Annotated in this window: 61 protein-coding genes, 1 tRNA gene and 2 rRNA genes; 15 read left to right on the forward strand and 49 right to left on the reverse strand. The window is 48.3% G+C overall.

Going from position 1 to position 49,043, the window contains the following annotated elements; genetic code table 11:
* Nucleotides 1-111 (reverse strand): 16S ribosomal RNA (locus CWI83_RS10220); the annotation flags it as partial.
* Nucleotides 112-582: 471 nt separating this feature from the next.
* On the opposite strand from CWI83_RS10220, the gene CWI83_RS10225 reads away from it, so the two are divergent.
* Nucleotides 583-1,392, forward strand: coding sequence for a hypothetical protein (locus CWI83_RS10225; protein WP_126828691.1), 810 nt, complete (start codon nucleotides 583-585; stop codon nucleotides 1,390-1,392).
* Nucleotides 1,393-1,462: 70 nt separating this feature from the next.
* Here the strand turns inward: CWI83_RS10225 and rplQ are convergent, their stop codons facing one another.
* The 17 genes from rplQ to rplN form a co-directional block, all read right to left on the reverse strand.
* Nucleotides 1,463-1,864, reverse strand: a complete 402-nt coding sequence (gene rplQ / locus CWI83_RS10230) for a 50S ribosomal protein L17 (protein ID WP_126828692.1) — start codon at nucleotides 1,862-1,864, stop codon at nucleotides 1,463-1,465.
* 38 nt (nucleotides 1,865-1,902) lie between these two features.
* Complete coding sequence (locus CWI83_RS10235; protein WP_126828694.1) at nucleotides 1,903-2,892, reverse strand: DNA-directed RNA polymerase subunit alpha; 990 nt, start codon at nucleotides 2,890-2,892, stop codon at nucleotides 1,903-1,905.
* Nucleotides 2,893-2,916: 24 nt separating this feature from the next.
* On the reverse strand, nucleotides 2,917-3,537 hold the full coding sequence (rpsD, locus tag CWI83_RS10240; RefSeq protein WP_126828695.1) for a 30S ribosomal protein S4: 621 nt from the start codon (nucleotides 3,535-3,537) through the stop codon (nucleotides 2,917-2,919).
* A gap of 30 nt (nucleotides 3,538-3,567) precedes the next feature.
* A complete protein-coding gene (gene rpsK / locus CWI83_RS10245) occupies nucleotides 3,568-3,957 on the reverse strand; it encodes a 30S ribosomal protein S11 (RefSeq protein ID WP_034734070.1) in 390 nt (129 codons plus the stop codon).
* Nucleotides 3,958-3,968: 11 nt separating this feature from the next.
* A complete protein-coding gene (gene rpsM / locus CWI83_RS10250) occupies nucleotides 3,969-4,325 on the reverse strand; it encodes a 30S ribosomal protein S13 (protein WP_126828697.1) in 357 nt (118 codons plus the stop codon).
* Between the two features lie 133 nt (nucleotides 4,326-4,458).
* Entirely contained in the window at nucleotides 4,459-4,572 is a 114-nt protein-coding gene (gene rpmJ, locus CWI83_RS10255) for a 50S ribosomal protein L36 (protein ID WP_055439830.1), read from the reverse strand.
* A 25-nt stretch (nucleotides 4,573-4,597) separates the two neighbouring features.
* A complete protein-coding gene (secY, locus tag CWI83_RS10260; protein WP_126828699.1) occupies nucleotides 4,598-5,926 on the reverse strand; it encodes a preprotein translocase subunit SecY in 1,329 nt (442 codons plus the stop codon).
* Between the two features lie 5 nt (nucleotides 5,927-5,931).
* Nucleotides 5,932-6,366: a 50S ribosomal protein L15 gene (gene rplO / locus CWI83_RS10265; RefSeq protein ID WP_126828701.1), complete on the reverse strand. Its 435-nt coding sequence runs from the start codon at nucleotides 6,364-6,366 to the stop codon at nucleotides 5,932-5,934.
* 3 nt (nucleotides 6,367-6,369) lie between these two features.
* A complete protein-coding gene (gene rpmD / locus CWI83_RS10270; RefSeq protein WP_110076602.1) occupies nucleotides 6,370-6,552 on the reverse strand; it encodes a 50S ribosomal protein L30 in 183 nt (60 codons plus the stop codon).
* 6 nt (nucleotides 6,553-6,558) lie between these two features.
* Nucleotides 6,559-7,065, reverse strand: a complete 507-nt coding sequence (gene rpsE, locus CWI83_RS10275; protein ID WP_126828703.1) for a 30S ribosomal protein S5 — start codon at nucleotides 7,063-7,065, stop codon at nucleotides 6,559-6,561.
* Nucleotides 7,066-7,074: 9 nt separating this feature from the next.
* Nucleotides 7,075-7,428, reverse strand: a complete 354-nt coding sequence (gene rplR / locus CWI83_RS10280) for a 50S ribosomal protein L18 (RefSeq protein ID WP_126828704.1) — start codon at nucleotides 7,426-7,428, stop codon at nucleotides 7,075-7,077.
* 9 nt (nucleotides 7,429-7,437) lie between these two features.
* A complete protein-coding gene (gene rplF, locus CWI83_RS10285; RefSeq protein ID WP_126828706.1) occupies nucleotides 7,438-7,971 on the reverse strand; it encodes a 50S ribosomal protein L6 in 534 nt (177 codons plus the stop codon).
* 14 nt (nucleotides 7,972-7,985) lie between these two features.
* Nucleotides 7,986-8,378, reverse strand: coding sequence for a 30S ribosomal protein S8 (rpsH, locus tag CWI83_RS10290; protein WP_126828708.1), 393 nt, complete (start codon nucleotides 8,376-8,378; stop codon nucleotides 7,986-7,988).
* 26 nt (nucleotides 8,379-8,404) lie between these two features.
* Nucleotides 8,405-8,710, reverse strand: a complete 306-nt coding sequence (rpsN, locus tag CWI83_RS10295; protein ID WP_092858678.1) for a 30S ribosomal protein S14 — start codon at nucleotides 8,708-8,710, stop codon at nucleotides 8,405-8,407.
* 11 nt (nucleotides 8,711-8,721) lie between these two features.
* Nucleotides 8,722-9,261, reverse strand: a complete 540-nt coding sequence (rplE, locus tag CWI83_RS10300; protein ID WP_126828710.1) for a 50S ribosomal protein L5 — start codon at nucleotides 9,259-9,261, stop codon at nucleotides 8,722-8,724.
* Between the two features lie 23 nt (nucleotides 9,262-9,284).
* Nucleotides 9,285-9,599, reverse strand: a complete 315-nt coding sequence (rplX, locus tag CWI83_RS10305) for a 50S ribosomal protein L24 (protein ID WP_126828711.1) — start codon at nucleotides 9,597-9,599, stop codon at nucleotides 9,285-9,287.
* Nucleotides 9,600-9,611: 12 nt separating this feature from the next.
* A complete protein-coding gene (gene rplN / locus CWI83_RS10310; RefSeq protein ID WP_126828713.1) occupies nucleotides 9,612-9,980 on the reverse strand; it encodes a 50S ribosomal protein L14 in 369 nt (122 codons plus the stop codon).
* A 335-nt stretch (nucleotides 9,981-10,315) separates the two neighbouring features.
* On the opposite strand from rplN, the gene CWI83_RS10315 reads away from it, so the two are divergent.
* Genes CWI83_RS10315 through CWI83_RS10340 form a run of 6 tightly spaced genes read left to right on the forward strand, consistent with a single transcriptional unit; the run spans nucleotide 10,316 to nucleotide 16,097 of the window.
* Complete coding sequence (locus CWI83_RS10315) at nucleotides 10,316-13,105, forward strand: monovalent cation/H+ antiporter subunit A (protein WP_126828715.1); 2,790 nt, start codon at nucleotides 10,316-10,318, stop codon at nucleotides 13,103-13,105.
* Entirely contained in the window at nucleotides 13,105-13,452 is a 348-nt protein-coding gene (locus tag CWI83_RS10320) for a Na+/H+ antiporter subunit C (RefSeq protein ID WP_126828717.1), read from the forward strand. Before CWI83_RS10315 ends, CWI83_RS10320 begins: the two co-directional genes overlap by 1 nt.
* Nucleotides 13,449-14,972 (forward strand): monovalent cation/H+ antiporter subunit D, encoded by a 1,524-nt coding sequence (locus CWI83_RS10325; protein ID WP_126828719.1) that lies wholly within the window; start codon nucleotides 13,449-13,451, stop codon nucleotides 14,970-14,972. The genes CWI83_RS10320 and CWI83_RS10325 overlap by 4 nt, the downstream gene beginning before the upstream one ends.
* Complete coding sequence (locus tag CWI83_RS10330) at nucleotides 14,965-15,453, forward strand: Na+/H+ antiporter subunit E (protein WP_126828721.1); 489 nt, start codon at nucleotides 14,965-14,967, stop codon at nucleotides 15,451-15,453. Before CWI83_RS10325 ends, CWI83_RS10330 begins: the two co-directional genes overlap by 8 nt.
* Nucleotides 15,447-15,716 (forward strand): K+/H+ antiporter subunit F, encoded by a 270-nt coding sequence (locus tag CWI83_RS10335; protein WP_126828723.1) that lies wholly within the window; start codon nucleotides 15,447-15,449, stop codon nucleotides 15,714-15,716. Before CWI83_RS10330 ends, CWI83_RS10335 begins: the two co-directional genes overlap by 7 nt.
* Before the next feature lie 15 nt (nucleotides 15,717-15,731).
* On the forward strand, nucleotides 15,732-16,097 hold the full coding sequence (locus CWI83_RS10340; RefSeq protein WP_126828725.1) for a Na+/H+ antiporter subunit G: 366 nt from the start codon (nucleotides 15,732-15,734) through the stop codon (nucleotides 16,095-16,097).
* A 2-nt stretch (nucleotides 16,098-16,099) separates the two neighbouring features.
* On the opposite strand, the gene CWI83_RS10345 is transcribed toward CWI83_RS10340, so the two are convergent.
* The 14 genes from CWI83_RS10345 to queE form a co-directional block, all read right to left on the reverse strand.
* Complete coding sequence (locus CWI83_RS10345; protein ID WP_157980390.1) at nucleotides 16,100-16,789, reverse strand: hypothetical protein; 690 nt, start codon at nucleotides 16,787-16,789, stop codon at nucleotides 16,100-16,102.
* Nucleotides 16,790-16,827: 38 nt separating this feature from the next.
* Nucleotides 16,828-17,286 (reverse strand): tetratricopeptide repeat protein, encoded by a 459-nt coding sequence (locus CWI83_RS10350; RefSeq protein WP_126828728.1) that lies wholly within the window; start codon nucleotides 17,284-17,286, stop codon nucleotides 16,828-16,830.
* Nucleotides 17,280-17,648 (reverse strand): DUF192 domain-containing protein, encoded by a 369-nt coding sequence (locus CWI83_RS10355; protein ID WP_126828730.1) that lies wholly within the window; start codon nucleotides 17,646-17,648, stop codon nucleotides 17,280-17,282. Before CWI83_RS10355 ends, CWI83_RS10350 begins: the two co-directional genes overlap by 7 nt.
* Entirely contained in the window at nucleotides 17,645-18,430 is a 786-nt protein-coding gene (locus CWI83_RS10360; protein ID WP_126828732.1) for a type II secretion system F family protein, read from the reverse strand. The genes CWI83_RS10355 and CWI83_RS10360 overlap by 4 nt, the downstream gene beginning before the upstream one ends.
* Nucleotides 18,420-19,274 (reverse strand): type II secretion system F family protein, encoded by an 855-nt coding sequence (locus CWI83_RS10365; RefSeq protein ID WP_126828733.1) that lies wholly within the window; start codon nucleotides 19,272-19,274, stop codon nucleotides 18,420-18,422. The genes CWI83_RS10360 and CWI83_RS10365 overlap by 11 nt, the downstream gene beginning before the upstream one ends.
* The gene (locus CWI83_RS10370; RefSeq protein WP_126828735.1) at nucleotides 19,271-20,461 is read right to left on the reverse strand and encodes a TadA family conjugal transfer-associated ATPase; all 1,191 of its coding nucleotides are present in this window, start codon (nucleotides 20,459-20,461) and stop codon (nucleotides 19,271-19,273) included. Before CWI83_RS10370 ends, CWI83_RS10365 begins: the two co-directional genes overlap by 4 nt.
* A gap of 12 nt (nucleotides 20,462-20,473) precedes the next feature.
* Entirely contained in the window at nucleotides 20,474-21,655 is a 1,182-nt protein-coding gene (locus tag CWI83_RS10375) for a type II and III secretion system protein family protein (RefSeq protein ID WP_126828737.1), read from the reverse strand.
* On the reverse strand, nucleotides 21,652-22,371 hold the full coding sequence (gene cpaB, locus CWI83_RS10380) for a Flp pilus assembly protein CpaB (protein WP_126828739.1): 720 nt from the start codon (nucleotides 22,369-22,371) through the stop codon (nucleotides 21,652-21,654). Before cpaB ends, CWI83_RS10375 begins: the two co-directional genes overlap by 4 nt.
* Entirely contained in the window at nucleotides 22,371-22,571 is a 201-nt protein-coding gene (locus tag CWI83_RS10385; RefSeq protein WP_126828740.1) for a hypothetical protein, read from the reverse strand. Before CWI83_RS10385 ends, cpaB begins: the two co-directional genes overlap by 1 nt.
* A complete protein-coding gene (locus tag CWI83_RS10390; protein WP_126828742.1) occupies nucleotides 22,564-23,073 on the reverse strand; it encodes a hypothetical protein in 510 nt (169 codons plus the stop codon). The genes CWI83_RS10385 and CWI83_RS10390 overlap by 8 nt, the downstream gene beginning before the upstream one ends.
* A complete protein-coding gene (locus CWI83_RS10395) occupies nucleotides 23,063-23,596 on the reverse strand; it encodes a hypothetical protein (protein WP_126828743.1) in 534 nt (177 codons plus the stop codon). Before CWI83_RS10395 ends, CWI83_RS10390 begins: the two co-directional genes overlap by 11 nt.
* Nucleotides 23,593-24,795: a hypothetical protein gene (locus CWI83_RS10400; protein WP_126828745.1), complete on the reverse strand. Its 1,203-nt coding sequence runs from the start codon at nucleotides 24,793-24,795 to the stop codon at nucleotides 23,593-23,595. Before CWI83_RS10400 ends, CWI83_RS10395 begins: the two co-directional genes overlap by 4 nt.
* A complete protein-coding gene (locus CWI83_RS10405; RefSeq protein ID WP_126828786.1) occupies nucleotides 24,782-25,018 on the reverse strand; it encodes a Flp family type IVb pilin in 237 nt (78 codons plus the stop codon). Before CWI83_RS10405 ends, CWI83_RS10400 begins: the two co-directional genes overlap by 14 nt.
* A 116-nt stretch (nucleotides 25,019-25,134) precedes the next feature.
* Nucleotides 25,135-25,806, reverse strand: coding sequence for a 7-carboxy-7-deazaguanine synthase QueE (gene queE, locus CWI83_RS10410; protein WP_126828747.1), 672 nt, complete (start codon nucleotides 25,804-25,806; stop codon nucleotides 25,135-25,137).
* A 96-nt stretch (nucleotides 25,807-25,902) separates the two neighbouring features.
* Between queE and queC the strand changes: the two genes are divergently transcribed.
* The gene (gene queC / locus CWI83_RS10415; protein WP_420849398.1) at nucleotides 25,903-26,556 is read left to right on the forward strand and encodes a 7-cyano-7-deazaguanine synthase QueC; all 654 of its coding nucleotides are present in this window, start codon (nucleotides 25,903-25,905) and stop codon (nucleotides 26,554-26,556) included.
* Nucleotides 26,557-26,563: 7 nt separating this feature from the next.
* Here the strand turns inward: queC and nagZ are convergent, their stop codons facing one another.
* Complete coding sequence (gene nagZ, locus CWI83_RS10420) at nucleotides 26,564-27,574, reverse strand: beta-N-acetylhexosaminidase (protein ID WP_198677299.1); 1,011 nt, start codon at nucleotides 27,572-27,574, stop codon at nucleotides 26,564-26,566.
* Nucleotides 27,575-27,718: 144 nt separating this feature from the next.
* Between nagZ and CWI83_RS10425 the strand changes: the two genes are divergently transcribed.
* Complete coding sequence (locus CWI83_RS10425) at nucleotides 27,719-29,041, forward strand: S41 family peptidase (RefSeq protein ID WP_126828751.1); 1,323 nt, start codon at nucleotides 27,719-27,721, stop codon at nucleotides 29,039-29,041.
* On the opposite strand, the gene CWI83_RS10430 is transcribed toward CWI83_RS10425, so the two are convergent.
* Genes CWI83_RS10430 through serB form a run of 5 tightly spaced genes read right to left on the reverse strand, consistent with a single transcriptional unit; the run spans nucleotide 29,038 to nucleotide 33,516 of the window.
* On the reverse strand, nucleotides 29,038-29,790 hold the full coding sequence (locus CWI83_RS10430) for an ABC transporter ATP-binding protein (protein ID WP_126828753.1): 753 nt from the start codon (nucleotides 29,788-29,790) through the stop codon (nucleotides 29,038-29,040). The genes CWI83_RS10425 and CWI83_RS10430 overlap by 4 nt on opposite strands.
* Nucleotides 29,780-30,745 (reverse strand): FecCD family ABC transporter permease, encoded by a 966-nt coding sequence (locus CWI83_RS10435; RefSeq protein ID WP_157980391.1) that lies wholly within the window; start codon nucleotides 30,743-30,745, stop codon nucleotides 29,780-29,782. The genes CWI83_RS10430 and CWI83_RS10435 overlap by 11 nt, the downstream gene beginning before the upstream one ends.
* Nucleotides 30,742-31,485 carry an ABC transporter substrate-binding protein gene (locus CWI83_RS10440; RefSeq protein WP_126828757.1) on the reverse strand — a complete coding sequence of 248 codons (744 nt, stop codon included), beginning with the start codon at nucleotides 31,483-31,485 and terminating at the stop codon, nucleotides 30,742-30,744. The genes CWI83_RS10435 and CWI83_RS10440 overlap by 4 nt, the downstream gene beginning before the upstream one ends.
* A complete protein-coding gene (radA, locus tag CWI83_RS10445) occupies nucleotides 31,482-32,846 on the reverse strand; it encodes a DNA repair protein RadA (protein WP_126828759.1) in 1,365 nt (454 codons plus the stop codon). The genes CWI83_RS10440 and radA overlap by 4 nt, the downstream gene beginning before the upstream one ends.
* A complete protein-coding gene (serB, locus tag CWI83_RS10450; RefSeq protein ID WP_126828760.1) occupies nucleotides 32,839-33,516 on the reverse strand; it encodes a phosphoserine phosphatase SerB in 678 nt (225 codons plus the stop codon). Before serB ends, radA begins: the two co-directional genes overlap by 8 nt.
* Nucleotides 33,517-33,681: 165 nt before the next feature.
* On the opposite strand from serB, the gene CWI83_RS10455 reads away from it, so the two are divergent.
* Complete coding sequence (locus CWI83_RS10455) at nucleotides 33,682-34,131, forward strand: hypothetical protein (RefSeq protein ID WP_126828762.1); 450 nt, start codon at nucleotides 33,682-33,684, stop codon at nucleotides 34,129-34,131.
* Here the strand turns inward: CWI83_RS10455 and CWI83_RS10460 are convergent.
* Together CWI83_RS10460 and prfC are read right to left on the reverse strand one after the other, a co-directional pair.
* Nucleotides 34,113-34,874: a TatD family hydrolase gene (locus CWI83_RS10460; protein ID WP_126828764.1), complete on the reverse strand. Its 762-nt coding sequence runs from the start codon at nucleotides 34,872-34,874 to the stop codon at nucleotides 34,113-34,115. The two genes, CWI83_RS10455 and CWI83_RS10460, sit on opposite strands and share 19 nt — an antisense overlap.
* A gap of 3 nt (nucleotides 34,875-34,877) precedes the next feature.
* Complete coding sequence (prfC, locus tag CWI83_RS10465; RefSeq protein WP_126828766.1) at nucleotides 34,878-36,467, reverse strand: peptide chain release factor 3; 1,590 nt, start codon at nucleotides 36,465-36,467, stop codon at nucleotides 34,878-34,880.
* A 97-nt stretch (nucleotides 36,468-36,564) separates the two neighbouring features.
* On the opposite strand from prfC, the gene CWI83_RS10470 reads away from it, so the two are divergent.
* Entirely contained in the window at nucleotides 36,565-37,458 is an 894-nt protein-coding gene (locus CWI83_RS10470; RefSeq protein ID WP_126828768.1) for a DUF368 domain-containing protein, read from the forward strand.
* On the opposite strand, the gene deoD is transcribed toward CWI83_RS10470, so the two are convergent.
* Genes deoD through CWI83_RS10495 form a run of 5 tightly spaced genes read right to left on the reverse strand, consistent with a single transcriptional unit; the run spans nucleotide 37,455 to nucleotide 41,907 of the window.
* Nucleotides 37,455-38,165, reverse strand: coding sequence for a purine-nucleoside phosphorylase (deoD, locus tag CWI83_RS10475; protein ID WP_126828769.1), 711 nt, complete (start codon nucleotides 38,163-38,165; stop codon nucleotides 37,455-37,457). The genes CWI83_RS10470 and deoD overlap by 4 nt on opposite strands.
* A 2-nt stretch (nucleotides 38,166-38,167) precedes the next feature.
* Entirely contained in the window at nucleotides 38,168-39,373 is a 1,206-nt protein-coding gene (locus tag CWI83_RS10480; protein WP_126828771.1) for a phosphopentomutase, read from the reverse strand.
* Nucleotides 39,370-40,698 carry a thymidine phosphorylase gene (deoA, locus tag CWI83_RS10485; RefSeq protein WP_126828773.1) on the reverse strand — a complete coding sequence of 443 codons (1,329 nt, stop codon included), beginning with the start codon at nucleotides 40,696-40,698 and terminating at the stop codon, nucleotides 39,370-39,372. Before deoA ends, CWI83_RS10480 begins: the two co-directional genes overlap by 4 nt.
* Complete coding sequence (deoC, locus tag CWI83_RS10490) at nucleotides 40,698-41,474, reverse strand: deoxyribose-phosphate aldolase (RefSeq protein ID WP_126828775.1); 777 nt, start codon at nucleotides 41,472-41,474, stop codon at nucleotides 40,698-40,700. The genes deoA and deoC overlap by 1 nt, the downstream gene beginning before the upstream one ends.
* Before the next feature lie 10 nt (nucleotides 41,475-41,484).
* Nucleotides 41,485-41,907: a cytidine deaminase gene (locus CWI83_RS10495; protein ID WP_126828776.1), complete on the reverse strand. Its 423-nt coding sequence runs from the start codon at nucleotides 41,905-41,907 to the stop codon at nucleotides 41,485-41,487.
* 175 nt (nucleotides 41,908-42,082) lie between these two features.
* Between CWI83_RS10495 and CWI83_RS10500 the strand changes: the two genes are divergently transcribed.
* Both CWI83_RS10500 and CWI83_RS10505 read left to right on the forward strand, forming a co-directional pair.
* Nucleotides 42,083-42,295, forward strand: coding sequence for a YgaP family membrane protein (locus CWI83_RS10500; RefSeq protein ID WP_126828778.1), 213 nt, complete (start codon nucleotides 42,083-42,085; stop codon nucleotides 42,293-42,295).
* Between the two features lie 31 nt (nucleotides 42,296-42,326).
* The gene (locus tag CWI83_RS10505) at nucleotides 42,327-42,641 is read left to right on the forward strand and encodes an ArsR/SmtB family transcription factor (protein WP_126828780.1); all 315 of its coding nucleotides are present in this window, start codon (nucleotides 42,327-42,329) and stop codon (nucleotides 42,639-42,641) included.
* Nucleotides 42,642-42,643: 2 nt separating this feature from the next.
* Here the strand turns inward: CWI83_RS10505 and rimI are convergent, their stop codons facing one another.
* The 3 genes from rimI to CWI83_RS10515 form a co-directional block, all read right to left on the reverse strand.
* Nucleotides 42,644-43,090 carry a ribosomal protein S18-alanine N-acetyltransferase gene (gene rimI / locus CWI83_RS10510; RefSeq protein WP_157980392.1) on the reverse strand — a complete coding sequence of 149 codons (447 nt, stop codon included), beginning with the start codon at nucleotides 43,088-43,090 and terminating at the stop codon, nucleotides 42,644-42,646.
* On the reverse strand, nucleotides 43,066-43,428 hold the full coding sequence (locus CWI83_RS10575; RefSeq protein WP_157980393.1) for a hypothetical protein: 363 nt from the start codon (nucleotides 43,426-43,428) through the stop codon (nucleotides 43,066-43,068). The genes rimI and CWI83_RS10575 overlap by 25 nt, the downstream gene beginning before the upstream one ends.
* Before the next feature lie 46 nt (nucleotides 43,429-43,474).
* Nucleotides 43,475-43,551 (reverse strand) — tRNA-Trp (locus CWI83_RS10515).
* A gap of 145 nt (nucleotides 43,552-43,696) precedes the next feature.
* On the opposite strand from CWI83_RS10515, the gene CWI83_RS10520 reads away from it, so the two are divergent.
* Together CWI83_RS10520 and CWI83_RS10525 are read left to right on the forward strand one after the other, a co-directional pair.
* Nucleotides 43,697-45,487, forward strand: coding sequence for an autotransporter assembly complex protein TamA (locus CWI83_RS10520; RefSeq protein WP_198677300.1), 1,791 nt, complete (start codon nucleotides 43,697-43,699; stop codon nucleotides 45,485-45,487).
* Nucleotides 45,484-48,885, forward strand: coding sequence for a translocation/assembly module TamB domain-containing protein (locus CWI83_RS10525; protein ID WP_126828784.1), 3,402 nt, complete (start codon nucleotides 45,484-45,486; stop codon nucleotides 48,883-48,885). The genes CWI83_RS10520 and CWI83_RS10525 overlap by 4 nt, the downstream gene beginning before the upstream one ends.
* Nucleotides 48,886-48,924: 39 nt before the next feature.
* Here the strand turns inward: CWI83_RS10525 and rrf are convergent.
* Nucleotides 48,925-49,040 (reverse strand): 5S ribosomal RNA (gene rrf / locus CWI83_RS10530).
* Nucleotides 49,041-49,043: the final 3 nt, after the last annotated feature.

A 49,043-nucleotide genomic window follows, 5' to 3' on the forward strand; every position in this document is an offset into this window, starting at 1 on the left:
CGTCCGCCGCTCGTCAGCAAAGAAGCAAGCTTCTTCCTGTTACCGCTCGACTTGCATGTGTTAGGCCTGCCGCCAGCGTTCAATCTGAGCCATGATCAAACTCTTCAATTTAAAGTGTTTAATCGACTCATTGAATCAATGACTTAATAAATCTAAATTTGTTAAGCACTTTTCCAATCAGTCAGGTGTATCCCCTTCATTAAAAGAAGGATACTTGTTGCATCCGAAGATGCTTTCTCTGCCTGAATCCGGTAAGTGCCCACACAGTTTGCTTGGCTTGATAAATTGTTAAAGAACGTTCGCTTCTTCTGAAGCGGGATGCGTATTTTACGTCATCCCCACTCTGCGTCAAGATCCTATTTGATCTTTTTTTGCAGTCGTTGCCGGCTTGCTACCTGACAACGGCCGCGAATTATAAACATCTGCTTTGCGCCTGCAAGATCTTTTTTCACTTCGCTGTACTGATCGGTTTATTTTTGCTCAATATGGAACAAATTGGTTAAACAATGGTCTGTTTATCTGGTAACGTAAATATTGCGTCATATCTATAAGAATAATAAAGACATATTAAAAGGTGCTTGGATGAAGAAATTACCATTGGCAATGCTGCTCGGCGTTAGCTTTGGACTGGTGCTACCAAACTCGACGGTTCATGCAACGTCCTTTTTCGATTCGAGCGAAGCCAATTACAGCGTCGAAACTTATCAACCAAGTTCTGACACCGTACGTTTAATGCAAACCTATAAACGTATGCTGCGTTATTACGAACAACGAAATTTCTCTCCGACTCGAAGTGTCCGCGTGTTGTTAAGTAACTACCCGGAACATGTTGAAGCCATCCTACTCGCTGCGCTTGACCGTTATCCAAAACAATATCGGCAAACTTTAAAAGCAGCGATCGATGCTGAGCCGGGTTTTACCAGAGATATTATTATTGTTGCCCTGAGCCAGAATATTGGCGATCCTGCTGAAATCGTTCGAATTGCAGTCGAGGCCGAGCCAAGCTACGCCGATGCAATTGTACAAACCGCTGGCGAGCGCTATCCAGACTCCATTGAAACCATCGTAAAAGTTGCGGTAACTGTTGAACCACAGATGGCAGATAGCATTATGCGTTCAGCCAGTGAGCAACAGCCCGGTAAACTCGAAGCGATCGTTACCGCGAGTCTTGAGGCCGTACCGGCGTTTGGTTCCTATCTTGCAAGTACATTGATCGATTTGATTGGCTTATCTGAAGAGGCGGATCTGGAAGCTCAGTATACGCCACGCGAACGCGCGATGCAGGTATTGCGGGGAGCTCATCGTGCGGGTGTCGATACCCAACAATTACAAGTTGTCGCTGATAACTATGGTATCAGTCACGACGAATTGGTTGATATCATCGAAAATTAGATAGCTCGCACATCCCATAAAAAAAGCCGGCATAAAAGCCGGCTTTTTATTGTTTCAGTTAACCAGAAACTTATTCTTCAACTGCCACTTCTTCAGCTGCAGCGACTTCAACTTCTGGACGGTCAACTAATTCGATGTAAGCCATAGGAGCATTATCGCCCGCACGGAAGCCACACTTCATGATACGAGTGTAACCACCAGCGCGCTCTTGATAACGCGGACCTAAAGTTTCGAATAATTTACCTACAACTTCTTTGTCACGAGTGCGAGCAAATGCCAAACGACGATTTGCAACGCTATCTTGCTTCGCTAATGTGATTAGCGGCTCGATAACACGACGCAGCTCTTTAGCTTTTGGTACAGTGGTTTTGATCACTTCGTGACGAACCAATGAACTAGCCATGTTGCTGAACATCGCTTTACGATGACTGCTGTTGCGGTTGAGTTGACGACCACTCTTACGATGGCGCATACCTATACCCTTCTCAGTAATTCTCTAAACAAGACAACTTAGTCGCGATCAACTAGGCTTGCTGGTGGCCAGTTCTCAAGGCGCATGCCAAGAGACAATCCACGTGATGCAAGCACGTCTTTGATCTCAGTCAACGATTTCTTACCAAGGTTTGGAGTCTTCAACAGCTCAACCTCGGTGCGTTGTACTAAGTCACCGATGTACTGAATAGCTTCTGCTTTCAAACAGTTCGCAGAACGCACAGTTAATTCTAAATCGTCTACCGGACGCAGAAGAATAGGATCGAATTCAGGCTTCTCTTCTTTTTCTTCTGGCTCACTGATATCACGAAGCTCAACGAACGCTTCAAGCTGTTCAGCAAGAATTGTTGCTGCACGACGGATCGCTTCTTCAGGATCCAAAGTGCCGTTGGTTTCCATATCGATAATCAGCTTGTCCAAGTCGGTACGTTGCTCAACACGTGCTGAATCAACAGTGTAAGCAATACGCTCAACCGGACTAAATGATGCGTCGACTAATAGACGACCGATCGGACGCTCTTCATCGTCAGCAGACTGACGTGCTGAAGCTGGAACATAACCACGACCACGCTCTACCCGAATCGACATTTCGATTTCGGTGTCCCCAGTAAGGGTACAAATGAGATGCTCTGGGTTGACGATTTGGATATCACCGTCATGGGTGATGTCGCCAGCCAAAACAGGGCCCGCTCCAGATTTCTTCAAGGTCAGAACCGCTTCATCTTTACCTTCCATGAGAACTGCTAAACCTTTCAAGTTCAACAGGATTTCGATGATATCTTCCTGAACACCCTCTTTACTGCTGTACTCGTGCTGCACTCCATTGATTTCAACTTCAGTCACTGCACAACCAGGCATAGACGAAAGTAAAATACGGCGTAGTGCATTACCCAGCGTGTGACCAAAGCCACGCTCAAGAGGCTCCAACGTCACCTTTGCGTGAGTCGGGCTAATTTGTTCAATGTCGACTAGCCTTGGTTTAAGGAATTCGGTAACAGAACCCTGCATTGTGTCCTCTCTTATACTTAAGCTTTACTTAGAGTAAAGCTCTACGATCAACTGTTCGTTAATTTCAGCAGACAAATCAGAACGCTCTGGAAGACGCTTGAACTGACCTTCCATTTTCGTATTGTCTACTTCCAACCATACTGGCTTCTCACGCTGATCTGCGAGTTCCAGTGCAGCTGCGATACGTGCTTGTTTTTTCGCCTTTTCGCGAACAGACACGACATCTTCTGGACGAACTTTGAACGACGGAATGTTTACCACTTGACCGTTAACAACAACAGCTTTGTGGCTAACCAACTGACGCGCTTCTGCACGAGTAGACGCAAAACCCATACGGTATACGACATTGTCTAAACGTTGCTCAAGCAATTGCAGCAGGTTCTCACCAGTATTGCCTTTAAGACGGGCAGCTTCTTTATAGTAGTTACGGAATTGACGCTCTAGTACGCCGTACATACGACGAACTTTTTGCTTTTCACGTAACTGCAAGCCGTAATCAGACAAGCGACCACGACGGGCGCCGTGCTGACCCGGTGCGCTCTCGAGTTTACATTTCGTATCGATTGCGCGTACGCCGCTTTTCAGGAACAAGTCTGTTCCTTCGCGACGACTTAGTTTGAGTTTTGGACCCAAATATCTAGCCATGTTCTTTCTCCAACTATCGTTTAGCGCCTATTAAACGCGACGTTTCTTAGGCGGACGACAACCGTTGTGAGGAATAGGAGTCACATCGGTAATATTAGTGATGCGATAACCTACAGCGTTCAATGCGCGAATCGAAGATTCACGACCTGGACCTGGGCCCTTAACGAACACTTCTAGGTTTTTCAAGCCGTATTCCTTTGCCATTTCACCAGCGCGCTCTGCTGCAACCTGAGCTGCGAACGGGGTTGATTTACGTGAACCACGGAAACCAGAACCACCAGCAGTCGCCCATGCCAAAGCATTACCTTGGCGATCGGTGATTGTCACAATGGTGTTATTGAAAGACGCATGGATGTGTGCCATGCCGTCAGCGACTTGCTTTTTAACGCGCTTACGAGTACGAGTTGGTTGTTTAGCCATGTCTCAACTCCTTACTTCTTAATAGGTTTACGCGGACCTTTACGAGTACGCGCATTAGTTTTAGTGCGCTGTCCACGTAGAGGCAAGCCACGACGATGACGAAGACCACGGAAACAACCGAGATCCATCAAGCGTTTGATATTCATAGAAACTTCGCGACGAAGGTCACCTTCAACAGCAAACTTAGCTACTGCTTCACGAAGAATATCCAGTTTTTCTTCTGACAAAGAGCCGATTTTTGTATCTTCTGCAATACCAGTCGCAGCAAGGATCTGCTTCGAACGGGTACGGCCGATACCGTAAATCGCAGTCAGGGCAATGACTGCATGCTTATTGTCAGGAACGTTAATGCCAGCGATACGGGCCACTAACACGTCTCCTATAGTTTATTAATGTGTGACCAATTGAAAAGCCCGTTAGGATACTCAACCGGTCGCCTTTTTGCAAACATATCAAAGCCGCAGCCAAAAGAAATTTTTGGCTGCGGACTTCTTCTTCGAATTAACCTTGCCGTTGCTTATGCTTTGGGTCACTGCAGATTACCCGCACAACACCGTTGCGCTTGATAACTTTGCAGTTACGGCAGATTTTCTTCACGGAAGCACGAACTTTCATTGCTACACTCCGTAATTATCCAACCTTAACGGCCGAAGCCTTTAAGGTTAGCCTTTTTCAGGACCGAATCATATTGATGAGACATCAAATGAGTTTGGACCTGTGCCATAAAGTCCATGATTACCACAACGATAATCAGAAGCGAGGTACCACCGAAGTAGAACTGCACATTCCAGACGATCATCATGAATTCAGGGACAAGACAAACTAAGGTAATGTAAAGCGCGCCTGCAAGTGTCAGACGAGTCATTACTTTATCAATGTATCGAGAGGTTTGCTCACCTGGACGAATACCAGGGATAAACGCACCCGACTTCTTCAAGTTATCTGCTGTCTCACGTGGGTTGAAAACCAACGCAGTATAGAAGAAACAGAAGAAGATAATCGCAGCTGCATACAGCATTACGTACAATGGCTGACCCGGTGACAATGTCAACGACAGTTCTTGTAAGAAGTTTGCTACCATGCCCTCGCCTTGGCCGAACCAAGTCGCGATAGTGCCTGGGAACAAAATAATGCTCGATGCAAAGATTGGTGGAATTACCCCAGCCATATTAACTTTCAATGGCAAGTGCGTGCTTTGTGCAGCAAAGACTTTACGACCTTGCTGACGCTTCGCGTAATTCACAACGATGCGGCGTTGACCGCGCTCAACGTAAACTACAAAAGCGGTTACCAAAGCAACGATAACACCAATTGCGAGTAACACTAATAAATGTAAATCACCCTGACGAGCCTGCTCTGCCGTCTGCCCAATGGCTGACGGTAAGCCCGCTACAATACCGGTGAAAATAAGAATAGAGATACCGTTTCCAATGCCGCGTTCAGTAATCTGTTCACCTAACCACATCAAAAACATGGTGCCGGTAACCAATGAAACAACCGCGGTGAAATAAAACGCAAAGCCTGGGTCAATGACCAAGCCTGGCATCATATTTGGCAAGCCAGTTGCAATACCGATCGACTGGAAAGTTGCGAGTATCAATGTACCCCAACGAGTGTACTGACTAATTTTGCGGCGACCAGCCTCACCTTCCTTCTTCAATTCAGCTAAGCGCGGATGAACAACCGACGCTAATTGCATGATAATTGAAGCTGAAATGTATGGCATGATCCCTAACGCAAAGATCGATGCACGCTCAAGAGCACCACCGCTGAACATGTTAAACATGGCAACGATGGTATCTTTTTGCTGCTCGAACAATTGAGCCAGTACAGCGGCATCTATACCAGGAATCGGCACAAAGGAGCCTGCACGGAACACGATCAACGCGCCGAGAACGAACAATAGTCGACGTCTCAGTTCCGAGGTGCCGCCTTGAGCTCTGTTAGATTCCAATCCTGGTTTAGCCATATGCTCTATCCTTCGATTTTTCCGCCTGCAGCTTCAATAGCTTCACGGGCGCCTTTGGTGACCTTGATGCCTTGAACAGTTACAGCACGCTCAATTTTACCTGACTTGATAACTTTAACAGTCAACACGTCATTGCGGATTAAGCCAGCTTCTTTTAATGAAGCCAACGTAACTGTATCACCAGCAACTTTAGCGATCTCTGCCAAGTTCACTTCAGCAGTCGTAAACGACTTGCGAGAAGTAAAACCGAACTTCGGCAAACGGCGCTGAATTGGCATTTGACCACCCTCGAAACCTGGCTTAATTGAACCACCAGAACGAGAAGTTTGACCTTTATGACCACGGCCACCGGTTTTACCGAGACCAGAGCCAATGCCGCGACCTACGCGCTTCTTGCTAGTTTTTGCACCAGGTGCAGGGGAGATAGTATTCAAATACATGTTTTAGTCCTCCACCTTTACCATGTAATAGACTTGGTTCACCATGCCGCGGACGGCTGGCGTATCTTCCAGCTCGACCGTGTGACCAATACGGCGCAGACCAAGACCACGAAGGGTAGCTTTATGCTTCGGTAAACGACCGATAGAGCTACGCGTCTGTGTTACTTTGATTGTCTTATTCGCCATTGTTCACTACCCCAAAATGTCTTCAACGCGCAATCCACGCTTCGCCGCTACTTGCTCCGGCGATTTCATGTTGGCCAGTGCCTTGATAGTGGCACGAACAACGTTGATTGGGTTGGTTGAACCATATGCTTTTGACAGCACGTTGTGTACACCGGCGACTTCAAGTACCGCACGCATCGCACCACCGGCGATGATACCTGTACCTTCAGAAGCTGGTTGCATAAATACCTGTGAGCCTGAATGACGGCCTTTAACAGGGTGCTGTAGGGTGTCGCCTTTAAGGTCGACAGTTACCATGTTGCGACGCGCTTTTTCCATTGCCTTTTGAATAGCAGCTGGAACTTCGCGAGCTTTACCGTAACCGAAACCCACTTTACCCTGACCATCGCCAACCACAGTGAGAGCGGTGAAGCTAAAGATACGACCACCTTTAACAACTTTCGCTACACGATTTACTGTGATCAACTTTTCTTGCAGGTCACTTTGTTGAGCTTCTACATTTGCATTTGCCATGTTCGTCTCCTAGAACTGAAGTCCAGCTTCACGAGCGGCGTCAGCTAATGCTGCAACACGACCGTGATAGCGGAAACCGCTGCGATCGAAAGCAACGTTTTTCACGCCTTTCTCGATTGCGCGTTCTGCGATGAGCTTACCTACAACTTTCGCAGCATCGATATTGCCAGTTGATTTAACTTGCTCACGAATAGCTTTCTCTGCTGTAGATGCAGCTGCTAGTACTTCAGAACTGTTCGGTGCAATAAGCTGTGCGTAAATATGCCGTGGTGTACGGTGAACGACCAGGCGGTTAGCACCCAACTCTTGCATTTTCTTACGAGCGCGGGTAGCGCGACGTAAGCGAGCTGATTTCTTGTCCATCGTCTTACCTTACTTTTTCTTGGCTTCTTTACGGCGCACTTGCTCATCTGCATAGCGAACACCCTTACCTTTATAAGGCTCAGGCTTACGATATGCGCGAATATTAGCGGCAACTTGGCCAACTAATTGCTTGTCCACACCTTTTACGACAACTTCAGTTTGCGTTGGAACTTCGATAGTGATTCCTTGCGGGATCTCGAATTCAACAGGGTGTGAAAAACCAAGCGTCAAATTGAGCTTGTTACCCGCTGTAGCAGCACGGTAACCAACACCAATTAATTGCAGCTTGCGCTCATACCCTTGAGCAACGCCAACCACCATATTTTGTAGTAATGCGCGCGCAGTACCTGCTTGAGCAGTTGCATTTGCAACGCCTTCGCGAGCTACGGTGCGAAGTTCGTTATCTTCTTTAACGATTTCGACTGCGTCATTTACTACATGGCTCAATGAGCCTTTGGCACCTTTGATTGTTACTTCCTGGCCATTAAGCGTAACTTCAACGCCAGCAGGAATGGCAATAGGTGCTTTAGCAACACGTGACATTTCCTAACTCCTCGTTACGCTACGTAGCCAATAACTTCACCGCCAAGACCCGCTTTGCGAGCGGCACGGTCTGTCATTAGGCCTTTCGAAGTAGAGACAACTGCGACCCCAAGACCACCCATTACTTTAGGCAGTTCGTTGCGTTTCTTATAGATACGCAGACCAGGGCGACTTACGCGCTCAATTGATTCAATAACAGGCTTACCTTCAAAGTATTTCAATGTAACTTCTAGTTCAGCTTTCACTTCACCAGAAACATTGAAATCTGCGATATAACCTTCTTCTTTTAGCACTTGGGCAATTGCCACTTTTTGCTTAGAAGACGGCATGCGCACGGCAACTTTGTTAGCAGCCTGAGCGTTGCGGATGCGAGTAAACATATCCGCAATTGGATCTTGCATGCTCATATTAGCTTTCTCCCGTGACTCGTGGCTTACCAGCTAGCTTTTTTCAAGCCAGGAATTTCACCGCGCATCGCTTTCTCACGCACTTTGATTCGGCTCATGCCGAACTTACGTAAGAAACCGTGTGGGCGGCCCGTTACGCGGCAGCGGTTACGCTGACGGCTTGGGCTCGAATCACGAGGAAGGCTTTGCAATTTCAGCACGGCTTCCCAACGCTCTTCGTCCGAAGTATTCGGATCGCTGATCACATTTTTAAGTGCGATGCGTTTTTCTGCGTATTTTGCTGCAAGCTTTTGACGCTTCAGCTCACGCATTTTCATTGACTCTTTTGCCATAACTCTACACCTTACTTCTTGAACGGGAAGTTGAAGGCAGCGAGCAAAGCGCGAGCTTCGTCATCAGTGCCTGCAGTAGTAGTGATAGTGATATCCAGACCACGTACCTTGTCGACTTTGTCATAGTCGATTTCAGGGAAGATAATCTGCTCACGTACACCCATACTGTAATTTCCACGTCCGTCGAAAGATTTCGGATTCAAACCACGGAAGTCGCGAACACGTGGAATTGCAATCGAGATTAAACGTTGCAAAAAGTCCCACATGCGCTCGCCACGCAGAGTCACCTTACAGCCAATCGGGTAGCCTTCACGGATCTTGAAGCCAGCGACAGATTTACGAGCAACAGTGCGAACAGGACGCTGACCAGAGATCGCTTCCAAGTCTGCAACTGCGTTGTCGAGAACCTTTTTGTCTGCCAGAGCTTCACCAACACCCATGTTAAGGGTGATTTTTTCAATCCGAGGGACTTGCATGACGCTCTTGTAGCCGAACTGTTTCGTCAGCTCAGGAACTACTGATTCTTTGTAAAAATCATGCAGTTTCGCCATCGTAAAACTCCAAAGTTAAAAAATTAGATGATTGCGTTGTTCGATTTGAAGACACGAACTTTCTTGCCATCTTCAAAACGGAAACCAACACGATCTGCTTTACCAGTCTCTGGGTTATAAACCGCAACGTTAGAAACGTCGATTGAAGCTTCTTGCTCAATCACACCGCCAGCAACGCCAAGAGCCGGATTTGGCTTCTGGTGCTTCTTAACGATGTTCACGCCTTCAACGAATACGCGATTCTTAGCGGTGTCGACTTTCAGCACTTTACCGCGCTTACCTTTGTCTTTACCTGCCAGGACTACTACTTCGTCATCACGTTTAATTTTTGCCGCCATCACTGACTCTCCTTATAGTACTTCTGGTGCCAGTGAGATGATTTTCATGAACTGCTCAGAGCGAAGTTCACGAGTCACTGGGCCAAAGATACGAGTGCCAATTGGCTGTTGGTTGTTATTCAACAATACAGCCGCGTTGCGATCAAAACGGATGACTGACCCGTCTTGACGACGGACGCCTTTTCTGGTGCGAACGACCACCGCATTCACAACATCACCTTTCTTCACCTTTCCGCGAGGAATCGCTTCTTTAACAGAAACTTTGATGATATCGCCAATGTTTGCGTAACGGCGGTGCGAGCCACCCAGAACCTTAATACATTGTACGCTACGAGCGCCCGAGTTATCGGCGACCTCGAGTGTAGTTTGCATTTGGATCATTGCAGTGCTCCGCTTAATAATTAAAACAGACCCTCTCGGGTCGATGTTGTCTTTAACAAAACACAATTAAAGACTTCCCCTTATAAAAAGGGCGGCGAATTGTAACAGATAAAATTTAGAGATGGTAGAGCGATGTGGGATTTTCTAAAGATAAGTGCGCAATTAATTTCAACGCCCCAAAATTATAGCAAAGCCATAGCCCTAACGCGATAGCTAGCGCTACTTATTTATGAGTTTAAAGCCCTTGTAATTTCGATAGTTTACGCCGCGATCTGTTGGCAAGCATGGAGGGCAGTGGTAAATTCAAGAGCAACTAAGTTGAAGTAAGGGATCACATGATACTTGCCGCTCTGGTTTTTGTGCCGTTTATCGGTGCCATGTTACCGATGCTATTAAGAAACCAGTCTCGCGTTGTCATCACAGCCGGAACTGCCGCAGTCACGCTGATAAGCCTTGGTTCGCTACTATGGCTCGCGCCACTCACACTTGCTGGTGAGGTGCCGAGTAGCCTGCAAACCTGGCTACCCGATCTCGGCCTAAATCTCGCGCTTCGACTCGATGGCCTATCCCTGTTATTTGCATCCTTGATCCTCGGTATCGGCCTGTTAATTGTTATTTACGCGCACTTTTATCTATCCGAACGTGATGATGTTGGTCGTTTCTTTACCTTTTTGCTGCTGTTCATGGGCTCGATGCTCGGCATCGTCACCGCTGATAATTTGATTTTACTGTGGCTCTTTTGGGAGCTGACCAGTGTTTCGTCATTCTTATTGATTGGTTATTGGTTTCATCGCAGTGAAGCCCGGCGCGGCGCTCGGATGGCGCTGGCCATAACGGGGGCTGGTGGCTTAGCGCTCCTCGCGGGGATATTACTTATTGGGCATATCGCCGGCAGTTATCAATTGGATGCGATTTTCGCAGCTGCGGACATTATTCGAACGCATGACCTTTATATCCCAGCGATAATTTTGATTTTGCTTGGTGCTTTCTCTAAGTCTGCTCAATTCCCCTTCCAGTTCTGGCTCCCACACGCGATGGCGGCACCGACCCCAGTGAGTGCGTATTTGCACTCTGCGACAATGGTAAAAGCTGGAATCTTCCTAGTAGCGCGACTGACCCCTGCCCTTGGCGGAACGCCTGAGTGGCTAACGATCATCACCCTTACTGGGTTAACCACACTTTTATTTGGCGCTTACTTTGCCCTGCTAAAAACAGATCTAAAAGGCTTGTTAGCCTTTTCAACGATTAGTCATCTTGGCTTAATCATGATGTTACTGGGGCTTGGCACATACGGGGCCATGCTTGCGGCACTCTTCCATATCGTGAACCATGCCACTTTTAAAGCAGGACTGTTTATGGTCGCGGGCATCGTTGACCATGAAACCGGTACGCGTGACATCCGTAAGCTCGGTGGTCTGCGCCGTGCAATGCCAATGACCGCTACCCTTGCAATCATTGCTGCGGCAGCTATGGCCGGTGTCCCCCTATTAAACGGCTTCCTGTCCAAAGAAATGTTTCTCGCAGAAGCCTATCAACAGCAACTATTTGGTGGTCTCAGTTGGTTTGTCCCCGTATTGGCAACCCTCGGGGCGATGCTCTCTGTCGCTTACTCGGTACGCTTTGTAGCAGACGTATTCTATGGCGAAGCAGCCAGTGATTTACCCAAAAGCCCCCATGAAGCACCATTTTTTATGCGGCTACCGGTACTGATTTTAGCCACTCTTTGTATTCTAGTTGGGCTTGCGCCGATGCTGCTGGTGGCTGATTTACTCGAGCCTGCGATGGCGGCCGCGACCTCAGCCGCAGGTACAGTTAAAATTTCGATCTGGCATGGTTTTAATATGCCATTGCTGATGAGTGTGCTGGCTCTGTTAGGTGGGATTATCATTTACCTAAAACGTGCAGACTTGTTCACCTTTAATCGAAAATTTGAACCCAAGGATGCAAAAGAGACCTTTGCGCGCGTGTTGAAATCACTTACTAGCCGCGCAGATGCCGCACTACAGAACATCGAGACGGGTTCGCTGCAACGTTATATCGCCGCAGTCTTGGTCCTGGTGTTAGTCTTTGTTACCCCGGAATTAGTTGAATTACAGAGCTTGCGCGGCGATAAGAGTCAGCTGCCAATCGATGCCATCAGCCTGATCGGTGCCATCATCTTGATGCTTGCTGCTTTTGGGACAGCGATGTTACATCGGCAACGGTTGACCTCGTTACTGATGCTATCTGTCGTGGGCCTGATGGTATCACTCGCGTTTATCCACTTTTCCGCGCCTGATCTTGCCATGACGCAACTCGTGGTTGAGGTCGTCTCCATCTTGCTGATGATTTTGGCGTTATTCTTTATGCCGCAAAAAATTCCGCGGGCATCAAGTGGACGTCGCGTTGCCCGCGATGTGCTGCTTGCAGGTTTTGTTGGCGGCATTGTTGCTACGCTTAATTACGCACTGCTTACCCGAGATTTTGCGAGCATCTCAGCATTTTTCCTAGAGAACTCGGTTCCAGGCGGGGGTGGTACCAATGTTGTTAACGTTATCCTCGTCGATTTCCGTGGCTTTGATACCTTGGGTGAAATTACTGTTCTGGCAATTGCTGCAGCGGGTATTCATAAGCTACTCAACAACTTACGTCCGTTCATGCCATCGAGTGATGTTGACGGACGGCCATGGCATCGGGTTAAACACCCACTCATGGTACAAACCGTCTCACAAGCATTATTGCCGTTGGCACTTATGGTCTCGGTTTATATTTTCTTGCGTGGTCACAATCTGCCTGGAGGTGGTTTTATCGCGGGGCTCATTACCGCAGCCGCAATGATTCTTCAATACATGGCGAACGGTGTCGACTGGGTCAAACACAGATTTAACTACAACTATCAAACTCTGACCTCCATCGGTGTCATGATCGCATTGTTCACAGGTCTCGGTAGTTGGGTGTTTGAACACAATTTCTTGACTAGCTGGTTTACTTATCTGAATTGGCCACTTGTCGGAAAATTTGAGGTAGCGACTGCGATTCTGTTCGATTTAGGTGTTTATCTCACCGTAATCGGCGCGACGCTCATGATTCTTGCGAACTTTGGTCAGATGACCACACGGCACCGGCCACGGCAGGAGGGACACTAATGGAACTGCTCTATTCAATTACGGTTGGCACGCTTACTGCGTGTAGCGTCTTCCTCATTTTACGAGGTCGTTCATTCCCAATTGTGATCGGCATTACTATGCTTTCGTACGCAGTGAATTTATTCCTATTTTCGACTGGGCGTTTGGTGATCAACGAACTGCCGTTAATTGGTCAAAGTCAGACACCAACCGATCCGCTCCCGCAGGCCTTGGTGCTTACCGCTATCGTTATCGGCTTTGCCATGACCGCATACAGTATTATTTTAGCGGTGCGGGTGCGCGGAGAAATTGGCTCAGATGAGGTAAATGACCCGAATTATAGCGCCAGCGAGGGACAGCGCTCATGATCAGTCAGCACCTAACGATATTCCCGATACTTATCCCGATGTTGGCAGCGCTTATTCAGCTGTTACCGCTGGGCGATCACCCGCAACGAATCCGCCGAGCGATAGGTCTGACTTCGTGCACACTGCTCATTCTGGTATCTGTGTATTTGCTTGTAGAGACCAGCAGCGGCGCTGTGACAAGCTACGCTCTGGGCAGTTGGCAAGCGCCATTTGGTATCGTGCTCGTGCTTGATCGCCTGAGTGCGCTGATGATTTTGCTGACCTCGGTGCTGGCATTACCGGTATTGATCTTTGCTTGTTTCGGTGAGGATAACCTTGGCTCTCACTTCCAGGCCCTGTATCAATTCCAGTTGATGGGAATTATTGGCGCTTTTTTGACCGGCGACTTGTTCAACCTATTCGTATTCTTCGAAGTACTGCTGATTTCGAGTTACGCACTTTTAATGCATGGCGGCGGTAAACTCAAATTGCGAGCGACCCTCCATTATGTCCTGCTTAACCTTACTGGTTCAGCCATTTTCTTGATCAGCCTTGGGGTACTCTATGGTATTACCGGAACCCTCAACATGGCTGATATGGCGAACAAAGTCGCGGCTCTCACTGGCGATGAAGCATTGATTGCTCGGGCCGGCGGTCTATTACTTCTTATCGTATTTGGTCTCAAAGCGGCACTGCTCCCGCTCTACTTCTGGTTGCCACAAGCCTACGCAATGACCACAGGTACGGTTGCGGCGCTGTTTGCAATTATGACCAAAGTTGGTGTGTATGCCATTATCCGAGTCTTTACCTTAATCTTTGGCGACCATGCCGGCGAAGCCGCAATGCTAGGCTATGATTGGCTCTGGTGGCTTGGGCTAGGTACGCTCGCGATTGGTGGCATTGGCGTGCTGGGTAGTCGTGACTTGCGCCTCATTATCTCTTACCTAGTGGTGATTTCAGTGGGCACCCTGCTCACCACGTTTAGCATGGCAAATGCCCAAGCAATTGCTGCGGTTATTTATTACACGCTGCACTCGACTCTTATTACTGGGGCGCTATTCTTGCTCGCTGATGTTATTGCCGAGCAGCGGGGTAAAACTGCTTCACGGGTTGTTAAAGGGCGCAAAATGGCACAGCACGCGACTCTTGGAGTACTCTTCTTTGTCGCCGCTATCGCCATTATTGGCTTACCTCCTTTATCTGGTTTTGTCGGTAAGTTATTTATTCTGGAAGCGGCTCGAACCGGAGCTCAGGTCGCATTACTGTGGCCACTCGTATTATTTAGCACCTTTTTAATTATGATCGCTTTAACTCGCGCGGGTAGCCGCATGTTCTGGCACACTTTCGATGGGAAGCCAAACGATGTATCTCACCCAGGTCTCCAGCTAGCGAGTATCGGAGTGCTTATTGGCGCGAGTTTAGCCCTCACCATATTCGCCGAGCCCGTTGCGCAGTTTAGTAAAGATATTGCAGCACAACTGCTGCAACCAACGGACTATATTTCGACGGTGCTAGAGCACGAAAGGGGGAATCATGAGTAAAATCCTACCTGCGCCGTGGCTGTCATTATTTTTGCTGGTATTCTGGTTGCTGTTACAGAATTCGGTGAGTTTCGGCTTAATTATTCTTGGGGCGGTTTTTGCGGTTTTGATTCCGCTTTACACGCACCGTGCGCGAGATTTTAGCATCCGGGTTCGTAAACCTCTGATTCTAGTTCAGTATGCCGTTTTATTGTTGATCGATATTATTATTTCGAACTTCAATATCGCTGCTGTCATCTTAACCCCGCGCCGCAAGATTAAGCCCGCGCTATTTGAGTATCCACTGGATATAACCGGAGAGGTTCCGATCACTATGCTTGCTAGCACGATCAGCCTCACGCCGGGCACAATTTCTGCGGAACTTGGTCGGGATGGCCGTTCGCTTCTGATCCACGCGCTTAATGTGCATGATGTCGAAGCCGTTAAACGCCAAATTAAAGAGCGTTATGAACGACGTTTGCAGGAGATCTTCCAATGTTAGAGTTCGCCGTTCAATTTGCGTTTGGGGCATTTGGGTTAGCCCTACTTTTCAATGTCTGGCGCCTGATTATTGGCCCCGAGACAGCTGATCGGATTCTTGCCCTCGATACCATCTATATTAACTCGTTGGCGTTGTTGCTATTACTTGGACTATGGCACGACACAACCAGTTATTTTGAGGCCGCATTGCTAATCGCCATGCTCGGTTTTATCGGCACCGTGGCCGCTGCAAAATTTTTGTTGCGCGGCGATATCATCGAGTAACGGAGGTATTCTTAAATGCTACAATCACTTCCCACATGGGCTGACTACCTAGCTTCTGCACTGGTTATTATGGGAGCGCTTTTTGCCCTTATTGGATCCTTTGGTTTGCTTCGCTTACCCGATTTCATGACTCGGTTGCATGCCCCAACCAAGAATACAACCTTGGGCGTTGGCGGGATTATCTTAGGCTCAACACTTTACTTCTCAGTTTCAAGTGGATTAAGTCTGCATGAATTACTGATCGCCATTTTTCTTTTTTTAACCGCGCCTATCAGTGCTCATCTGCTTGCTAAAGCGGGTCTTCATCTTGAGTATAAGATGATTAAGGAAACTCAGGACTTACGCAAAAAGCCTGAACAATATAGTGACAAAGACGACTAAAACTAACTCGCGGCAGCCCCACATTTACTCGCCATACAGTTTGATAGCAGCAAGTAGAGGTGTTGCGCTTGGTCAATTAAATTACGCAAGGTCGTCTGCTCTATGGTAATCGTCTCAAGCTCAAGCTCTGCGATGAGCGCACTGGTACTCTCTAATCTAGCTGAGCTATTCAACCCACTTTTTAAGTGCTCGATCTGCACGAGCTCGGCGGTAAGCGCTCCTACCTGCACTAATTTATGCTCAGTTAAACTCAAAGCTGTTTGGCTGGGGGTCGGCAGTAAGCCACTTCTCGCAATATAATGATCGGTAAACTCGGTAGTGAGTTGTGGAGAAATAACAATTTCGACATGTCCATCGTGAAAGTGCTTCACGAATTTACCCCACAGCTGCTTAAACCAAGGGCTTAGTTCCTTTGCAACTTGCTCAATTTGAAGCTGAAAAAATGGTCCCGAAATACTGCCAGTAAGATTCGCATCCGGCTGGGTTTGAATTCCCAGATGATTTCTCAGTTCAAGTAAGTCAGTCGGCCACACTCCATACTTTTTTCGGTAAATATGGAGCGCGTGCTGCCAAAATCCAATTGTCGCAGCATATTGATTCATCTGCAGTAGGCGTTGCTGTTGCACTTGCTCAGTTGCAGCGAACTGGATTGCGGTGATAGTAAAAAGTAAAAATACTACCGCGATTGGCAACACAAAGCCCCTAGTCCGGCTTATTCTAAATGGCTTCATCATTGCTCCTGTAACAGCTCAGTGCGCTGCAATTGGAGCAATAATTTCAAAAGTTCACCTGATTGCTCGTTGTCTCCTGTACTATCATGGCTTTCACTTTGTAAGAGAAACTCTGTTGCCTGACGAATCTGCAAGGCCGCCAAGTTGTGCCACACCTCGGGCTGTTTTGGATTCGCACTCAAGCACCGCAAATAATGGGATTCAGCTTCGGCGTAACGATGCAAGCGAAAGCTTATCTGCCCCAACTCACAATACCCTTGTTGCACCGTCGGTCGGAGCTCTAGCGCTTGTCGCCAGAGACTCTCAGCTAGACTTAAGTCACCTAATTGATACGCATGCCGGGCATTTTGAACTAATTGCCCGTAGCTCTCTGGTAATTCCGAGCGTTTAGGTGAGGTTGCGGCACAACCACTGATTCCGATGATCACAATGCAGATCACTACGATTGATTTCACCATGAACCACGCTCCGTGCGAACAAATTGCAAGCGTCTATGCAGCCACTTTTCTAGTGGATAGTGACACCCTGCCTCACATTCAAGCACCGAGTCAACACCGGCTAAATGAACCCAACCGCCTGGCTGAATATTACGTCTGACACGACAAATATGCCCTGCTTTATCAAGCCCAATTAAATCGATCGCAAACTGCATCCGCCAAGTTTGAATTGCACTACAGGCAGGCAGCCATAAAGCCTCTTGTCGGGGCAGACCTGCCCTGGTCGTTAGCCCTGTCAACCGATCAATAAAGCTGGTTGCAACTGCAACATGACTCCACAAGCACTGCTTCGACTCGTAGAGATAGAAACGTCCATGTTTCATGTATATCCTCCTTGACTAAAACGGATAAATATTGGTCCCAGTAACAGTAAAAAGGTAACCGGGAAAAAGCACGTCACCAGCGGTAACATGAGTTTTACTGACATCTGTTGGGCGCGCTTCTCAGCCGCAAGTACATGGTCTTGCCGCTGCTGCTGCGCTTGCTCAGATAAAACGTGAGTAAGTGAACTACCGGTGCGGGTGGACTGCAGAACCGCAATGCAGAATTGTTCTATCGGCTTTTGCGGCACGCGCTTTTGTAACTGTACAAGCGCCTCGCCCAACTCGACTCCAGTGTTCAACGCACGCTGCATCCGGGCCAGTTCAACTAAGGCTGGAGTATATGAGGGTTGTTGCGCCAATAAATGCAGTGCAGCTCGAATTGAGGCCCCTGAGGCTAGCAGCATGACCAATAGATCGAGCGCTTCTGGCCAATTCCTAACCACCCGCTCTCGATAGAGTCGCGTCTGCTTGCGTTGCTGGATCAGGAATACTAAGCCCATGCCACACACTGCACTCGTCACTTCAGCAATGGGTTGGAGAAACGAAATCGCAACGGTCACAAGCAACCAAATACGTTGCGAGAGAAATTCATCCACAGTTTTATCTGGATATTGGTAGCGCACCCAATTCTTCAATCTTTGCTGAGCTCTTACTGGGAACTTGATCAGCACCCATCGAGATAGATGAACCATGGGGCGGTAACGATTCAGGACGAGCAAGCCGAGATATAACAAGCCTGTGCTGATAATTGCCCAGGTCACTAGCACAAGTTCAAGCATCATGATTTAGCTCCTGGCCAAGCATGCGCTTGACGATAAGAGCACCGCAAAGTAACAAGCAGGCAGCCAGAATGAGAATGATTTGCCCCATTTCTGTATAAAGAAGTTGGCCCGTATTTTCTGGTTCGAGCCAATGCAAAACGGCAAAAAGTAGCAAAGGCAAGAAGCCCATAACGTAACCTTGCAGTCGTGCTTGTGCTGATAGGCTCAGCATCCGCTCGCGGGCATAAAGCTGCTGCTGTAAGCTGTGTGCAAGTTGGGCCATAACCCGAGCTTGTCCTGCACCATGCATATCTGAAAGCTCGATGACCAAGGCGAATTGACGGACTGATAATAAAGGTACTCGCTCGGCGAAATCCTTGGCAGCTGCCAATAGATTCGAGCCAACATGTTGACGCCTTACCATCAGCCTTAATTCCGCCCCAAGCGGCGCAGGTTGTTGTTTAGCCAGTTGGGTCAGCGCTGCTGATAAACTCAAACCACTTTGCAATGCGACACTCAGCTGTAATAAAAAGCTAGGGAGCTGATGTTTGATTTTATACGTCCGCTTCGCTCGAATTTGACGATAGATAAGCGGCGTTACGAGCAGTAAAAGCACCCCCGTCAAACTTGCAGTCAACACCGACATCCAAAGCGACAGTAGCGCAGTTAATAGTAAAATTCCGACTAACACGCCTGTCACCAACTGCTGCGCTGGCATAAAAATCAATAACTCAGCCAAATTCTGCTCAGCCTGGACCACTAGCTTCGGTGAAACCTGCTGACGCCAATAGGTTACCCCCCAACGCACACTTAGCAGGAGCAGCACAAGACTCAGAGCCCAGCTTAAGGCGATAAACCAGGTCACTGTATCGACTCAGGTTGAAACCAATGACTCGCCACACCGGTCGGTTGTAGGACGTGCTGATTTCGATGAAACAGTTCAGATAATTGCAAAGTTGAGCCATCAATTCCGACTAATTCGGCAATATTTGCTACCACCCTCTGCCCACTCGCAGTGCGCTTAATTTGAATGATCACATCAACTGCGGCTGCAATTTGTTGACGAATGGCAAGCAGTGGCAGTTCCATACCTGTCATCAGAACCATGATTTCAAGACGATGAAGTGCTTCTCGAGGGCTATTCGCATGAAGGGTTGTCAGCGAGCCTTCATGCCCTGTATTCATCGCCTGAAGCATGTCTAGGGCTTCTGCTCCGCGACACTCGCCGACGATGATGCGATCCGGGCGCATCCGCAACGCATTAATCAAAAGCTCACGAATGCCAATAGCACCGATACCATCGCTATTCGCCATGCGAGCTTCGAGCGTGACTAAGTTTGGGTGTGGAATTTTTAGTTCAGCTGAGTCCTCGATGGTAATGAGGCGTTGCGACGCTGGAATAAGGCTCGCTAAAATATTTAATAAGGTGGTTTTTCCGGTTCCTGTGCCGCCGACAACTAGGATATTTTTGCGCTCTGCAATCGCCGCGGCAAGATAAGCTTTAGCCTCCTGACTGATGCTGCCGCTGGCTTCGAGATCATGCAGTGATAATTGTCGCACTTGAAATTTACGAATGGTCAGACAGGTTCCCGCGACAGCTATGGGAGTGAGAACTGCATTGATTCGAGAACCATCATGTAAGCGTGCATCGACCATAGGTTGAGCTTGGTCAATGTGCTTGCCAAGCGGCGCAACGATGCGCTCGATCACCTGATGCAGTTGCTCGGGCGAGGCAAACCGAATCTCCGTCGGTTCAATCACCCCGTGTCGCTCAACAAAAATTTGCTGATAATGATTCACCATTATTTCGCTTATTTCAGGGTTTACTAGTAGCTCGGTAAGCGGTCCAAGCCCGATGCAATCAGCGAGGACTTGATGGGGTTGAATCTGCGCCTGAACTTGAGCAAATGGCGGAGCTTGCATTAACTCTTCCAATGTTTCGGATGCCAAGCTTTCCAGCTCGGCCAGCGGCATTCGCTCAATTGCTCGGTGACTGCGCTCCAAGCGTTGGCGTAATTGTTCGATTAGCTCATGATAAACCGCTGCATCCATGCCGTTATTCCTTTAATTTGGGTTAATAGACTCTGCTAAAGGAAGCATTCCGACACACTGGTTGCGCTGTCGAAATAGCTCAATTTGATTCAAGGGTTGCTCGAGTTGTTGGCTGCGAATACGCGGAGTGACCACTACAATAAGTTCGGTTTGAGCCTGACGAAACTGCTCTGAAGCAAATAGTTTACCGAGGATCGGCAGTTGGTGTAGCCAAGGGAAACGTTCTGCATGCTGCGCTTGCTCTTGACTCAATAAGCCAGAAAGAACGAGCGATTCATTACTTTCAGCATGTACAATTGAGCGAACTTTACGAGTTAATATTCCGGGAATACCGGCAACTGAAGTTGCAGGGTCAATGGAGCTTATTTCAGCATAGACCTGTGCTTGGATAATATTATCGGCAAGCAAGCTCGGTGAAATTTCAAGGGCGATACCATAATCACGATAGCTTACGTCTTGCATCCCTTGCGCCGAAACCTGCGGTAATGGGATTTCACCACCGACTAAAAACTCAGCTTTACCGCCATCTTGGGTTAGCAGTGTAGGTTTTGCTAGTAATCGAGCATGGCCTTCTTGTTCTAAGATATCGAGCTGGGTCTGAATATCGGTCACAAATTGAATCGCCTGACTTGCCTCCGTACTTATCAATAAACCATCGACTTGATTTGGCCAACGCAACCCTAGCTGCTCGGTAAAGCTAGATTTCACCTCAGCGATTTGAACCGACAATTCAAGCTGTTGTGGTATCGCCTCCGGTTTGCGCTGCAGTTGCAACAAGACCTCGGGATAATCCCCCAACCGTTCTTGAAGTTGCGCAATTTCCTGCTCAACGAGTTCACCTCGAAGGACAACTAAGCCCTGATGTGCTTGCCAAGTTACCGCAGGATAGCTTCGGCTGATATCTTCTAACTCGGTGATAAGACGCTGGTTAAGCTCAGTAACCACCCGATAGAACCGACTGGTTTTGTTCCCTCCTGCGATAATCACCAATTCCCCCAGGCCCTCTTGCAGCCCGCTCACTACCAGATGGCCTGCTATTATTTCAGCATCAATGATGGCCGGCGTGGTCACGATCACATCATCAATCTGCTCAACTTTCTCGGTATGAGCCATGCCGGCCAGAATTTCTGCACTGTGATCATTGGGCGTTATCGTCAATAGCCATAATCCGACAACGGCTGAGACTACGTTCATGGTTGGGTTGCTCCTAGTCGGTGAATTTGAGTTTGCTGCGCAAAGTGCTCAGGTAAAGGCTCAGCGGAGTGACTTTTCAGCCACAACCTAAACCCGTAATCTCGCATCAATTCAAACTCGCTGGCTTGGCTCGCTGTCATCGCAAAAGTAACCGTACTTGCAAAAATTTCATGCTCTGAGCCCGACGCAGTCGCGCCAGTATTTGCATCAAGCGCAATAATTTCTATATCGTCCAGTGTTAGCGCACTCTGCCCGAGCCGCTGCGCGCGCAGCACAACATGGTCACCAACCCTTAACAGCCCACCAATAAGTTGTTCCATCGTAATGGTTGCCGTCACCGCGACCTGATTTGCTTGAAGTGGCAACAAATCCTGTTGTTGCGGCGCAGCCAACAGGCTCAACTGCAACGGTTGCCCTGCATCGATGTACTCTTGCGCAGTCAGTCCAACGACCACATGCGCATCACTGGGTAACAACCAGGTATCAGCAATATAATTGGGTGGGTAATTACGCTGTTGTAACAACTCTAATTCCAGTGCGGTTCCCACCTCGATTGGCGTTGCCGCAACTAATACGGGTATCATTTGTTGCTGCTGGGCATTGATAAAATCAGTTTGTCGTTGTTGCGTTAATTTCTGCAGTAACAAATATCCAGTCGCAGAAGTTATAATGAAGGCAACGATAAATAGGAGTGGTTTGACAAATTGCTTCTGCATCAGCCAACACTCCAAGGCTGTAACGTTCGATTTGACCAATACCAGAGCATGGCCTGCTGCCATTCGTGTAATACCCTAGGTATCACTATAATTAGGCTCTCCTGTGCGGCATTGACTGGAATGAATAAGATCAAACTCAGTGCTGCAGCGATGATGAGTACCTCTAACATAGCTTGGCCTTGTAGCTGCGATTTACTCATTGACCTGACTCCAAACGAGATAACTGATGGCACCTTGCTGACGAATAAATAGATTCGCCGTAGGGTGACCAAGCGCAAGATGAATGTCGCTGTCGGTAAAGTATTCAATTGAACGTATTCGTTGCTTGAAGCGGAGCATTAAAAAACGTAAGAACTGGCGTGCTGAGGTCTTGCGCTGATAAATCTTTAATTGCTGTCCGGGCTGCTCCATACTCATCACCTGTTGCCCCAGCAAAGTATCTGATGCATTTCGCGCTTGGGCACTTTGGCGGGGATAAAAATTCAGCCAATGCTGCCGCTCTAATCTTTGATAAACCCACCAACCGGCCTGAACTTCGCAAAAAATTAATTGCTGCGATATGAATTCAGGTCGACAAGCAAAATGCTCACTAAGGCGCTCGAGTAGTGCGGCAGGCGTTGTGTTCAGCCGCCAAGTTGATTGTTGCGTGCTCGTTACTACTGGCTCGGGTGACCACTGCAGTGGCGGGGCGTCAGCGTTCACAATCTTGCTCCTGTTTTTGGCACATCACTTCATACGGTGTGGCATCGGGATTAATCGGTCCGAACTCAAATTCACCTTGCGCCAGTTCTCGACTCATTGGCAGTCGCCCGAGGACTCGAAACAATGAATCAATTCCTAGTTTTTCCAAAACCGGGACCACTGTAAGTTTCCTTGGCTCAGTCACAAGTGCACTGACAGTTGTCGCAGACCAGCTATTTTCTAGCTTTGTCAGCGGCCATAGGTTCTGCTCAGATACGACGCTATGCTGATTCGCAAGCGGCAACTGCAAATCAGGTAATTGATTGAAAATTCCGAGCAAGGGTTTAACCGTTCGAGCGTAAGAGTAATTTTCGCTACCACTGGCAATAGCCTTGACTTGCCACAAGCTTAACCGCTGCTGATCTAACAGCTCCTGGCGCTGATTCAAGTTAGCGCTTATCAGCGTCAATCCAGTGCCCATCAACCAAGCGATGACAGTCAAAAAGAGCATCAGCTCAAGTATGGCTTGGCCGCTTTGTTTCATAGCTGCGGCCACTCAAACTTGAATCGTGACAACACACTGCGATCACTCAGATTCAGTGGTTGCAGTTGCGCCAGCCACAGTGGGTTGAACAGGTTACTGCGCTCTATTCTTTGATCAGCCCGGGGCCAGAGATCTTCTGCCCGGACAAAATCGGGAGATGCTTTAGCGACAGCCGTTCCCACCCGCACGATGATCGCCATATGAGTTGTGTTTTGTGGTTCACTCAGAGCGAAGTAACTTGGCCGCGAAGCACTTCCGAGTCGACGTTGCTGCGCTCTAGCCCACTGCGTCGTGCGTGGATTTAATCGCGCTGAGCGTCCAAACTTGTCAGCAGACACCGAATGCACACGCTGCCCTGCAGTACGTGCGCCCTGAGCCCATGGCAGCTCTATTTGCCACCAAAGCACGCGCAGATGTATGGCGAGAGTATCAAGGCTCTGCCAGTGCCATTGCCCGATACTATTCTCAACCAGCTCAGTGCCGCCAGCTTTTTTTACTTTGATAAGACCGGCATCAAACCAGTTATAGGTTCGGGCGCGCAGAAACTGGTCACGACTATCCTCTTGCAACGCGTAAAGCATGCCATCGTCATTGCGGGGCGTTCGGCGTTGCGTCACTCGCCACCAAAGCCATGGAAATTTGACCAGCCCCGGCGCATGAAAAATCTCCCAAGCACTTTCATCAAGTTGGTGCTGTTCGGCCAGTTCGGCGAGGGTTTTCGGCAGCTGTTGCATGGTCAGTACAGGGAGCAGTGCCTGAGTTGTTTGGAGCAAGTTTAAGATGGTAGTTTGCGTTGTAATGCCAATTTTAATAAGTCCTTGCGCAACCGGCTCGGAGCGCTCAAGAACCTGTGCTGCAAAGCGCATAGCCGCATTTAAGTACGGTACCCAACTGGCGGCTAGAGCAGCATTCGTGGCGGCTAAGGCAAACATACTCAAGTAACTTGAGAGTCCGGTTAGCTGTCCAAGCAAAAGCTGATTGGTCAGAATCGCGCGATTGAATAAAGCATGCAAATTCAATTCCCGCGCCATTAAAATAGCTCCACTGTAGGCCAGATTGTCGGCGGTGTTCTGAAGATACCAAGAGCGTTGCAATTGAAACACCAGCCCAGCGAGCGCTATGGTCACGAGTAACATTAAGCTCAGCAGAGGTAACGACAACACTGCCAAGAAGCCTCGCTGACGCTTAGTTGCCGTCACTCTCGGTACTCTCATCATAATTACCTAAATTAACGTCTTGGCGTGCGACTGTGCTGGCACGGCGGGCCGCAGCTCGAGCTGTATTCAGTTGGCTACTGGCACTTTGTCCGGTAACTTCTTGAGCAATGCCCGCGACTTGATTACGAACACTTTTCCCCAGCAGTGAATAGACCCCGATGGCAGCCACCGCAATTAAGGCGACGATGATGATATATTCGGTCATTCCTTGACCGAGTTGAAACGAACGGTTGTGATTCGACACTTTGCATCCCCTGCTAATGAGCGATGCAATGACTATAGCGCGGCTCGTTTGGAAGAAACCGCACTGAGGTGAGACGCTTACTCGATATTAAGATACTTATGGAGCTGGACGCTTAGACGCCAATTCCTCTCAATACACGTTTTAATAGCCAGTTCGGTGGCGCGTGGGCGCTGACTAATGGGCTGCAAAGCAATAATTGCATCTGCTCGCGGTGGACAGGTTTTTAAGAGATGGTCGAACGCGTCTATGTGCTTTTGCATCGCCACTGGGTATTTAATTTCGTTCGCACGTTTCATACAGTCAGGGCGTACTAAATACCCACCCGGCATATCCAACTTGGGCGAGACCGTTACCCACGTTTGCGGGCTCACTCGCAGTTCGAACGTACCACTGGTTTCAATTTGTAAACGGTAGCCTGCGCTCTCTAGCTCAGCCGCAAGCGGACGCAAGTCGAACATCGCGGGTTCACCACCGGTGATCACCACATGCTTCGCGTGATAATTTTGTGCTTTAAACAGAGCAAGTAGTTGCGAGGCTGAGAATTCAGCCCACGTAGCACTCGCAGTAAGCTTTCCGATAATTCCGCTCGGCGCCACTTGTTGCTCTGGGTCTAAGTCCCAAGTATGTTGCGTGTCGCACCAAGGACAGCCTACTGGACAGCCTTGTAAACGCACAAAAATCGCAGGCACACCTGTATAAACCCCTTCACCTTGGATGGTCTCGAAAACTTCGTTCAGTGGATATTGAATGCTAATAACTCACCCCAAGCAGTAGTCTATTGACTCGATTATTGGCTACAATAGAGGCTGAATTGTAACTGATTTAGCGCGCAAAAGGACCTACTGATGGCAAAAGTTGTGGTGATTTACTCAGGTGGTATGGATTCGTTCACTGTGTTGCATCGCGCAATTCAAGATGGACATGATGTGCATGCTATCTCATTCAACTACGGCCAACGGCATGTTAAGGAGCTTGATTATGCCCGTAGCGTGTGTCGTGAACATGGGATCCCACATAAGGTCGTCGATATCAGCGCAATCAATGAATTACTCGCAGGTAGCTCCCTGACTGACGATATCGAGATCCCCGAGGGGCACTACGAAGAAGAGTCGATGAAATCAACTGTGGTCCCGAATCGTAATATGATTCTGTTGAGTCTTGCGATTGGTTATGCGGTATCACTTGAAGCAAGCGCAGTGTACTACGGAGCGCACTCGGGTGACCATGCCATTTATCCTGACTGTCGTCCCGAATTCGTGCAAAAAATGCAAGCCGTGAGTGCGATCGCCAATTATGAACCGATCTCAATCGAAGTGCCCTTTTTGCACGATGATAAAGCACAAATTTTAGCTGCTGGACTTGCTATGGGGCTCGACTATAGCCAAACCTGGACCTGCTATAAAGGCCTTGAGCAGGCTTGTGGGCATTGTGGTGCATGCGTCGAACGACTCGAGGCCTTTGCCGCAAATAACACTCAAGACCCACTTAGTTATTTATAGGCTCGATTTACTTTAACGCATCAAGCAGTAACTGTGCCTTATGCCAACGTGGATGGTTGCGCAAAGTGTCGCGATTCATCGCGGCTGGTTTTGCCAATAACTCATAACAACGATTGCGTTGACAACTGGTTGGAGGTAATTGCGGTTCAAGCGCTTCGAGCACTTGCACCGCACCGTCGCGGTCATTACAGGCAAGCACCATATCACAACCCGCATTGAGGGCTGCATGAGCGCGTTCAGCCATCGTCCCTGCAACTGCAGCTCCAGCCATCGCTAAGTCATCACTAAAGATAATCCCTTTAAAATTTAGATCGTTGCGAAGGATGTCTTGTAACCATTTTTTTGAAAACCCAGCAGGTTGCGAACATACGTCCGGATAGATGACATGCGCCGGCATCACCGCATCTAAGCAGGCACTCAACTCTTTAAATACTGGTAAATCGACGGCTGCGATTTCGGCATACGGACGTTCATCAACTGGAATGGCAAAGTGAGAATCGGCCAACACAGAGCCGTGACCTGGGAAATGTTTTCCGGTCGCCTTCATCCCTGCTTGATGCATCCCTTTAATAAAACTTCGCGCCAGCGGAATAATCTCCTGCGCTTGGTCAGCAAATGCGCGATCACCGATAACCTCGCTAATCCCACGGACATCAAGCACGGGAGCAAAGCTCAAGTCAATATCACAAGCGAGAACTTCAGCAGCCATGAGCCAGCCCAGTTCTTGAGCCAGCATCAGTTGTTGTGCCGTATCACCTTGCTGTTGAATAGAGTACATGGGAGGAATCGCTGAGAAACCATCACGGAAGCGCTGGACTCGCCCACCTTCATGATCAACCGCTAGAATTAATGGATTTCTCGCTGCGGCTCGGGTTTGTCGCACGAGTTCCTGCAACTGAGCTGGTTCGGCATAATTACGCGAAAAATAAATTACCCCACCAACTGCTGGGTGAGACAAAATTTCTTTATCTTCAGAACTCAATTCATAGCCCTGAAAATCAATCATTACAGCTGTCATAGGTACTCTCATTCATTACAACTTGCCGCAGTGTGCCAAATTTATTGCATCAGGTCACTAGCCAAATTAAATCGCCGCACCCATCCAAATTTCCGTTCAAATCGTTTATAAAGAAGATAAGGTTGCTAGTAACAGGATACAGCTATGAATATCTCAACTCGCGCTCTTCTTACCATCGCTCTCGCGACTGCATTGACTGGATGTGGTGGTGGTGGCAGTAGCGGTAGCTCAAGTGGTGGCACTCCGCCAATTCAGCAATGTTCGATTAGTGACCAAAAAACCCGATTCTTGAGTTACATGCGAGACGATTACTTCTGGGTACAAGACCTTCCGAGCACAGTTAACCTCGATAATTACGCCGATATGTATCAGCTCCTTGAAGGTATCCGTAGTAGTCAGGATCGCTTTAGTTTCATTCTGACGGAGCAAGAATATCAAGACCGATATGTGAATGCGTCCTATGCTGGGTTTGGCTTCTCGGCTCGCGTCACGTCATCAAACCAAGTCTTTGTCAACTACGTGTTCGCTGACTCACCAGCAGATTTAGCCGGAATTCAACGGGCCGATGAATTGGTCGCAATCGATGGGGTTGCCGTAACCACTCTGGTGCAATCTGGTTTATATAGCGATGCACTGGGCCCCGGCGATGTTGGGGTGGCACGCCAACTCACTTGGCGCAAACCGAGCGGACAACAGTTCACGGATGTCTTAACCAAGGAAGATGTTGAAACCAATACTGTGCTTGCCCATGATGTCCTTAGCATTGATTCCAAGCAAGTGGGTTACTTCGTTTTAAATAGTTTCATCAACCGAACTGGGCAAGATCTGAATTCTGCATATGACACCTTTAATGGCGTGGACGAGCTTATTATTGATGTGCGCTACAACGGGGGTGGCTTGACGCGATTCGCCAACCAAGCCGCTTCTCAGGCGGCAGGTGATAATGTGCTTGGGCGTGTATTTACCAATTATGTGTTTAACCAAAACAACCAAAATAATAATTTCACTGAGTTCTTCCAACTTTATGAAGGGGTGCGTCAGTTAGACTTAAATCGCGTCTACGTCCTGACCACTGGCGCTAGCTGTTCATCATCAGAACTTATTATCAACGCACTCAAACCTTTTGTTGATGTGGTCGTCATTGGCAGCCCAACCTGCGGGAAACCTGTTGGCCAGATTCCTGAACTGATCTGCGACAAACGTACTTTTGTGGTGAACTTCGAAACCGTCAATGCGAATGGTGAAGGGGGCTATTTTGATGGCTTGCCAGTGAACTGCTCAGCCAGCGATACCCTAGTTGGTGATTGGGGCGACCCAAATGACCCACTCTTGGCTACTGCAGCACAGCATATCACTAACGGTGCATGCCCGGTTGCGATCGCGCCTGAACAAATGCTAACTGAGACAGCTGAATCGACCTGGCAACGAGGACCTCGTCTAATCGATCAGTGGCGAACCGAATACTAAATTTTTGGCTTTGTAAACGGCAGTATGGCGACCCCGTTATCGGTGCAAAACCACTCGAGTTCAATCCCAAAGCAACTCGAAATATGTTGGTTTTGCATGGCTTCATTCGGGGTCCCAAAGCTAATCAGATGCCCCTCATCAAGCAGTACAATTTGGTCACAAAACTGAGCTGCAAGGGCTAAGTCATGGATAGCCACTAAAATGAGATGGTCTTGGCTTGCTTTGCTACGCAAATCCTGAAGTAATTTCAACGCATGCCCAATATCAAGACCGCTGGTGGGTTCATCGAGCAACATCAGCGGAGCTTCATTTAAAAAACAAACGGCAAGCTGAACACGGCGTTGCTCACCGCCTGAAAGCTCTTGATAACATCGCTGAGTGAGTAACGTTAACTCGAAATCTCTCACCACTGTCGCGATCCGCTGTTGTCTTTGCTGGCTCGATAAATCGAGATTCACCGCACCAATTTTCAAGATTTCAAGTACCGTTAAGCGTCCAACAATCGTCGGACTCTGTGGGAGCCAACTCAGTAACTGTCGACGTTGTCGCGGGGTAAATTGAGTAAGTGATTTGTCTTGCCAAAAGATCTCACCAGTGAAGTCATGGAGCTGTCCAGCGATAGCTTTCAATAACGTAGATTTGCCTGCACCATTTGCGCCAATAACGCCGATCAAACCTGTGCTTGGAAGCTTGAGACTCACTGCTTTGAGGCGAGCCTCAACTGTGACACGATTAAGTTCAAGCATCATTGATCAGCCTCTGCCGCGCAAGCAAATGCAGTAGCATCGGAGCACCGAGTGCGGCTGCAATCACACCAAGTTGTAACTCAACCCGAGTCGGAATGAGTAACACCATAGCATCAACTGCGACCAAAATGACTGCCCCCATAACCATGCTCAGTGCGATAAGTTTCTGCGGATGATAAATGCCAAGTAAACGCACTAAATGAGGCGCAAGTAAACCGATGAAACTTATCGCCCCCGCACTTACCACTGAGCCTGAAATCCAAAGGGTGAGTCCGAGCAACAATAGCAAACTGCGCACCGAAACATTGAAACCAAACTGTTGAAAGGTACTAAAATCAAAAATATGGGCGTTAATAAACGAGCGCTGCGTGGTAATAAGAACAAGCCCCAGTAGAGTTATCGGTGCCAGCAGCTCAACATGCTCCCAGCCGCGGTTGGCAAGTGAGCCCATCAGCCATAAACTCCACTCCTGAAAAGCAAAAGGATTAGGCGCTAAATTTAGTACCAAACTAATGCCTGCCCCGGCGAGCGCAGCCAGCGCAACTCCAGCTAAAATCAAGCGCAACGGATTTGCACCACGACCGGCTAACAGCCACAGCAGAGCTAAACTCGCAAGCCCCCCAAGCATTCCCACAAATGGCAGTGCCCAGGCGACCGGACCTTGCCAGCCGAAATACAGCGCAACAACAATCGTCAGAGCGGTTCCAGTTGAGACGCCAGTGATACCAGGTTCAGCTAATGGGTTGCGCAGGATGATTTGAAATACTGCGCCAGCACCACCTAAAATCATTCCGTTTAGCAGCGCAAGGACCAACCGCGGCGCTCGAATTTCAAGCAAGATATCCTGCTCCAACGAGCTGGTGGGATAAATCCACCAAGACGCTCCGCCTAAACCTAAGTAGCCAATAATGACGAAAACACTCAGTAGCACGAGTGCTATTGCTCGGAGCCACTTCATGATGCAGCCCCCATGGCGCGAACATATTTTACCGCCTGCGTTGCAGGGCATGAGGCGATTGGACCTGTCACGAGGTGAACCTTACGCTGCTCAATCCAAGTCCGGACTAACGAGTGCCAACGCCAATCATTCGCACGCGCATAATCTTGGCTAAAGCCCTCTAGGATGAGCAGGTTCGGATCCATATTTAGTATTGTTTCCAGACTTAACTGGCCAATTTGACCGCTACCGATCGGGGTCAAAAGTTCCCGTTCAAACTGTCGCAAAAGACTTGCAACCCAACTATCACTCGCCCAAGTATATTGATTCGGCATCAATATCATCAGTTGCTGCGGCAGCTGCTTTGACGTTTGCAGTAGGCTCTGCTGTTGCTGCACCTGCCACTGTCGCAATTCAGTCTCAACCGCAAGCGCCTTGCCCAACTCGATTAAATCGCTTTGCCACTGTTGCCAACTGTTCGGTTGTGGCAGCATAACTGTCGCAATATGATGGCGCTTGAGCCCTTCAATTAAACTCTTTCGAGCAAATTGATTATGCAGCACATAGTCTGGTTTTAGGCTAATAATCCGCTCGAGTCTGCCTCCGTGCACATCACTCGTTAACAGGGTGAAGCGCTCGGGTAACCATTGCGCCAACCAGACATCGTGGCAACGATTGAGTGAAACCAGACGTTGTTCGGCATAGGCATCCGCACCGAGCACACTAAGCCCAAGCAAAAGCCCTAAGGTCCAAGCCCTCATAGTGCATCAAGTGCCTGTTGTAAGTTCTTAACAGGAACCACTTCAAGTCCCTCGATGGTCTCTTTGGGCCGATTTCCATAGGGGATTATTGCGCGGGTGAAGCCATGTTTTACCGCTTCACGCAAACGCGTCAAACCATTTTGCACGGGTCGAATTTCACCGGCCAAGCCGACCTCACCGAACACAATTAAATCACGTGCTAACGGTTGTTCTTTAAAACTTGAGACAATTGCCAGCAGTAATGCGAGGTCTGCCCCTGTTTCAAGCACTCGCACACCCCCCACAATATTTACAAAGACATCTTGGTCGGACATATGCAAACCACCATGCCGATGCAAAACCGCGAGCAGCATCGCCAATCGTTGACTCTCCATTCCCACCGCCACCCGGCGCGGGTTGGCTAACTGCGTCGCATCAACTAATGCCTGCAATTCAACCAATAATGGCCGCGTACCCTCCCAGATCACAATGACAACGGAGCCGGCTCCATGCTCCTCACCGCGCTGCAGAAAAATAGCAGAAGGATTCGTGACTTCTTTTAAGCCCTGCCCCGTCATCGCAAAAACCCCCAGCTCATTGGCCGGTCCGAAGCGGTTTTTGTGTCCACGTAAAGTCCGAAAACGTGAGTCTGCGGAACCTTCGAGTAAAATCGAGCAATCAATACAGTGCTCGAGAACTTTGGGTCCTGCAATCGAGCCATCCTTAGTGACATGACCGACCATAAATACAGCGACGCCTTTTTGTTTTGCATAGCGCGTCAGATAAGCCGCCGCCTCGCGCACCTGTGACACACTGCCAGGTGCCGATTGGATATCGGCAAGATGCATCACCTGAATTGAATCAATCACCATCAAAGCTGGAGCTTCCGCGTCGGCAAGATCGCAAATCGTCTCAACGGATGTTTCAGATAACATGCGCAACTTATCCGTTGGTAAGTTCAGCCGCTGCGCACGCAGCGCAACTTGCTGCAGTGACTCCTCGCCGGTTACATACAAGACTTTCATTCGAGTTGCCAACTGACACATGGTTTGCAGCAATAAGGTACTTTTACCTGCGCCGGGTTCACCGCCAATCAATATTGCTGATCCGGGCACAATCCCGCCCCCTAAAACACGGTCAAACTCTTGATAACCACTACTGAATCTAGGTAGGTCGGCCAAATCGACTTCTGCCAGAGTTTGTACCTGGGCTTGGGTCATACCGCTAAACCCGCGGCGACTATCGGTTTGATGACTTTTCTGACTACCAAGACGGACCTCAGTAATCGAATTCCAAGCTTTGCACTCGGTACATTGTCCTAACCAACGGACATAATCAGCGCCACACTCATTACACACATAGGCAGTTTTTGTTTTAGCCATGGCACTCCATCCGTTCAAACTGTTCAATTAAAAGGCTTAAATCGGGTTCGTTAAGACAAATCGTGGCAGCTTCTTGAACTTTGGGCTTGGCACAAAACGCGACACTCAAATGCGCAGCTGCCATCATTTCAAGATCATTGGCTCCGTCCCCCACTGCAATCGTATTATTCGGGGAAATGCCATATTCGCGGCAAAATTTTGTCAGTGTCTGTGCCTTGGCTGAGGCGTCAACGATGGGCTCAATGACGTTGCCGGTCAAGCGACCACCTTGCCACTCCAATTGATTCGCAACGATGTGATCAATCTTGAGTACATCAGCAACTTGCTGCGCAAACCAAGTAAACCCACCGGAGGCGATAACCAAGCGCCAATTTCGAGCCCTTAGCCAAGCGCATAACTGCGCTGCACCGGGCGTAAACGGAATCGGATCAAATAACTGATTGAACTGGCGCTCCTCGATACCAGCAAGAGCTGCAACTCGTTGCTTTAAGCTTGCAGCAAAATCCAGCTCACCGCGCATCGCTGCCTCGGTAATGGCACTCACCTCAGCTTTGCGCCCGACCAACTCTGCAATTTCATCGATACACTCGATCCCAATCAAAGTGGAATCCATATCGAATACCGCCAGTCCGGGCTGATTAAAGTTTACTTTTCTATGCTTTGCACTCACAACATCGACTCTATATTTACAGCAGGTAAGCAGACAGCGTACTATCTACATATGAATAAAGCATCTTCACATCTTATCAGTATGCTCCAGCTTGTCTATCGGCGTGGACGGAGAATTATATTAGCTATTCTCCTCCTTATTCTCATTGAAAATGTCTGGAGCTGGATGCAAGAAATAAGCCTGCGAGATTTCCAACAACACAGCGAAGAGCTGGTGCAACTTGGCATTAAACAGAGTGCTTTTGCGAGCCAAATCGCAATTAGCCGCAATGATGGCGAACTCCTCGAGGCGATTGCGCGCCAACTCGCTGGAGATCCGATGATTGCCAGCGTTCACATCTATGACCGCTATGGCATGCCGTTAACCTCAACCGAACCCACTGCGTCAGAGCCGGCTGAACAAACTCAACTTATTTTGGTTGAACCGATAATGGCTGAAGAACAAACTCTCGGCTATGTTGAGGCTCGAGTCGTGCGCCAGAATTTACTTAAGGCACCGCAAAAAACCTATCAATTTTTGACCTACTATGGTCAATTTCTCTTATTTTTCGCCGTCCTTGCAGGAATATTTGCCACCACCACGTTTAACCGTTTGCGCTATCGCAACAAAGTCTGACTATTTCGCCACAGTTGCGCCGCCATGTGCGCGGGGGATTCAGTTCTTAACTCGACCAAGGCCGCAAAAACATCTGCGACGCTCGCAGGTTCATTGCGTTCACCTTGATGACCAAAGATGGGCATATCAGGAGCATCCGTTTCTAATACCAGCGCCTCCAGAGGCAGCCGCGCACATGCCGCCCGAGTTTTCTTCGCGCGCGGATAGGTGATGGTGCCGCCTACCCCGAGTTTGAAACCGCGCCGAACCCATTCCAGCCCCTGTTCATAACTTCCAGAGAAAGCATGCAGGCAACCGGCAACTGCCGGCAATGCAGAGCGATAGCGATCGATTACTCTTAATAGATCGGCCTGAGTCTTACGGTGGTGCAGAATCACTGGACGCTGATACGTGGCCGCGAGAGCAATCTGTTGCTCAAACAACTCGAGCTGCCAAGCATACTTCGGACGGGTCTGATCGAGCCCAATTTCACCAACTAACAAAGTCGGATCAGAGCCAAGTTGTTGCTCCAGCCAACGGCAATCATCAACTTGATGCTGTTCGATAAAATAAGGATGCAGCCCCACTGCGAAGTGAAATTGAATCGGGCTTTCGAGCGGTAATTTCACCTGCTCAGAATGGCTGGTGCCCGGCACTATGATATGCCGAACACCTGCATCATACGCGCGCTGTAAAACCGCTTTTCGATCGCGATCAAATTGAGCGAAATCAATGTGACAGTGCGTATCGAAAAACTCGAACATCCTTTAGTGCTCGCGCGTTTGCATAAACTCGATATCAGGGTAGCGCTCTTGAGCTAAATTGAGATTCACCATAGTCGGTGCAATGTAAGTCAAGTTATCACCGCCATCCAAGGCTAAGTTGCTCTCCGCTTTCCGTCTAAACTCATCAAGCTTACGCGGATCTTTTGCCGCCACCCAGCGAGCAGTTGCCACATTAATATTTTCGTACACGGCATCGACATTGTATTCCGATTTAAGTCGATGCACGACCACATCAAACTGCAACACCCCTACCGCACCGACAATCAAATCATTGTTGCTTAACGGTCGAAATACCTGCACTGCGCCTTCTTCTGAAAGCTGTACTAAACCTTTCAGTAATTGCTTCTGTTTTAACGGATCTTTTAAGCGGATGCGGCGGAATAGTTCAGGAGCAAAGTTTGGAATGCCACTAAATTTAAAATCTTCGCCACCGGTGAAGGTATCTCCAATTTGAATCGTGCCGTGATTATGCAACCCAATGATATCGCCGGGATAGGCTTCCTCGACATGCGCTCGGTCACCGGCCAAAAAAGTTAAGGCGTCGGCGATACGGACATCCTTGGCAATCCGCACTTGGCGCATCTTCATACCTTTTTCGTATTTACCGGAAACAATTCGCATGAAGGCAACTCGGTCGCGGTGACGCGGATCCATATTGGCTTGGATTTTAAAAATAAAGCCTGAAAATTGCGGCTGTTCTGCACCAATCATATCGCCACCATCGGTTGCCCGAGGCTGAGGTGCTGGGGCCCAATCAACTAGACCATCCAACATATGATCAACCCCAAAGTTTCCAAGTGCAGTCCCAAAGTATACTGGCGTCAATTCACCCGCGAGAAATAGCTCGAGATCAAACTCATTCGACGCACCTTTTACCAGCTCGATTTGCTCGCGTAAATCGCTCGCGTAAGCACCAATTCGTTGATCGAGTGCAGGATTATCAAGCCCTTTGATGGTATCGACCTCTTGGATTCGATGTCCCTGTCCGGTCTTATAAAAAATAATGGTATCGGTGAGTAGGTTATAGACACCCTTAAAGTTCTTACCTGAACCAATAGGCCATGTAATCGGCGCGCACATAATATTCAGAACGCTCTCAACCTCATCGAGCAATTCAAGTGGGTCGCGAATGTCCCGATCGAGTTTGTTCATGAAGGTGATAATGGGGGTATCACGCAGGCGTGTAACTTCCATCAACTTGATGGTCCTATCCTCAACACCTTTGGCGCCGTCGATGACCATCAAACAAGAATCCACTGCGGTGAGAGTGCGGTAAGTATCTTCTGAAAAGTCCTCGTGCCCGGGGGTATCAAGAAGGTTTACCAAGGCTTCACGATAGGGAAACTGCATAACCGAGGTGGTGACCGAGATGCCCCGCTCTTTTTCCATTTCCATCCAATCAGATTTGGCGTGCTGCCCCGATTTTTTGCCTTTTACGGTGCCGGCCTTTTGGAGTTTTTGACCGTGTAACAAGACCTTTTCAGTGATCGTAGTTTTACCCGCATCCGGGTGCGAGATGATTGCGAAAGTGCGACGCTTGTTAATTTCGTTTTGAAATGTCTGCTCAGCCATTGGCTCATCTTTTTGTCGAGGTTTATGTTAATCGTCTATTTTCGCCTATCTTCAATTTAGTTACAATCAACCCCTGAGCGGGGGAGCATAAAACACTATGAAAAAATACGCGCAATGGATGGTAAAAGGTGCCGCGATGGGAATGGCGGATATTGTTCCGGGTATTTCAGGTGGAACAATTGCTTTTATTCTTGGTATCTACGAACGCTTCCTACAAGCGCTCACGTCATTCAACCTGCAGGCACTGAAGCACCTGAGCGGATTTCGCTTTAAAGCGCTTTGGCAACATATTGATGGGGCGTTTTTACTGAGCTTATTCGGCGGTATTTTGATCGCTATCTTTAGCTTGGCGAATCTGATTACATTTATGCTCGAGCACCACCCTGTTCCGCTTTGGAGCTTTTTTAATGGTTTGATCCTCGCTTCATTCCCCTTACTCATTAGTAAGTTTAAGTGGTCGGCTTATCGCGCCGGATTATTCGTTGCAGGGGCGGTCGCTGCAATGCTAATCACAACCTTAACCCCGATGCATACTAACCCTAGCTATTGGATGTTTTTAGGCGCTGGTTTTATCAGTATCTGTGCCATGATGCTACCTGGCATCTCTGGTAGTTTTTTACTTTTAATAATGGGGATGTATGCGCCCATCACCACAGCAGTGAGCGAGTTAAACCTGCTCCCGCTGGGTATCTTTGCCACGGGTGCAATTGCGGGCTTACTGGTGTTCTCTCGGCTGCTGCAATGGGCCTTAAAACGCGCTCATGATGCCATGCTAGCGCTGCTTTCGGGGATTGTGCTGGGGGCACTCTTTCGTATTTGGCCGTGGCAAATCGACAATAATCTCGTTACCCCCATGCGCTACGCAGAGGTGCACCTCAGTGCGGATATCGGCTGGGCGATTGTTGCCTTTGTTTTAGGTGCTGGCCTTATTCAGTTGCTACTGCACCTTGAGCAACTGTTTAACGGCGAGCAAGACGCATCCAATCACTAAAGTTCAAGACACGTATCTAAGGCAATTTTGAGCATAGTTTGATAGCCCACTTGGCGCTGCTCGGCCGATGCATGTTCACCACGGATAAGATGATCTGATACGGTCAGAATCGATAATGCCCGTTTACCGTGCTCCGCAGCGATGCTGTAGAGTCCTGCAGATTCCATATCAACACCTAGTAACCGATAGCGCTCAAACAATGTATTCAAGTTTGGATCAGCATCGTAAAAGCGATCCGTCGTAAAGATGTTGCCAACATGAAACTGAGAGGTGTACTCAGCAGCTCTTGCGGTAGCAATCTGGAGTAATTCAAAGTTTGCGATGGCGGCATAATCGAGCCCGCCAAACCGGTTTCGATTAAACGTTGAATCAGTACATGCGCCTTGCGCAAAAATGATATCGTTTAGATTAACCGCACCAAGGGTGGCGCCACAGGTCCCCACGCGAATGATGGTTTCAACGCCATAATACGCCATCAGTTCATGATAATAGATAGCACTCGATGGGATCCCCATCCCTGATCCCATGACCGATACGCGACGACCTTGATAATAGCCGGTAAAGCCAAACATATTGCGAACCGAGGTAACACATTCCACCTGCTCTAGATAGCTATCAGCGATGAATTTTGCCCTTAATGGGTCGCCCGGCATCAAGCAAATCTCTGCAAATGCGCCATGCGCCGCGTCAATATGTGGAGTCGCCATGGTTAATCTTCCTTCTGTTGAGTCAACGCAACTTGGCCATGCAAGAGTGGCGGTAAGGCCAACCATTTCGCGATGGTTTGACCGATATCAGCAAAACTCGAACGAGCTCCGATAGAACCAACAGGAACCATGGGCCCAGTTGCTAAAAATGGGACATACTCGCGGGTGTGGTCCGTACCCGGCCAGGTCGGGTCACAGCCATGGTCAGCAGTTAAGACGAGAAGGTCATCAGCAGCTAACGTGGCCATAAGTTGCGGTAATAATTGATCAAACTGCTCAAGTGCCTGAGCATAGCCTGCAACATCACGACGATGACCAAACTCACTATCAAAATCGACGAGGTTAGTAAAAATAAGGCTGCCATCTGGCGCCTGCTTAAGCTGCTCGACCGTGCTCGCAACAAGCGCATCTAGTCCAGTCGCCTTAACCGCTTTGGTGATGCCTTGGTGGGCGAAAATATCAGCGATTTTGCCGATACTAATCACTTCTCGACCATTCTCTTTGGCGATATCAAGTAGGGTCTTTTGATGAGGTGGAACCGCGTAGTCTCGACGGTTGCCTGTGCGCTTAAAGTCACTCGCAGACTCGCCGATAAAAGGTCGCGCGATCACTCGACCAATGTTATACGGATCGAGTAAGGTGCGCGCAATTTCGCACACTTGATACAAACGTTCTAAGCCAAAATGCTGTTCATGTGCAGCTATTTGGAAAACTGAATCGGCAGAAGTATAAACAATCGGCTTCCCTGTTTTGATATGTTCATCGCCAAGCGCTTTGATAATATCAGTGCCTGAAGCATGGCAATTCCCTAATACTCCCGGTAATTTCGCTTGGTCAATCAAATCAGCTAATAATGTACTTGGAAAACTGTGATCGCGCTGGTGAAAATAGCCCCAGTCAAACATAACGGGGACACCCGCCATCTCCCAATGACCTGACGGGGTATCTTTACCGGAAGAAACTTCGGCAGCCCAACCATAAGCGCCCTGAAGTTCACTCTCAGGCGGTAGCATAAGATGTGCTGGTGTTGCACCCGTTGCTCCATACGCAGCATGCCCTAGCCCAAGAGCAAGTAGATTGGGGATCTGCAATGGTCGCGATGCGGCAATATGGCCAAAGGTATTCGCTCCCACATCACCAAACTGAGCCGCATCCGGAGCGGCCCCAATACCAAACGAATCTAGCACGACAATGACGGCACGACTCATACTTGCTCCTTGATGCGCTCAACACACAAAGGGGTCTGCTGTGGCGCTTTATCTGTCACAGTAAACGCAGCTTGGAGTCGTGTTGCGGCCTGCTCCCAGGCTGCTTCGGTACGAGCGTAAATCATGAGTAAGGGTTGTCCGACCGTCACTGCATCACCGAGTTGCACAATTTCATCTAAACCAACACCATAATCAAGTTGATCATCACTGTGTTGTCTTCCTCCGCCTAATGCTACAACCGCCATGCCAACTGCGCGCGTATCAATCGCACTGACAATACCAGTACTTGCAGCTAATAGCGGTTTGGCGATAGGAGCTAAGGGCATCTGCTTGGGGTATGATTCTAAGATATCCGCAGGTCCGCCAAGTGCAGCAACCATTTGCTCAAAACGCTCGGCAGCTGCACCAGAGGCTAGCACGGCTTGTACTTTATCGCGCGCACGTTCAGCGTTTAGCTCTATCTTCCCAACGCGTAACATCTCGATGGCAAGCTCAATGGTCACCTCTGCGAGGCGTGGTGCTTTAATATTACCTTTAAGAAACTCGATCGCCTCATACACCTCGATAGAGTTACCCGCAGAACGTGCTAATGGTTGATTCATATCCGTTAATAAGGCCGAAGTCGGGACTCCAGCATCGTTGGCGACTGTGACTAAACTTTGAGCGAGTGCCTTTGCCTGCGCCGTATCTCGCATCACCGCACCATTCCCAACTTTCACATCGAGCACTAAACCGTCTAACCCTGCTGCAAGCTTCTTAGATAAAATTGAAGCCGTAATCAACGGAATCGATTCGACCGTTGCGCTGATATCTCGAGTTGCGTAAAACCGTGCGTCAGCAGGAGCCAATTCACCAGTTTGGCCGATTATCGCAACACCTAAATCGGCCACGATTTGCTGAAATTTTGCTAAGCTCGGAGTGGTGTTGTAACCCGGTATCGCATCGAATTTGTCACGTGTGCCACCGGTATGACCAAGCCCACGCCCAGAAATCATGGGGACATAGCCGCCGCAGCAAGCAACAATTGGACCCAACATAAGGCTTACAAGGTCACCTACGCCCCCTGTCGAATGCTTGTCTAATACGGGGCCATTTAACTTCATCTGCTGCCAAGCAAGCACTTGTCCGGAATCTCGCATAGCTTCGGTTAGCGCAACACGCTCGGATAGGGTCATATCCTGAAAATATACCGCCATCGCAAACGCTGAAATTTGGCTCTCGGCAATCGAGCCATCATGGAGACCTCGGACAAAATACTGAATTTGTTCCGTGGTTAAAGTTTCACCATCGCGTTTCGCGCGGATAATTTCTTGCGGTAAATACATCAATAACTACTCTCATCTTTACTCGACGGGTCGTGTTGCCCCTCAAGAATACGTTGAATATCGGCTAATAAACCACTTGCGCCAAAGCGAAACGACTCGGGCTGTAGCCATTGCTCGCCCATGATCTCGGTTGCAAGCTCTAGGTATGCTGCGGCGTCTGTTACAGTGCGAATTCCGCCAGCGGCCTTGAAGCCAACACGTTGACCACTTAACTTGATGCGCTCAAGCATCACCCGAGCGGCATCGAGCGTTGCATTAACCTCGACTTTCCCAGTAGATGTTTTAATAAAATCTGCGCCACAATCGATCACCAAATCACTTGCGCCTGCGATCAACTCAGGCGTCTCAAGAATACCGCTTTCAATGATGACTTTTAGTTTTAATGGGCTTGGACAAACCTCGCGTACCTGCCTAACAAGCGCCTCCGCAGCAGCATAATTCCCTGTTAATATTTCACGGTATGGCAATACCAGATCAATCTCGTCAGCACCGGCAGCGACCGCGCGCTGGGTCTCGTCTAGGGCCCGTTGCAGGTTACTTGAGCCATCGGGGAAATTAGTCACAGTTGCGATCTGCACCGTCGACAAACCGCGTTGTCGCAAGAGTTGTTTGGCTTGAAAAATATGCTCAGGATACACGCACAATGCAGCCGGTTGTCCAAACGGAGTATCGGCCTGTTGCACGAGCCGTTCAATCGCTGCTGGCGTATCGGTCACATTCAACGAGGTTAAATCAATTAATGGCAGGCAGCGTGATGCTGTTATTTCTGGGCTCATCTCTCAACCTCTACTTTAGAGTCGGTTCAAATGTCTGAAAAGCGTCGGGCAATAATTGCTCTAATGACCAGACCTTTTCACCTACTTTAGCGGTCGAAATAACGGGGGTTTGCGGAGCGATAAATTCAGCGAGCACCTGTCGACACGCGCCACAGGGTGAATAGACCACTTCACTTGGGGTGTAGATACAAACAGAAACAACATCTTTTAAGTCATATCCTTGCGCCTGTGCTGAAAATATTGCGGTGCGTTCAGCACAGTTTGTTAACCCGTAGGATGCATTCTCGACGTTACAACCGGTGACAACTGAGCCGTCTTTAAATAATAAGACGGCTCCTACTGGAAAGCGGCTATATGGGGCATGGGCTCTTGTGGCTGCTGCTTGAGCGATTTGTTTTAGCTCGGTGATCTCGAGCGTTACATTATTCTGCATAACATCCGATCAAAAATTCATGGTTGGATAGCTTATCTCCGCTCTCAATAATTTTCCAATTTTTATACATAAAATACCTTGCGCAAACTGTATTCAGCGACTATATTTCAGTTAATTCTAAAATAAAATTAATCACCATTATTTTGGTCATTTTAGTTATAATAGGAGTTCTGATATGAGTGTTGAACGTGCGCTAACGGCTTTTGCGGGCTTCATGATCCTGCTCTCGGTCGCTTTGACTGTCTGGGTTCACCCAAATTTTGTATGGTTTACAGTCTTTATCGGTGCTAATTTATTTCAACAGTCTTTTACCGGTTTTTGCCCGGCGACCATCATCTTGCGTAAGGTTTTCAAATTAAAAACTGAACGTGAGTTAGCGTCGTCATAAGCTTTGTACTAGCTACTAAGAGTCCCTAATTATGGAAGCACAAGACATCGCTGAATTGCAACAAGAAGAGGCACATGATGCCGCCACTTTTTTACGCTCACTGGCTAACGAGCATCGTTTGCAAATTCTTTGTCATCTGGCCGCAGGAGAACAAAGTGTCGGTGATTTGAATCGTCATTTTCCACTCAGTGCCTCGGCCTTCTCGCAGCATTTGTCTGTGCTGAGACAACAAGGGTTAGTGAAGTTTAGAAAAGAAGCACAGACCATTTACTACTCAATCAACGATCCCGATACGATGGACTTTATTCGTTTATTGAAAGGTAAATTCTGCCCTGATTTTAGATAACTTCATGGATACCGCATAACAATTGCGGATTCACGCTCTCCAGTCGATGTGGGATAGTAATTTGGTCGCTGTCCCACCTCGCTAAAACCGATTTTCCGGTATAGCCCTAAAGCCGCAACATTCGTCTCTCTTACTTCAAGAAACACAGCTTGTTGATATGTGTCGGCTTCAGCAAGAACGGCTCGGAGCATCTGTTCAGCTATTCCTTTTCGCTGCCAGCTTGGGGCCACAGCAATATTCATAACTGTCCGCTCAGCAGGAGTCACTTGAGTTATGGTAAAGGCAACCAGCTCTTGCTCTATCATCACGCCCCAATTTTGATACGACTCTGCAAAGCAACTCTCAAGTGTTGCTGCTGACCATGGCATAGGATGCGCTGCAATTTCGATCTGGACCACCTGATTGCACCACGTAAGCGGATAGATCAGCCTTGGCACAGCTGCTGCCATAACGCTTTCTTCTGTTCTGAGGTAAGTAATTCCGGAATCGTCTCGAGATCGATAACTCGTCCACTCCATGAATCAAGTAGCTGCGGGTTAACCTCAACGCGTTGGATTGTCCGTTGTGGACCAGAGAGTAGATTGGCCAAGTCGTTAAGCCAAACGGGAGCATGAACGGGCCAAGGTGACTGCAACCTAACAATAATTTCACCAAAGCGATAATGGTGGCGAAACTGTGGACTCGGTGAAATCGCCGGTGCAACCTCCCAAACACGCAAGCCGAGCGCAACAAGGGCACGCTTTTGTTGTTCAGATAATGTGAGTTTTGGAGAGTCTATCGCTGTCATGGTTTCAGCTTAGCGTATGTTCTTCGCAGAAGGAAGGTATTAAGCGTGGCAGGGGCGGAGGGATTCGAACCCCCAACCGTCGGTTTTGGAGACCGCTGTTCTACCAATTGGAACTACGCCCCTACAACACAAAGCGGGATTATACTGGGCTAGGGACTGGTCGCAAGTAATTTATTCTATGCTCTGGCTTAACTGGTCTTTTTTTAGCCATCCAAGTGAAAACTTGGTGTTATACTCAATTCATATCGAAGTGAGAAAAGAGAGATTTATGCCATCCTTGTGGGTGAAATTTTGCCGTATACTGATACTGGCCTGTGCGCTCGTCGGCCTCAGCATCGCTCATGCTATCCCACAAAGCGAGAGTCCCGCTGATGGTAAAATTTTACGCGTCGCCATTACCGGACTAGCGAGCGACCTTGAACAAAATGCCGAACAATTTATGGACATCATGCAACTTGATGATCAGCCCATTAGTTCTCGTTTTCGACTTCGCTACCTTATGCGCCGCGGGCAAGCGCAAATCACTGAGGCACTACAACCTTTTGGTTATTATCATAGCAATATCACCACTGAGCTAGAAGAAACAGCAACAGAGCTTAAGCTTACCTATACGGTCGCGCTAGGTCAGCCAACGAAAATCGCAAGTCTCAATCTAAATATTAGTGGTGCTGGAGCGACTGACCCGAGCTTTCAGGCACTGCAACAGTGGCCTCAGTTGCAGCCTGGTCAACAATTTGTCCATAGCGAATATGAGCGTTTAAAAGCGCGCTTACTTGGTCTTGCCGCAGAACGTGGCTACTACGACGCTCGGCTATTACAACAAACAGTTAAAGTGGAGTTAAGTGATTTTAGCGCCATCATTAACCTTGACTACGATACGGGTCGCCGCTATCGATTTGCTGCGCTTGAATTCTGCTGTAATGAGTTAGACCCTGACTTCTTGGCTCGCTTCCCACAATTCAAAGCTGGAGATTACTTCAGCACTGACGCCTTATTTGATCTACAAGCGCAGTTAATGAGCACGAACTACTTCACAAATGTTGAATTAAGCCCTCGCTGGGATGAGAGAACTGAGGAGTTTGTGCCGACTGAAATCATTATGACTCCCAACCAACGCAATCGGTATCAGCTCGGTTTAGGTTACGGCACGGATACGGGGGCTCGAGCAACATTTGGCTTTGACCGTCGTTGGGTTAACCGCCGTGGTCACAAGTTCTCATCGCTCATACGCTTGTCTGAACTGGAAAATACCGGCTCGTTCAATTATCAAATTCCCGGTAATAACCCAACGATCGAGCATTATGATTTGCTTGCCGAGGTAACAGATACTTCATATTTACAGCAGTACTCGACCCTCTATCGTATCGCTGCTCGTGATGTCTACAACCATGAACGCTGGCAGCGGACGTATCAACTCACACTGATGAGTGAAGATTTTCGCTTTGGGACCAATCCAACCCAAAGTTCTAGCTTTTTAATTCCTAGTGTCGAGTGGAGTTTAATTGAGAGCACGAGCAGCACCAACAACCGCAACCTAATCGATGATGGCTATCGACTCAGCCTAACGTTGCAAGGTGCAACCGAGAGCATTCTCGCTGAAACAGATTTTATCTCAGCGAAAATGACAGGGAAATGGGTTCATCGGCTGAGCCCAGCTTGGCGCATATTGGCTCGAGGTGAACTTGGTATCCTCGAAACCAGTAATTTTAATGCCTTGCCACCCTCGTTGCGGTTTTTCACCGGGGGCGACTACTCTGTGCGTGGTTATGCTTTTCGTCAACTCGGTCCAAGTAATGACGAAGGCGTGATAATCAGCGGTCGATATTTGGTTGCATCAAGTCTTGAAGTCGACTACCAAATTACGGATAACTGGCGGATCGCAGCGTTTACGGATTTAGGGAATACCTTATTAAGTTGGGATGCTGAGTTAAAACAAAGCATTGGAGTGGGTGTCCGCTGGGTTTCTCCACTTGGCCCGATCCGCCTCGATCTCGCTCAAGCAATTGATGAACCGGGGTCGCCATGGCGCATCCATTTTACTCTGGGGCCTGATTTATGACGTTAACGACGCGTATCGCATGGATCATTGTTAGCCTCTTTATCGCTGTACCGACCCTAATACTCGGTTTGTTAGCGACAACTTGGGGTTCTAATGTCGCCGTTCAACTCGCTCTCAAAGTAAGCCCAGTTGCAATTCAATACGAGCGGTTTGAGGGGTCTTTGTTAAATCAATTTACTGTTCATAATCTAGCAATAAAAATGCCAGAACAAATGATCACGGTAGATGAAGTCAGCTTGGATTGGTCGCTGCTAGCACTGACAGATCCTAAGCTGAAGATTAATCAAATTGGCATTAACCAACTGGCGATAACTTTACAGCCACCTGAACAGCAATCGAACAGTCATACGGCCTCTTTGACAGGCTTTTCAACACCGCTGCCGATACTGCTCGAGAGGCTAGATGTGAAGGCGTTAACCCTCTCTACTGGTGCTGAGCCGAGTTACCAAGTTTCTGACATAGTACTCGCTGCCGAGTTTACTCAAGATGAGTTAACGCTGCAGAACCTTGCGGCCCGATATGATGCGTTTACCCTGAACAGTGAGTTGGCTATAAACCTAAATGACCAACTCCCTTTCTCGATAAATGCAACCATCAACGGGGAGAGCTCAGTAAACCTAGTGCTAGCAACGACTGGCAATATTGACCAAGTAAACTTGAATGGCGAATTAACTATCGCGGACAGCCCGGCCCAAACATTTAACGGCTCGATAAATAACTTACAAAGCCAATTGGCACCTCAGGGACAAATCCAAATTAACCAATTAAGTCTGGTGAGCATTAATAACGCGCTTATCGACTTAGGGTATCAACCTATTGAAATTGCTCATACCAACCAATTGATAGTGCACGGTTCTCTCGATTTTAGTGCACAAGAAATTACAACGGATAGCTTTGAGCTATTCGGGCTTGAGGGTCTTGATAGAGGATCAATACGACTTTCTGGATCAATCACTTCATGGCTAACTGCATTAAACAAGCCTGAACTGGCAGAGCTTAAACTGCAACTGACCGGTCCTTTATTCGATTTGAGTCACTATGTCGGCATCGAAGATTTCCGAGCGTATGACTTAGCTGGACAGGTTGCTGGCACAGTGAATGACTACCGATTCAACTTTAATGCTCAATTCGAGCAACCCACATCATTGTTAGACACGACTCATGCGTACGTGAGCCTAGCGGGATTTGGTAATCAACATTCAGCTCGGCTTGAGACTTTTGAAATACGTCATCCTCAAGTTAAAGCCCTGGGTAAGGCTGACTTAAATTGGCGTGAAAACATCGCTCTAGGCGCTCAACTAAGCCAACTTGAAGTGACCGCTCAAAGCTACCAGCTAACCAGCTCTGGAGCGATTACATTGACAGACGATGTAATCAATATTCCCAGTTTACAAGGTGTTGTGAATCAAACGCAATTCAATTTGGCAGGCAACTTTAATTTGAATCCGGAGCGCTCTGTAAGTGGCTTAGAATTGAGTGTTATGATTCCCACACTCGCAGATTTAAGTACCAATGCTGACGATATCTTGCATAAACTCGACGGAGAGTTAGCAACTAAGCTCCTCATAAATGGCGATATGGATGAAGTCACTGCATTAATGACCGAGTTAAATTACCGAAACGACGAACTAGGGACGTGGCAGTTACTCGAAGCAACCGAACTTAAATTCAATATCGCACAACGTCTGTTGACCACAGAGCTTATTTGTTTAAATCGTTCATCTCGCTGGCAAGCAAGCAATCCTACCGCTCTGTGCTTGAGTTCAGAGACCGTTCGTGATGAACAGCACTTAGTTTTGATTGGACAAGAATTACCTTTATTTTTATTGAATCGATTTCGCGCAGACGATGTGCGCGAGCGTATCAGTGGACGCGTCGATATCCGTGCGACCGCTGCAATTAACCCGCAAGACTTGAGTTTACTCTACACCGAGGGTGATGTATTCAGTGATTCAACCCGAATCTCTGCTTTAGATGATGGCGTGGAATCGAAGATAGAGTTTTGGCAACTCAACTGGCGCGGTCACCAAGAGCTTCTAACGACTGAGTTTCTGTTGCAATTACCTGAACAGCAAGGTGCAATCGTCGGAGATATTTCGATTGAGCAACTTGAACAAATTGAAGGGAATGTTTTAGTCGGGTTGTACGATCTCAGTCTACTGCAATGGTGGCTCCCTGATATCAATACGATCAGACCGCGCGCGGTCGGTGAGATTAATATCACAGGCTCAGTTTCAGAGCCATCAATTGCTGGGCAATTCGAAGTTGCTGCGGACGAAATGGGGCTATCGAATAGCGGTATCGTGTTGACCGATTTGCGCTTTTCAATAAGTGATCAAGAGGGCTTTGCTGACCAATTCTTGCTTGATGGACAAGCGTCGACTGGCGACGGTTGGTTGGCACTAGAAGGGGCAATAGAGCCCTTGAATAAGTCGCTAAGGCTAAATATTAATGGCAGTAATTTCGTTGCTCTTAATACTCCTAATCTAAACGTTGTTGTCGATCCTCAGATCGCACTGACAGCAACCGGTGATCGAGTGGATATAAAAGGCAGTGTACATATACCAACAGCGAGAATCGGTACCCCTGAATTAACCAGCGTTACCCGGCCATCAGCTGATGTGGTCATTTATGAAAATAATGTTCCTTTGTTTGAGGAAGATAATCAACTCTATCCGGTCTATGCAGATATAGAATTAAGTTTGGGTAATGATGTCGTCATAGATGCCTATGGATTTACCGGGAATGTAGCCGGACGACTGCAGTTGAACGAAGCACCAGAAAAAGCACTCACAGCAGCGGGGAGCATCGAAGTCGCGCAAGGTAAATACGAGATATATGGGCAAGAATTACAAATTGATCGAGGAAAATTGGTCTATAACGGAGGCCCGATTAACAATCCAGGGCTCGACCTTAGAGTGGTCCGCCAAGCGGCTAGCCTGGTTCCAGGGGAGGATGTCGCAGTCGGTGCTCAAGTTGGAGGTAGCTTAGCCACGCCACAACTTAGGTTGTTCTCTACACCGACAATGCCTGAGAGCTCAATCCTCTCTTACCTACTTTTAGGTCGCGGGCCGGGTGCAGGATCTGACAATGACAATATGAAACTGCAGGCTCTATTAGCACTTGGTTCGCAGGGTACAGATATTATCGGCAATGAGTTTAAACAAGCATTTGGACTCGACGAATTTGGTATCGATTCAACGCGTGATCCTCGCGACACTTCATTTTATATCGGCAAATATCTGTCACCACGCCTCTATGTTAAATATGGTGTTGGCTTATTTGAGAATACCAATACTTTCTTTATTCAATATAAGTTAACTGAACACTTCTTAATTGAGAGCTCGACAAGTGGTGAAGCACAAGGTGGCGACATCTTTTATACGATAGAGAAATAAAAAATCCCCCGTCCGTAAGGACGAGGGATTAGGATAGGAGCCTGGCAGTGACCTACTCTCACATGGGGAATCCCCACACTACCATCGGCGCGGAAGCGTTTCACGTCTGAGTTCGGAATGGAGTCAGGTGGTTCCACTTCGCTATGGCCGCCAGGCAA

The organism is Pseudidiomarina taiwanensis, from assembly GCF_003987435.1.
GTDB lineage: Bacteria > Pseudomonadota > Gammaproteobacteria > Enterobacterales > Alteromonadaceae > Pseudidiomarina > Pseudidiomarina taiwanensis.

Excerpts from the sequence above, each read along its gene's own strand:
- CWI83_RS10225 (WP_126828691.1), top strand. The coding sequence starts at position 583 with ATGAAGAAATTACCATTGGCAATGCTGCTCGGCGTTAGCTTTGGACTG.
- rplQ (WP_126828692.1), bottom strand. The coding sequence starts at position 1,864 with ATGCGCCATCGTAAGAGTGGTCGTCAACTCAACCGCAACAGCAGTCAT.
- CWI83_RS10235 (WP_126828694.1), bottom strand. The coding sequence starts at position 2,892 with ATGCAGGGTTCTGTTACCGAATTCCTTAAACCAAGGCTAGTCGACATT.
- rpsD (WP_126828695.1), bottom strand. The coding sequence starts at position 3,537 with ATGGCTAGATATTTGGGTCCAAAACTCAAACTAAGTCGTCGCGAAGGA.
- rpsK (WP_034734070.1), bottom strand. The coding sequence starts at position 3,957 with ATGGCTAAACAACCAACTCGTACTCGTAAGCGCGTTAAAAAGCAAGTC.
- rpmJ (WP_055439830.1), bottom strand. The coding sequence starts at position 4,572 with ATGAAAGTTCGTGCTTCCGTGAAGAAAATCTGCCGTAACTGCAAAGTT.
- secY (WP_126828699.1), bottom strand. The coding sequence starts at position 5,926 with ATGGCTAAACCAGGATTGGAATCTAACAGAGCTCAAGGCGGCACCTCG.
- rplO (WP_126828701.1), bottom strand. The coding sequence starts at position 6,366 with ATGTATTTGAATACTATCTCCCCTGCACCTGGTGCAAAAACTAGCAAG.
- rpmD (WP_110076602.1), bottom strand. The coding sequence starts at position 6,552 with ATGGCGAATAAGACAATCAAAGTAACACAGACGCGTAGCTCTATCGGT.
- rpsE (WP_126828703.1), bottom strand. The coding sequence starts at position 7,065 with ATGGCAAATGCAAATGTAGAAGCTCAACAAAGTGACCTGCAAGAAAAG.
- rplR (WP_126828704.1), bottom strand. The coding sequence starts at position 7,428 with ATGGACAAGAAATCAGCTCGCTTACGTCGCGCTACCCGCGCTCGTAAG.
- rplF (WP_126828706.1), bottom strand. The coding sequence starts at position 7,971 with ATGTCACGTGTTGCTAAAGCACCTATTGCCATTCCTGCTGGCGTTGAA.
- rpsH (WP_126828708.1), bottom strand. The coding sequence starts at position 8,378 with ATGAGCATGCAAGATCCAATTGCGGATATGTTTACTCGCATCCGCAAC.
- rpsN (WP_092858678.1), bottom strand. The coding sequence starts at position 8,710 with ATGGCAAAAGAGTCAATGAAAATGCGTGAGCTGAAGCGTCAAAAGCTT.
- rplE (WP_126828710.1), bottom strand. The coding sequence starts at position 9,261 with ATGGCGAAACTGCATGATTTTTACAAAGAATCAGTAGTTCCTGAGCTG.
- rplX (WP_126828711.1), bottom strand. The coding sequence starts at position 9,599 with ATGGCGGCAAAAATTAAACGTGATGACGAAGTAGTAGTCCTGGCAGGT.
- rplN (WP_126828713.1), bottom strand. The coding sequence starts at position 9,980 with ATGATCCAAATGCAAACTACACTCGAGGTCGCCGATAACTCGGGCGCT.
- CWI83_RS10315 (WP_126828715.1), top strand. The coding sequence starts at position 10,316 with ATGATACTTGCCGCTCTGGTTTTTGTGCCGTTTATCGGTGCCATGTTA.
- CWI83_RS10320 (WP_126828717.1), top strand. The coding sequence starts at position 13,105 with ATGGAACTGCTCTATTCAATTACGGTTGGCACGCTTACTGCGTGTAGC.
- CWI83_RS10325 (WP_126828719.1), top strand. The coding sequence starts at position 13,449 with ATGATCAGTCAGCACCTAACGATATTCCCGATACTTATCCCGATGTTG.
- CWI83_RS10330 (WP_126828721.1), top strand. The coding sequence starts at position 14,965 with ATGAGTAAAATCCTACCTGCGCCGTGGCTGTCATTATTTTTGCTGGTA.
- CWI83_RS10335 (WP_126828723.1), top strand. The coding sequence starts at position 15,447 with ATGTTAGAGTTCGCCGTTCAATTTGCGTTTGGGGCATTTGGGTTAGCC.
- CWI83_RS10340 (WP_126828725.1), top strand. The coding sequence starts at position 15,732 with ATGCTACAATCACTTCCCACATGGGCTGACTACCTAGCTTCTGCACTG.
- CWI83_RS10350 (WP_126828728.1), bottom strand. The coding sequence starts at position 17,286 with ATGGTGAAATCAATCGTAGTGATCTGCATTGTGATCATCGGAATCAGT.
- CWI83_RS10355 (WP_126828730.1), bottom strand. The coding sequence starts at position 17,648 with ATGAAACATGGACGTTTCTATCTCTACGAGTCGAAGCAGTGCTTGTGG.
- CWI83_RS10360 (WP_126828732.1), bottom strand. The coding sequence starts at position 18,430 with ATGATGCTTGAACTTGTGCTAGTGACCTGGGCAATTATCAGCACAGGC.
- CWI83_RS10370 (WP_126828735.1), bottom strand. The coding sequence starts at position 20,461 with ATGGATGCAGCGGTTTATCATGAGCTAATCGAACAATTACGCCAACGC.
- CWI83_RS10375 (WP_126828737.1), bottom strand. The coding sequence starts at position 21,655 with ATGAACGTAGTCTCAGCCGTTGTCGGATTATGGCTATTGACGATAACG.
- cpaB (WP_126828739.1), bottom strand. The coding sequence starts at position 22,371 with ATGCAGAAGCAATTTGTCAAACCACTCCTATTTATCGTTGCCTTCATT.
- CWI83_RS10385 (WP_126828740.1), bottom strand. The coding sequence starts at position 22,571 with ATGAGTAAATCGCAGCTACAAGGCCAAGCTATGTTAGAGGTACTCATC.
- CWI83_RS10395 (WP_126828743.1), bottom strand. The coding sequence starts at position 23,596 with ATGAAACAAAGCGGCCAAGCCATACTTGAGCTGATGCTCTTTTTGACT.
- CWI83_RS10405 (WP_126828786.1), bottom strand. The coding sequence starts at position 25,018 with ATGACCGAATATATCATCATCGTCGCCTTAATTGCGGTGGCTGCCATC.
- queC (WP_420849398.1), top strand. The coding sequence starts at position 25,903 with ATGGCAAAAGTTGTGGTGATTTACTCAGGTGGTATGGATTCGTTCACT.
- nagZ (WP_198677299.1), bottom strand. The coding sequence starts at position 27,574 with ATGACAGCTGTAATGATTGATTTTCAGGGCTATGAATTGAGTTCTGAA.
- CWI83_RS10425 (WP_126828751.1), top strand. The coding sequence starts at position 27,719 with ATGAATATCTCAACTCGCGCTCTTCTTACCATCGCTCTCGCGACTGCA.
- CWI83_RS10430 (WP_126828753.1), bottom strand. The coding sequence starts at position 29,790 with ATGATGCTTGAACTTAATCGTGTCACAGTTGAGGCTCGCCTCAAAGCA.
- CWI83_RS10435 (WP_157980391.1), bottom strand. The coding sequence starts at position 30,745 with ATGAAGTGGCTCCGAGCAATAGCACTCGTGCTACTGAGTGTTTTCGTC.
- CWI83_RS10440 (WP_126828757.1), bottom strand. The coding sequence starts at position 31,485 with ATGAGGGCTTGGACCTTAGGGCTTTTGCTTGGGCTTAGTGTGCTCGGT.
- radA (WP_126828759.1), bottom strand. The coding sequence starts at position 32,846 with ATGGCTAAAACAAAAACTGCCTATGTGTGTAATGAGTGTGGCGCTGAT.
- CWI83_RS10455 (WP_126828762.1), top strand. The coding sequence starts at position 33,682 with ATGCAAGAAATAAGCCTGCGAGATTTCCAACAACACAGCGAAGAGCTG.
- CWI83_RS10460 (WP_126828764.1), bottom strand. The coding sequence starts at position 34,874 with ATGTTCGAGTTTTTCGATACGCACTGTCACATTGATTTCGCTCAATTT.
- prfC (WP_126828766.1), bottom strand. The coding sequence starts at position 36,467 with ATGGCTGAGCAGACATTTCAAAACGAAATTAACAAGCGTCGCACTTTC.
- CWI83_RS10470 (WP_126828768.1), top strand. The coding sequence starts at position 36,565 with ATGAAAAAATACGCGCAATGGATGGTAAAAGGTGCCGCGATGGGAATG.
- deoD (WP_126828769.1), bottom strand. The coding sequence starts at position 38,165 with ATGGCGACTCCACATATTGACGCGGCGCATGGCGCATTTGCAGAGATT.
- CWI83_RS10480 (WP_126828771.1), bottom strand. The coding sequence starts at position 39,373 with ATGAGTCGTGCCGTCATTGTCGTGCTAGATTCGTTTGGTATTGGGGCC.
- deoA (WP_126828773.1), bottom strand. The coding sequence starts at position 40,698 with ATGTATTTACCGCAAGAAATTATCCGCGCGAAACGCGATGGTGAAACT.
- deoC (WP_126828775.1), bottom strand. The coding sequence starts at position 41,474 with ATGAGCCCAGAAATAACAGCATCACGCTGCCTGCCATTAATTGATTTA.
- CWI83_RS10495 (WP_126828776.1), bottom strand. The coding sequence starts at position 41,907 with ATGCAGAATAATGTAACGCTCGAGATCACCGAGCTAAAACAAATCGCT.
- CWI83_RS10500 (WP_126828778.1), top strand. The coding sequence starts at position 42,083 with ATGAGTGTTGAACGTGCGCTAACGGCTTTTGCGGGCTTCATGATCCTG.
- CWI83_RS10505 (WP_126828780.1), top strand. The coding sequence starts at position 42,327 with ATGGAAGCACAAGACATCGCTGAATTGCAACAAGAAGAGGCACATGAT.
- rimI (WP_157980392.1), bottom strand. The coding sequence starts at position 43,090 with ATGGCAGCAGCTGTGCCAAGGCTGATCTATCCGCTTACGTGGTGCAAT.
- CWI83_RS10575 (WP_157980393.1), bottom strand. The coding sequence starts at position 43,428 with ATGACAGCGATAGACTCTCCAAAACTCACATTATCTGAACAACAAAAG.
- CWI83_RS10520 (WP_198677300.1), top strand. The coding sequence starts at position 43,697 with ATGCCATCCTTGTGGGTGAAATTTTGCCGTATACTGATACTGGCCTGT.
- CWI83_RS10525 (WP_126828784.1), top strand. The coding sequence starts at position 45,484 with ATGACGTTAACGACGCGTATCGCATGGATCATTGTTAGCCTCTTTATC.